Below are 56656 nucleotides of genomic sequence, written 5' to 3'. Positions count from 1 at the left end.
GGGCTGCAAGTACCTGCGCATCTGCCACCTGAACAACTGCGCCACGGGTGTTGCCACCCAGAACGACAAACTGCGCAAGGACCACTACATCGGCACCGTCGACATGGTGATCAACTTCTTCACCTTCGTCGCCGAGGAAACCCGTGAGTGGCTGGCCAAGCTGGGCGTGCGCAGCCTGGGCGAGCTGATCGGCCGCACCGACCTGCTCGAAGTGCTGCCCGGCGACACCGAGCGCCAGCAGTACCTCGACCTGTCGCCGCTGCTGGGCAGCGCGCACGTGCCGGCCGACAAGCCGCAGTTCTGCCAGGTCGACAAGAACCCGCCGTTCGACAAGGGCGAGCTGGCCGAGAAGATGGTCGAAATGGCCGGCCCGGCCATCCGCGACCAGGCCGGTGGCGAGTTCAGCCTCGACATCTGCAACTGCGACCGTTCCATCGGCGCGCGTATCTCTGGCGAGATCGCCCGCCTGCACGGCAACCAGGGCATGGCGAGCAAGCCGATCACCTTCCGCTTCAAGGGCACCGCGGGCCAGAGCTTCGGCGTGTGGAACGCTGGCGGCCTGAACCTGCACCTGGAAGGCGACGCCAACGACTACGTCGGCAAGGGCATGACCGGCGGCAAGGTGACCATCGTGCCACCGGCCGGCAGCCCGTTCGAAACCCAGCACAGCGCCATCGTCGGCAACACCTGCCTGTACGGCGCCACGGGCGGCAAGCTGTTCGCCGCCGGCACTGCGGGCGAGCGCTTCGCTGTGCGTAACTCCGGCGCCCACGCTGTGGTCGAGGGCACCGGCGATCACTGCTGTGAATACATGACCGGTGGCTTTGTCTGCGTCCTGGGCAAGACCGGTTACAACTTCGGTTCTGGCATGACCGGCGGCTTCGCCTACGTGCTCGACATGGACAACACCTTCGTCGACAAACTCAACCACGAGCTGGTGGAAATCCAGCGCATCAGTGGTGAGGCGATGGAGGCCTACCGCAGCCACCTGGCGCGGGTCCTTGCCGAATATGTGGAGGAGACCGGCAGCGAGTGGGGGCGTGAGCTCTCGGAGAACCTGGACGACTATGTGCGGCGCTTCTGGCTGGTCAAGCCGAAGGCGGCCAACCTCAAGCAACTGCTGTCCAGCACCCGTGCCAACCCGCAGTAACAACAGCTGCAAGTGGCAGGCCCCGTGCGCGGGGCTTGCCCGGCTCAAGTGATCGTCTTGCAGCTTGCGGCCGAGGCCGGCAACTGCGGTAAAGAGGTTTTGAAAAATGGCTGAACGTCTGAACAACGACTTCCAGTTCATCGAAGTGGGGCGTAAAGACCCCAAGAAAAAGCTGCTGCGCCAGCGCAAGAAAGAGTTCGTCGAGATCTACGAACCGTTCAAGCCGCAGCAATCCGTCGAGCAGGCGCACCGCTGCCTGGGCTGCGGCAACCCGTACTGCGAGTGGAAGTGCCCGGTGCACAACTTCATCCCCAACTGGTTGAAGCTGGTCTCCGAAGGCAACATCCTGGCGGCGGCGGAGCTGTCGCACCAGACCAACACCCTGCCTGAGGTGTGTGGCCGCGTGTGCCCGCAAGACCGCCTGTGCGAGGGTGCCTGCACCCTGAACGACGGCTTCGGCGCGGTGACCATCGGTTCGGTGGAGAAGTACATCACCGACACCGCCTTCGCCATGGGCTGGCGCCCGGACATGTCCAAGGTCAAGCCGACCGGCAAGCGCGTCGCCATCATCGGCGCCGGCCCCGCCGGCCTGGGCTGCGCCGACGTGCTGGTGCGTGCCGGGGTGACCCCGGTGGTGTTCGACAAGAACCCGGAGATCGGTGGCCTGCTGACCTTCGGCATCCCCGAGTTCAAGCTGGAAAAGACCGTGCTCAGCAACCGCCGCGAAGTCTTCACCGGCATGGGCATCGAGTTCCGCCTGAACACCGAGGTGGGCAAGGACATCACCCTGGAACAGCTGCTCGCCGAGTACGACGCGGTGTTCATGGGCATGGGCACCTACACCTACATGAAGGGTGGTTTCCCCGGCGAAGACCTGCCGGGCGTGCATGACGCGCTGGACTTCCTGATCGCCAACGTCAATCGCAACCTGGGCTTCGAGAAGTCGCCGGAAGACTTCGTCGACATGCAGGGCAAGAAGGTCGTGGTGCTCGGCGGTGGCGACACCGCGATGGACTGCAACCGCACCTCGATTCGCCAGGGCGCCAAGTCGGTGACCTGTGCCTACCGCCGCGACGAGGCCAACATGCCGGGTTCGCGCAAAGAGGTGAAGAACGCCAAGGAAGAGGGTGTGAAGTTCCTCTACAACCGCCAGCCCATCGCCATCGTCGGCGAGGACAAGGTCGAAGGCGTGAAGGTGGTCGAGACCCGTCTCGGCGAGCCGGATGCCCGTGGCCGTCGCAGCCCCGAGCCGATCCCCGGGTCCGAGGAGATCCTGCCGGCCGACGCCGTGGTGATCGCCTTCGGCTTCCGCCCGAGCCCGGCACCGTGGTTCGAGCAGTTCGGCATCCAGACCGACAGCCAGGGCCGCGTGGTGGCGCCGGAGAAAGGCAAGTTCAAGCACCAGACCAGCAACCCGAAGGTGTTTGCCGGTGGCGACATGGTGCGCGGCTCGGACCTGGTGGTGACGGCGATCTTCGAAGGGCGCAATGCCGCCGAAGGGATCCTGGACTACCTCGAAGTCTGACTGGTCGCGATCGCGGGGCAAGCCCGCCGTCACAGGCATCACGCGACTCCTGTGGCGGCGGGCTTGCCCCGCGATGCTTTTTGTATACAAAAACCCTTGATCTATGGCACCCGATAGACAAAAGCCATGGCCGCGACCGTGCCTTTTGCGCTGCCGTCTGAGAAAATGCCCGGCACATTTTTCCCGGATGCCGACATGACTGCCCTGAAGAACGATCGTTTCCTGCGTGCACTGCTCAAGCAGCCCGTAGACGTCACCCCCGTCTGGATGATGCGCCAGGCCGGCCGCTACCTCCCGGAATACCGCGCCAGCCGCGCCAAGGCCGGGGACTTCATGAGCCTGTGCAAGAACGCCCAGTTCGCCTGCGAAGTGACCATGCAGCCGCTGGACCGCTTCCCGCTGGACGCCGCGATCCTGTTCTCCGACATCCTCACCATCCCCGATGCCATGGGCCAGGGCCTGTACTTCGAGACCGGCGAAGGCCCGCGCTTTCGCAAGGTCATCGACACCCCGGCGGACATCGAGGCGCTGCCGATTCCCGATGCGGAAAAAGACCTGGGCTACGTGATGAACGCGGTCAGCACCATCCGCCGCGAACTCAATGGCCGCGTGCCGCTGATCGGCTTCTCCGGCAGCCCGTGGACGCTGGCCACCTACATGGTCGAGGGCGGCTCGTCGAAGGACTTCCGCAAGACCAAGGCAATGCTCTACGACAACCCCCAGGCCCTGCACCTGCTGCTGGACAAGCTGGCGCAGTCGGTCACCGCCTACCTCAACGGCCAGATCCGCGCCGGCGCCCAGGCCGTGCAGATCTTCGACACCTGGGGCGGCGCGCTGTCGGCGGCGGCCTACCAGGAGTTCTCGCTGGCCTATATGCGCAAGATCGTCAGCGGGCTGATCCGTGAGCACGAAGGGCGCAAGGTGCCGGTGATCCTGTTCACCAAGAACGGCGGCCTGTGGCTGGAAAGCATCGCCGAGGCTGGCGCCGACGCGCTGGGCCTGGACTGGACCTGCGAGATCGGAGATGCCCGCCGCCGTGTCGGCGACAAGGTGGCGCTGCAGGGCAACATGGACCCGACCGTGCTGTACGCCAAGCCGGCTGCCATTCGCGCGGAAGTGGCGCGCATCCTGGAAAGCTACGGCCAGGGCAGCGGCCATGTGTTCAACCTGGGGCATGGCATCACCCCGGAAGTCGACCCGGAGCATGCTGGCGTGTTCATCAACGCCGTGCACGAACTGTCGGCCAAGTACCACCCGTAACACTCATCTCCTGTAGGAGCGGGGCAAGCCCGCGCCTACAGGCAGGTTCAGCTGTGGATTAAGTTTCAATTCAGCGATCGTCGTTAATCTGGTCCCATCGAAACCCAAACAGGACCCGATCATCATGAAAACCCGCTATCTCGCCCTCATCCTCGCCCCACTGTTCAGCACCGCCGCCCTGGCCTCCAGCTACACCGGCCCTGGCGCCCAATCGGTGACCACCGTCGCCGCCGCCAAGGAAGCCGCCGACGACACCCCTGTGGTGCTGCAAGGCTACGTGACCAAGAAGATCAACAACGACGACAAGTACGAGTTCAAGGACAACACCGGCACCATCACCGTTGAAATCGACAACGAAGACCTGCCACCGACACCGTTCAACGACAAGACCAAGGTCAAGCTGACCGGCGAGGTGGAGAAGCACCTGATGAGCCGTGAGGTGGATGTGGATATCGTCGAGATCATCAACTGACGCAGGCGTATCCCTTGTAGGCGCGGGGCAAGCCCGCGCCTACAGGTTCTGCTGCGTTCAGGCGGTCTTGGCGGGCAACTTGCTCAGGCGCAACGCCACCAGCAATGCCACCGCCAGCAAACTGCCGATGAACAGGCCGATACCGTTCCACCCGGCGTAATGCCAGAACACCCCACCCGCCGTCCCCGCCACGCTCGACCCCGCGTAATAGCAGAACAGGTACAGCGACGACGCCTGCCCCTTGGCCTTCAACGCGCGCCGACCGATCCAACTGCTGGCCACCGAATGCGCGCCGAAGAAGCCGAAGGTGAACACCAGCATGCCGACGATCACCAGTGCCAACGGGCTGGCCAGGGTCATCAGCATGCCGCCGGCCATCACCACGATGCTCGCCCAGAACACCTTGCGCCGTCCCAGTCGGTCGGCCAGGGCGCCGACCTGCGCCGAGCTGTAGATGCCCGCCAGGTACACCACCGACAACAAGCCGACCAGCGCCTGGTTCATATGGTATGGCTCGGCCAGCAGGCGATAGCCGATGTAGTTGAACAGGGTGACGAACGCGCCCATCAGCAGGAAGGCTTCGAGGAACAGCCATGGCAGCCCAGCGTCCTTGAAGTGCATGACGAAGCCATCCAGCAAGGTGCGTGGGTTCAGCGCCTGGCTGCGGAAGTTGCGCGATTCTGGCAGCACCTTCCAGAACACCAGCGCCGCCACCAAGGCCAGCCCGCCAATGGCCAGCATCGCCGTGTGCCAGCTGACGAAGTCGATCAGCACTCCGGTGATCAGCCGCCCGCTCATGCCGCCGATGGCGTTGCCGCCGATATACAGGCCCATGGCCAGACCGATGTGTTGCGGGTGGATCTCTTCGCTCAGGTACGTCATCGCCACCGCCGCCAGGCCGCTCAGCGACAGGCCGACCAATGCGCGGGTCGCGAGCATTAACTGCCAACTCGGCATCACGGCGCTGGCCAGGGTCGCCAGGGCGGCGCAGACAAGGGCGAAGACCATGACCGGCTTGCGCCCGATGCGGTCGGAAATCGGCCCGGTAATCAGCAAGCCGATCGCCAGCATGGCGGTGGACACCGACAGCACCAAGCTGCTCTGCGCAGCGTTGATCGAGAACTCCTGCGACAGCAAGGGCATCATCGGTTGCACGCAGTACAGCAGGGCGAAGGTGGCGAAGCCGCCACTGAACAGGGCCAGCACGGTCTTCATGAAGGCCGGGGTGCCTTTTTCGATCCAGGCTTCGTTCAGCGGGGCAGGCTCGGGTTCTACAGGCAGGGGGGCTACAGCGGATTTCACGACAAGTACCTCAGGGCGCGGGGGCCGGTGGTGCGATGAAAAAAGCATATAGCTGGCTAATGATTACATCCAATATATTGTTCGACCTATTTAAGACGTTCAGCGACTTGTTTGGAGCCGATCATGGAGCTGCGCCACTTGCGTTATTTCATCGCCGTCGCCGAAGAGCTGCATTTCGGCCGCGCGGCTCAGCAGTTGGGCATCTCCCAGCCACCCCTGAGCCAGCAGATCCAGGCGCTGGAGCAGGAACTGGGGGCGCGGCTGTTCGAGCGCACCAACCGCCGGGTCGAACTCAGCGAGGCGGGCCGGCTGTTTCTCGACGAGGCCCGCCAGGTGCTGGCGCAGGTCGACAAGGCCGCCGACGTCGCGCGCCGTGCGCAACTGGGTGAACTGGGCGAGATGAAGATCGGCTTCACCTCCTCGGCGCCGTTCACCTCGCGCATTCCCCTGGCGATCCACGCCTTCCGCCAGCGTTTCCCGTCGGTGCACCTGCACCTCAAGGAGATGAGCAGCCGCGAGGTGGTCGATGGGGTGTTCGACGAGTCCATCGCCGTTGGCCTGATGCGGCCGTTGCCGGTGCCGGACGGCCTGCTGGTCACCGAGCTGTTCCGCGAGCCTCTGGTGGCCGTGCTCAACGCCTCGCACCCGCTGGCGGCGGGTAGCGAGCAGGGCGTGCACATGGCGGCGCTGGCGCAGGAGCCGTTCGTGTTCTTCCCGCGCAGCTACGGCAGTGGCCTGCATGCGCAGTTGATGAGCCTGGCGGGCAAGGCGGGGTTCAGCCCGCATTTCGCCCAGGAGGCGGGCGAGGCGATGACCATCATCGGCCTGGTGTCGGCGGGGTTGGGGGTGTCGGTGCTGCCGGCGTCGTTCCAGCGCATGCGCATTGACGGGGTGGTGTATCGCACGTTGCTGGACGAGGGGGCGATGACGGCGGTGTGGCTGGTGCAGCGGGCGCGTGGCGGGTCGGTGATGGCCCGGGCGTTTGCCGAGTTGTTGACCGAGAAGGTGGGGGGCGCGTAGGTCGGGCGGCCCGGGCGCGGGGCAAGCCTGCTCCTACAGGTACGGCGCGACCCCTGTAGGAGCGGGCTGGCAGATCAATCGACCCGCGACAGGTCACCCTTGAGCGCCACCCCGGCGACCATCGCGCCGGCATGGCATTCGTAGGTCGTGGCGTCCTTGCGCTCGTTCTTCTTGTAGTAGCTGACGATGTTGGTCACCGCGTTGGCGTTGGCCTTGCGCGCAGCGTCCTGCAGCGTCAGCAGCGCCGATTGCAGGGCCCATTCGCAGGCGGCCTCGTCGCTCTTGTTGAAGGCGTTGGTCTTCTTGTTGGTCACCGCGTTCGGGCTGAGCACGCTGAGCTTGCCCCGCGGTTGCACGCCGGCCAGGTAGAACTTCACCGAGCCGTCGAGCTTCTTCTCGGCGAGCATCTGTTGCACGACCTTCTCGAACGGCAGGTACAAGGCCGTGTCGCGGGCCTGGCTGAGGCCCGGCAGGGCACAGAGCAGCAGGGTGGTGACGGCGGTCCAGGTCTTCAGGCGCATGGGGCGTTCCTCGATCAGTTGTAGGTGTTGGCGCTGCTTTGCTGCTGCGGCACGTTCTGCGTGCCGAGGGTGTTCAGCTGGCGCAGGATGGCGCGGTCGAGGTTGTACACCCAGCGGTTGTAGTTACGGTGGATCTTGCCGTCCTCGTAGCCCAGCTCGCGGCTGTCGCGGTACGCGATGCGGAATTGGCTGGTGCTGTAGTGGATGTCCACGGCGGCGAAGAAGGTGTTGCGCACGGTGATGTCGGCTTGGATCAGGCTTGGGCCGACGTTGCGCGCGGTCCAGCCGCGTTCGGCGATGGCCTTGAGGATCGCTTGCTGCACCTGCGGGTGGGTGTAGCCATGGCTGGCGGTCAGTTGCTCGGCCGGGTTCATCACCGGCTTCGAGGTGCAGCCGGCCAGGGCGGTGAGGGCCAGGCCGAGGGCGACGGCGCGGATCAACGGGGACATTCCTTGCTCTCCAGTAGGGTGGATCTCAGGGCCAGCGGCGGAAGATCAACGAGGTGTTGACCCCACCGAAGGCGAAGTTGTTGTTCATCACGTATTCATGCTGCATCGCCCGGAATTCGCCACGCAGGTAGTCCAGTTCGCCGCAGCGCGGGTCGACGTCGTCGAGGTTCAGGGTGTGCGCGTACTGGTCGCTGTTGAGCATCTCGATGCTGAACCACGATTCCAGCGCGCCGCAGGCGCCGAGGGTGTGGCCGAGGAAGCTCTTCTGCGAGCTGATCGGCATGCGCGCGCCGAACAGGCTGCTGGTGGCCAGGGTCTCGGCGATGTCGCCCTGCTCGGTGGCGGTGCCGTGGCCGTTGACGTAGCCGATCGCCTCGGGCGCCAGGGCGGCGTCTTCCAGCGCCAGTTCCATGGCCCGGCGCATGGTCGCCTGCTCCGGGCGGGTGGTGTGCTGGCCGTCGGCATTGCTGCCAAAGCCAACGATCTCGGCGTGGATCCGCGCGCCACGGGCCAGGGCGTGCTCCAGCTCCTCGAGCACCAGCATGCCGCCACCCTCGCCGATCACCAGGCCGTCGCGGCCGCTGTCGTAGGGGCGCGGGCTCAGGTGCGGGGTGTCGTTCTTCAGGCTGGTAGCGTAGAGCGCGTCGAACACCATCGCCTCGGTCGGGCACAGTTCCTCGGCGCCGCCGGCGAGCATCATCGGCAGGCGTCCGTACTTGATCGCCTCGTAGGCGTAGCCGATGCCCTGGCTGCCGCTGGTGCAGGCGCTGGAGGTGGGGATCAGGCGCCCGGTCAGGCCGAAGAAGATGCTGATGTTGGCCGCCGTGGTGTGCGGCATCATGCGCACGTAGGAGTTGGCGTTCAGGCCGTCGGCCACCGAGTTCAGCAGCATGTTGCCGAACGCCTTGATCTCGTCGGTGCTGCCGGTGGACGAGCCGCAGGCCACGCCCATGCGCCCGTCGCGGATGCTCGCATCGCCCAGCAGCCCGGCATCGGCCAGGGCGCGTTCGGCGGCGGCCACCGCCAGGCGCGACACCCGGCCCATGCTGCGCAGTTGCTTGCGGGTCCAGTGGCCGGGCACCTGGAAGTCGTCGATGGGGCCGGCCAGGCGGGTGTTCAGCTCCTCGAAGCGGTCCCATTCGTGCATGCGGCGGATCCCGCTGCGCTGGGCGGCGAAATGCCCGGCGATGGTCGCCCAGTCGTTGCCCAGGGCGGTGAGGCCGGCCATGCCGGTGACCACGACGCGGCGCATCAGCACAGCCCTCCGTTGACCGCCAGCACCTGGCGGGTGATGTAGGCCGCCTCCGGCGACATCAGGAAATTCACCGCGCCGGCGACTTCTTCCGGGGTGCCCATGCGCCCGGCCGGGATCATCTTCAGCAGTTCCTCGACCGGCACGTGCTCATCGAGCATGGCCGTGTCGATCAGCCCCGGGGCCACGCAGTTGACGGTGATGCGGCGCTTGCCCAGCTCGATCGCCAGGGCCTTGGCGGCGCCGATCAGGCCGGCCTTGGAGGCGCTGTAGTTGACCTGCCCGCGGTTGCCGATCAGCCCCGACACCGAGGTGATGCAGACGATGCGCCCCGGTGCGCGACGGCGGATCATCGGCATCATCACCGGGTGCAGGACGTTGTAGAAACCGTCGAGGTTGGTGCGCATGACCTGGTCCCAGTCCTCCTCGCTCAGCGCCGGGAAGGCGCCGTCGCGGGTCAGGCCGGCATTGCACACCACCCCGTAGTAGGCGCCATGGGCCTCGACGTCGGCTTCGAGGATGGCCTTGCAGGTGGCGCGGTCGGCCACGTCGAACTGCAACACTCGCGCCTGGCGGCCCAGGGCCTTCACCTCGGCGGCGACGGCGTCGGCCTCGGCACGGCCGCTGCGGCAGTGCAGCACCAGGTCGAAGCCGGCCTGTGCCAGGCGCAGGGCGATGGCCCGGCCAATGCCCCGGCTGGAGCCGGTGACCAGGATGGTGTCAGTCATGGGGGTACTCCTCTGGGCCCGCCTCGGCCAGGTAGCTGGCCGCCTGTGGCGGGCGATACACGTTCAGGCGCGCGCTGGCATGGATGCCAGGGCCGCGCAGGTGACATTCGAACACACCCATGCCGTTGTCGTCCTCCAGTGAGCGCTGCGCGTGGATGTGCAGCTCGGCGCCAGCCGGGAAGTGCTCGACGTTGCATTCGAACTTGCGGGTGCCGAGCAAGAAGCCCAGCTCCACCGGCTGGCCCAGGCGCCGCGCGCGGCAGCCGGCGTAGGCAGCCACGCTCTGGGCCATCAGCTCCAGGCCCAGCCAGGCCGGCAGGCTGCCGTCCTCGCGGTTGAACAGCCCGCCGGGGCGGACGGCTGTGCGGGTGTGGATCTGCTCCTCGTCGCAGCTGTCGACCTGGTCGATGAGGATCATGTCGCCCGCGTGGGGCAGCAGTTCAGCCAGGGGCCAGGCAGTCATGGGGCGTCTCCGAGAATCAGGCTGACGTTGTTGCCACCGAAGGCGAACGAGTTGCTCATCAGGCGGCGTGGCCGGTCGAGGGGCAGGCGCTGCGAGCCGCTGGCCAGGTTCAGGCGCGGCAGCTGCGGGTCTTGCTGGCCGTCCCACACGTGTGGCGGCAGCCGGCCGTCGGGGTTGTGCGCGCTCAGGCTCAGCCAGCAGAACGCCGCCTCCAGCGCGCCGGCGGCGCCCAGGGTGTGGCCGGTCATCGGCTTGCTCGACGAGCACGGCAGATGGGCGCCGAACAGCCCGTGCACGGCCAGGCTTTCCATGGCGTCGTTGTGCGCGGTGGCGGTGCCGTGCAGGTTCAGGTAGTCGACCTGCCCCGGCGCCAGGCCGGCATTGTCCAGTGCCTGGGCCATGGCCTGCAAGGCGCCGTTGCCGGTGGGGTCCGGCGCCGAGATGTGGTGGGCGTCGGAGCTGGCGCCGGCGCCGAGCAGGGCAATGGACGGGCCGTGCGGGTTGGCCTCGCGGGTCATCACGAACAGCGCCGCGCCTTCGCCGATGTTGATGCCGTCGCGGTTGGCCGAGAACGGGTTGCAACGCTGCTCGCTGACTGCCTCCAGGGCGCTGAAGCCGTTGAGGGTCAGGCCGCACAGGCTGTCGACGCCGCCGCACAGCACTGCGTCGCACAGTCCCAGGTCGAGCAGGCGGCGGGCGCTCAGCAGGGCCCGGCCGCTGGAGGTGCAGGCGGTGGAGATCACGTAGGCCGGGCCGCTCAGTTGCAGCCAGTCGGCGAGAAAGTCCGCCGGGGCGCTGAGCGCCTGCTGGTCGTAGCGGTAGCTGGCCGGCAGTTGCCCGCCGCGCAGGTATTCGGCGATGCCCTCGCTGGCCTCGGCGATGCCCGAGGTGCTGGTGCCGAGCACCACGCCGACCCGCTGCGCGCCATGGCGGGCGATGACGGCGCGAATCGCCGGTTCGATCTCCAGTGCCGCGCAGTACAGCAGTTGGTTGTTGCGGCTATGGCACGCGGGCAGGGGCACGCTTGGCAGCTCACCGGCCACCGCGCCGACCGGCGGCGTGCGCTCGGGCACCCAGCCGGCCTGGGCCTGCATGCCGCTGCAATCGCCAGCCAACAGGCGGCGGGCCACCTGGGCCTGGCCGCGCCCGAGGGCGCAGACCAGGCCCAGGGCGTTGAGGTAGGCGGTCATGGTGCGTTCTCGCTCGGCAGGGGGCTGACTTCATAACGCAGGCCCTGGCCAAGGTTCAAGGTGAAGCTGTCATCAGCCCGATAGCTGACCTGCCAGCGGTCGCCCAGGGCGCGCTGCGGGCCTTGTTCGGTGGCCTGGGGGTACAGCGGGCGCAGTTGCTCGCGCGGGGTGAGGGCGAACAGCACGGCGGCGAACAACTCGCGCGCGGCCGGGTTGGGCGGCAGCAGGCCGTCGGCTTGCCATTGGTCGCCGTCGAGCAACTGGCGGGCCTGGGGAATGCCCAGCAGGTCGAGCAGCGACCAGCGCAGGCGGGTGTCTTCGCGCTGGATCACCAGCAGCCAGTCCTGGCGCTGGCCGGCCTGTTCGCGTTCGACGTGCAACTGGCGTGGCAGGGTCAGCGTCGGCAAGCGCTCGGGCAGAGGTGGGCGGGAGGCGCAGGCGGTCAGCAGCAGGCACAGCAGAGCCGCCAGCCACAAAGGCCGCTCCCACGGGCACTTCGAGCGGGTCATGCCGGCTCCAGGGGCTTGCGCGCGACGACGTTGACCAGGGTTTCCTCGCGCTGGCCCACGGGTGGCGGCTTGCGCAGGCCGAAGCGCTCGAGCAGGCCGAAGTCCTTCGAGCGGCTCCACCACAGGTACGGGTAGGAGACGTTGCGCTCGCCGAACTCGAACCCCTGGTCGCGCAGCATCTGCAGGTAGCCGTCGGCACTCTTCTGCACGTGCATGGGGTGGCGGAACAGCCAGCGGATCACCCAGGTGTCGATGTACGCCTCGGTGGACTCGGCGAACAACAGGTAGCCCCCCGGCTTGAGCACGCGGTGGAACTCGGCCAGGGCCTTTTCCTGCTCGACCAGGTGGTGGAAGGTCTGGTGGCAGAAGACGATATCGACGCTGGCGTCAGGGAACTGCAGCGCCGCGCAGTCGCTGCCGCGCAGCTCCACCTCGAGGCCCAGGCGCTCGGCCTCGGCGGCGCTCAGCGCCAGGCTGTGCGGGTCGGCGTCGGTGCCCAGCAGGCGCGACGGGGCGAATGCCTGGCACAGGTGCTTGAACGACTTGCCCTGGCCGCAGCCGACGTCCAGCAGCACCGGCGCCTGGGGCGGCGCGCCGTCGAACAGCCCGCGCAGGTCGTTGATCGCCACCCGCAGCACATGGTGCTGCCAGGTGTGGCTGCGCAGGAACCAGAAGCCGATGCGCGTTTCTTCGACGTAGGTATCGCTCAGGTACGGTTGCTGGCTCATGCCGGGGCCCTCGCGCACAGTTCGGCCAGGGTGCGCAGGCGCCGCTTGGGTTCGGCGACGAACGGGTTGCGCAGGTCCCAGGCGTAGCCGGCAAGGATCGAGCTGATCATCGCGCGGATCTCCGGCGAGCTGCCGGGGTGGTAGATCACGTCCTGGAAGCTGCCGTCGTACCAGCCTTCGACGTAGGCGCGGAAGGTGTCGACGCCGCGCTTGAGCGGCACGGCGAACTCGTTTTGCCAGTCCACCGTCTCGCCCTGCAACTGACGGTGCAGCAGGTTGGCGGCCATGCTCGCCGAACGCATGGCGATGGTCACGCCGGAGGAGAACACCGGGTCGAGGAATTCGGCGGCGTTGCCCAGCAGGGCGAAGCCCGGGCCGTGCAGCGTGGTGACGTTGGCCGAGTAGCCGCCGATGGTCCGCGCCGGGGTGTCCCACACGGCGTTGGCCAGCACCTTGGCCAGGCTCGGGGTCTGCGCCACGAAGTGCTGGAGGCAGGCATCCAGGTCGGCGGGCGCCGTGGCGAAGCGCTCGGCGGCGGCGACCACGCCCAGCGAGGTGCGGCCATTGCTGAACGGGATGGTCCAGAACCAGATGTCGCGGTGCTCGGGGTGGGTGGTGATGAGGATCTTGTCGCGGTCGAAGCCGGGGTGGTCGATGCGGTCCTCGATATGGGTGAACACCGCCTGGCGCACCGGGAAGTTCGACGGCGCTTCCAGCTCCAGCAAGCGCGGCAGCACCCGGCCGTAGCCGCTGGCGTCGAGCACGAACGCGCTCTCGACCTCGTAGGCCTCGCCCGCCGGGGTACGTACCCGCACGCGTGGGCGGCCGTCTTGCAGGTCGACGCTGACGATCTCGTGCTCGTAGCGGATCTCCACGCCCTGGGCCGCGGCCTGGTCGGCCAGCAGTTGGTCGAACTGCGCGCGCTGCACCTGGAAGGTGCTCGGCTTGCCCTGGCTGAAGGTCTCGCCGAAGTCGAAGTGGCTGTATTCCTCGCCCCAGGCGAAGGCCGCGCCGTTCTTGTGCTGGAAGCCGGCGGCGTTGACCGCTTCGAGCATGCCGGCTTCCTCGACGAAGTCCAGGCAGTGCGACAGCAGGCTCTCGCCAATGGAGAAGCGCGGGAAGCGCTGGCGTTCGATCACCAGCACGTCATGGCCTTTGCGCTTGAGCAGCGCGGCGGCGATGGCGCCGGACGGGCCGGCGCCGATCACCAGCACCTGGCGTTGTTGCAGTTCACAGTTCGGCATGAGGCCTCCTTGGCGTCGAAGCAGAGGTGAGGGGCACCCGGTGCAGGCCGGCCAGGGCGGGCATCAGGGTGGCAACCAGGCTCATCAGCATCAGCGCGAAGTACAGCGCCGGGCCGATCAGCCCCTGTTGCAGCAACAGGTTGAGGAAGACGATTTCGCTCAACCCGCGAATGTTCAGCAGCAGGCTTTCGCGCCACTTGCTCGCGCCGGGGAACGACGGCGTGGCCCAGCACAGGCCCAACCAGTTGCCGAGCAGCTTGCTGAGGATCGGCAGCGCCAGCAGGGCGGCCAGCTGCCAGGCGTCGAAACCTTGCAGGGCGTGGTGCACGTCGACTTGCACCACGCCGTAGGTGAGGATCAGCGGCACCGCGAAATACTGTTGCAGGCGGTGGTTCCAGGCCGCTGGCAGGGGCGAGCGCACCGGCACCTTGAGCCAGGCCAGGCAGGCCAGGTAGCCGATGCCGAACACCAGCGCATTGAGCCGGTAGTGCTCGGCCATGAACAGCAGTGCCAGGAACAGTGCGCCATAGGCCTTTGGCGCGCGCAGGCCGAGGGCATGCAGCGCCAGCGGCGCGGCGGCGGCCAGCAGCGGCCAGCCCAGGCTGCCGGGGTGCAGGCTGCCTTGGCCGAGGCCCAGCAGCAGCCAGCAGGCCAGGTCGATGAGGATCGCCGCCTGCAACAGCCGGCGGCTGGCGGCGGGCGGGTAGTCGATGGCGCGCAGGTACAGGTACAGCACCGGGATCGCGGTGATGGCGAACACCAGCCCCAGGGCCAGCGCGGTGACGCCACCCTGGCCGAGCAGCAGCACGGCGCACGCGAGCCCGCAGGCGAACGGCACCAGGAAGCTCGGCACGGCGAGCTTGAGTGCCTGACGGTCGAGGCGCAGCGCCGCGACGTCGCTGAGGATGTGCCCCAGCAGCAGGGCGAAGCCGCAGCCGTAGAGGGTCTTCAGCCAGCCTGGGGCGACCAGCGCGGCGCCGCTCAACTGCCAGTGCGGCTCGACCCAGAACAGCATCAGCAAGGGCAGCGCCAGGGTCGCCAGCAGCAGTTGGCTGACGATGGGGATCAGCCCCAGGCGCGTGCCGAGGGCGCTGGCCAAGGCGAACAGCAGCAGGGCCAGGGCCCAGAACGACAGGACGGTCATGGTCGGCTGTGCGCTCCTTCACGCGGGGCGGCCCAGGGGGCCAAGAGGAAACTGAATGCCAGGCCCAGGCTCACCGCCAGGCCGAAATTGCTCACCGTCGGGGTGCTCGACAGCGCCAGCAGGCCGAACGACAGCCAGGTGGTCAGCGCCGCCAGCAAGGTGCCCAGCAGGCTGACCGCCGTGCCGCCGATGCGCTCGTGCATGAGAATCGCGTAGTCGACGCTGATCGCCGTCACCAGCAGCAGGCCGAACAGGCTGAACAGGGTCAGCGGCTGGCCCAGCCAGGCCAGGCTGGCCAGGCTGCACAGCGCTGCCAGCAGCGGCAGGGCGACGATGCGCAGCGCGCCACGCAGGCCGAACGGCAGCACCAGCAGCACCAGGATCAAGCCGCACGACAGCAGCTTGAGTTCGGCGGCGCTAAGCTGCGTGGCGGCGAACAGCTGGTTCAGCTCGCCCAGGCGGTCGACCAACTGCACGCCGGGCAACTCGTCGGTCTGCAAGCGCAGCAGCGCGGTGTCGCTCAGCCCCTGCAGGCTGACGATGGCGGCCACGCCCTGGTCCACCTGGCCGAGCCACAGCGGGCGCCAGGCCTCGCTCAACGGCCCAGCGAGCAGGTCGTCGATGGACTGGATCGGCAGTTGGTGCAATTGCTTGAGCTCCGCCTCCAGCGCGGTTTGCGGCACGCCCAGGGCCAGCAGCGCTTGCCAGTGCCCGGCCAGGGCATCCAGGGCCTCGAGGCTGCTGGCCTGTTCGGCGGGGCTGGCGGCCAATTGGTGCAATGACAGGTAGCCCTTGAGCTTGCCCAGGGCCACCAGCTCGTCAAGCTTGCCGCCCAGGGCCTGGAGGCGTTCGAGCAGTTGTTGCGGGTCGCCGCCGCGCACCAGGTAGAACTGGCTGGTGGGCTGGTAGCCGGTGATGCGCGCCACGGCCTGGGCCTCTTGCAACAGCTGCGGCGGGCTGCCGACCCACTGGCGGATGTCGTTGCGGCTGTCCAGGTGCCACAGGCCGGCGCCGCAGAACAGCAGCACCAGCACCAGCAGCACGCTGCTCGGTACCTTGCGCAGCAGGCCTTCGCGCAGGTCGATCAGGGCCTGGGCGATCCGCAGCGGCCACTGCGCCGGGCGCAGCTCGACGCCCCGCAGCAGCGCCGGCAGCAGGCACACGGCGCTGAGGTACGCGCCGGCCAGGCCGGCCGCGGAGAACGCGGCGATCTGCGTCAGCGCCGGGAATGGCGTGAAGGCCAGGGCCAGGTAGCCGATGCAACTGGTCGCCAGGCTCAGGCTCAGCCCCGGCAGGGTCAGGCGCAGCGCCGGCCAGCTATGCCAGGGGCGCAGGCTCCAGCTCTTGGACAGGTAGTGCAGCGGGTAGTCCACGGCCACGCCGATCAGGCTGGACCCGAGCACCAGGGTCATCACATGCATCTGCCCGAACAGCGCCACGCACACCACCGAGCCGAACAGCATGCCCACCAGCACCGGCACGAAGGCCAGCAGCACGCGCCAGCGGCGGAAGGCCAGCAGCAACAGCAACAGGATGCCCAAGGTGGCGCCGCCGCCGACCCAGGTGATCTCGCGGCTGGCCTGCTGCTGGCCGGCGGCGGCGTGCAGCAGGCCACTGGCGGCGAGCAGCGTGGCGCCTTGCTGGGCGGCCTGCTGGCGGGCGCTGGCGAGCAGTTCGGCCACTTGCAGCGGCAGGCGCATGTCGAAGGCGCTGCCCTGGCTGCGCGCGCGCAGCAGCACCCACTGCTGGCCATCGGCCTCGGCGTACAGGGCGCCGCTGGCGGTGTCCAGTTGCACGTTGACCGGCTTGGGCTGGCTTTGCTGGATGCGCCCGGTCAGGCCCAGCCAGTCGTCCTGGCTGGGCACCAGGCTGAAGCCGGCGAAGGGGTCGAACAGGCTTTGCACGCGCTGCTCGATGAAGGTTTCCGGGTGTTCGGCCAGCAGCGCGCGGTCCTGGGCCGAAAGCATGGCCAGGCGGCCTTTCAGCAGTTGCGTGCGCACCGCTTGCAGGTCGGTCTGCAGGCTCCATTGCACCTTCTCGAACAAGCCGCTGGCCTGCCAGCCTTCGGCCAACTGCTCGGCCAGGGCGATGGCCTGAGGGCGTTCGCGGTGGCCGACCAGCACCAGCAGTTCGCGGTTCAGCGGCTCCTGCATGCGCTGTTCGGCTTGCTTGACCAGCGGGTCCTGGGTGGCGCCGGGCACCAGGGTCATCAGGTCGGCCGACAGCGGCGCGCCGCGGTGCCACTGCCAGCCGGCAATGGCCAGCATCACCAGCAGCAGGCCCAGGAACAGGCGCGGCAACAGCCGTTCAGTCGGCAAAGTCGGCGCGCTCCGCATCGCTCAGCGCTGCCGCGCCGCTGCTCTCGGGCATGCGCAGCACGGTGCTGTCGCCCTGGGTTTCGCTCAGTTCGATGCGCTCGACGAAGCGCCCGCCGGCGATGTCGATGCGGGTGAACACCTGCTTGAGCAGCAGCGAGCGGGGCGTCAGGCGCAATTGCCAGTGACTGGCTTCGCCCGACAGGCTCAGCTCGAAGTCGCGTTGCAGGCCGCTGCTGTCGCCCTGGAGCACGGCGAAGAACAGGCGGTTCTGTTCGGCGCCGGCGCTGCGGCTGGGCAGCGCTTGCCAGCCGTTGGGGTCGCGGCGGGCGATGCCCTGGGCGGTGATGCGGTAGTCCTGGCGCAGCGGGGTTTGCAGCAGCCACAGCAGGCCGTGGTCGCGGGCCAGGACGAAGCGGCCTTTGCTCAGCAGCGGCTGGGGCAGGGCGCGCAGGTGCTTTTCCTGAATGAACGGGCCACTGACCACGGCGGGTTCGCTGAGCTGCTTTTGCAGGTCGTCGAGGGTGAAGGCCAGGGTCAGCGGGCTGGTGAGCAGCAGCAACAGGGTGATGAGTGCGCGCACGGACGAAATCATTGGGCATCCTGGGGGCGCGTTGCGCTCCAATCGCGGGGCAAGACCGCTCCTACAGGGCGCGGCGGCGCGGCGGTCATGGCAGCACCTTGGCGACGGCATCGAGCATCACCTGCGGCGACGCCAGCTGCATCTCGCCGCTTTCGAGGTGCACCGCCACCTGCACGCTGCTGGCGCGGGTCATGCGTTCGCCGGTGGCGGCGTCGCTGATCAGGTAGTGCAGCTTCAGGCGGTTCTCCCATTCCACCAGGCTGGCGCGCACGCTCAGGCGCTGGCCGAAGGTGGCGCCGCGGATGTAGCGCAGTTGCAGGTCGATCACCGGCCAGGCGTAGCCGCTGGCCTGCATCTGCAGGTAGTTGTGCTGCAGGCGGTCGAGCAGGGCGCAGCGGGCGACCTCCAGGTACTTCACGTAATGGCCGTGCCAGACGATGTGCATGCTGTCGACGTCGAAGAACGGCACCACCACCTCGCTGTCGACGTGGAACACCCCGGGGTTACGCATGCAGCCTCCAGTGGCGTGCGCCGATGCGCGCCAGGCACAGGCGCAGGTCGCGCTCCAGGGCGCGGTCTTCGATTACCGGGGCGAAGTCTTCCAGCAGGGCCTCGTGCATGTGCGCCAGGGCTGGTGGCAGCGGGCGGGCGTCGGCCTGGCGGGCGCGCAGCCAGACACCCTGGTTGGCCGCCAGCAAGGTCGCGGCGGCGACCTGCTCGGTCAACTCCAGCACGCGCAGGGCGTCGCGCGCGGCGATGGTGCCCATGCTCACCTTGTCCTGGTTGTGGCACTCGGTGGAGCGCGAGAACACGCTGGCTGGCATGGTCTGCTTGAGGGCTTCGGCGGTCCAGGCGCTGGCGCCGATCTGCACGGCCTTGAAGCCGTGGTTGATCATCGCCCGGTCGGCATCGGCGCCGGACAGGTTGCTCGGCAGGCCATGGTTGTAGCGCACGTCCACCAGCAGTGCGAGCTGGCGGTCGAGCAGGTCGGCGACGTTGGCCACCAGGGTCTTGAGGCTGTCCATGGCGAAGGCGATGTGCCCGCCGTAGAAGTGCCCGCCGTGCAGCACGCGCTCCTCTTCACCGTCGATGATCGGGTTGTCGTTGGCGCTGTTGAGCTCGGTTTCGATGAAGCCGCGCAGCCAGCCCAGGCTGTCGGCCAGCACCCCCAGCACGTGCGGGGCGCAGCGCAGCGAGTAGCGATCTTGCAGGCGGTGCAGCGACGGCAGCGGCGCGTCGATGGCCAGGTCCTGGCGCAGCCAGGCGGCGACCTGGGTCTGGCCGGGGTGTGGCTTGGCGGCGAACAGGCGCGCGTCGAAGTGCTCGGGGTTGCCTTGCAGGGCGATGACGTTGAGCGCGGTGATGCGCGTGGCCAGCTTGAGCAGGTAGTCGGCGCGGGCATAGGCCAGGCAGGCCAGGCCGGTCATCACCGCGGTGCCGTTCATCAGCGCCAGGGCTTCCTTGGGGCGCAGCACCAGCGGCTGCCAGCCCAGTTCGCGGTGCACTGCGGCGCTGTCGCGGCGCTCGCCCTGGTACAGGACCTCACGCTCGCCGGCCAGCGCGGCGGCCACGTAGGACAGTGGCGTCAGGTCGCCGCTGGCGCCCACCGAGCCCTCTTCGGGGATCAGCGGCAGGATGTCGTGTTCGATGAACGCTTGCAGGCGCTCCAGCAGCTCCAGGCGCACCCCCGACACGCCGTGGCTCAGCGAGCGCAGGCGCGCCGCCAGCACCGCGCGGGTGGCGGGTGCGTCGAGCAGACGGCCCAGGCCGCAGCCGTGAAAGGTGTACAGGTGGCGCGGCAGGGCCTCGACGTGCTCCAGCGGCACGGCGACCACGCAGGAGTCGCCGTAGCCGGTGGTCACGCCGTAGATCACCCCTTCCTTGTCCAGCAAGGTGTCGAGGAAGCGCGCGCCACGGGCGATGCGCTCGCGGTACGCGGCGTCGTCCTGCAAGCGCGACGGCGCGCGGCGCTCGGCCACGGCCAGGACGTCTTCGATTGCCAGCGGCGATTCGCCGAAGGTCACGGGCTCATGCGGATGCATCGTCATCGGTCTTCCAGAAGGGGTAGAAATTGAACCATTGCAGCGGCGCCTGGCGGCAGTAGTGGCCCAGGCGTTCGGCGTAGCGCGCCGTCCATTCGGCGATTACCGCCTCGCGCTGGCCGCGGCGCCAGTGCAGGCGCTCGACGAACGGCTCCAGGGTGACCCGGTAGCGGCCCTGGTGCTTGAGGCAGAACAACAGGTTTAGCGGGCAACCGAGCAGCCCGGCGAGCAGCCATGGCCCTTGGGGAAAGGCCGCGCGCTGGCCGAGGAAGTCCACCTCGACGGTGCGCCCGCCATGCAGCGGCACGCGGTCGCCGGCAATGGCCAGCCACTCGCCGCGCTCCAGGCGCTCGGACAGTTGCAGCATCACCGCCGGGTCCAGCTCGCTGACCTGGATCAGCCGCAGGTGCGTGGCGCCGGCCTCGCCCAGCAGGCGGTTGAACTGTTCGGCGTGGCGGGTGTGCACCAGCACGTTCATGGTCACCTGCTCGCCGAGCTCGGCCAGCGCGCGGCACACCTCCAGGTTGCCCAGGTGCGCGCCGACCAGCATCTGCCCGCGTTCGCCGCGCAGCTGCTGGCGCAGGTTGGCCGGGTCGTCGATGTCGATCTGGTCCAGGCGCAGGCGACCGTTCCACACGTCGAGCTTGTCCAGCAACGCTTCGGCGAAGGCCATGAACTGGCGGAACACCCGCCACTGGCTGGGCGCCTCGGTGTGCCCGGCGCTCCAGCGGTGCAGGCGCTGCTGGTACTGCCAGGCGCTGCGCCGGGCGCGGCCGCCGAAGACGAAGAAGTAGGCGACGATCAGGTGAATCAGCGGGCTGAGCACGCGCCGGCCCAACAGGCGCGCCAGGGCGGCGGTGAGTTTCATCAGCCAGAAGCTGCCGCGCTCCTGGTGTTCGGCCCAGTGCTGGGGCTGGCTGCTCATGCCTGCCACCTGCGCCAGAGGATCAGCGGCGCACGCGCGAGCATGCCGAAGAACAGCTTGGCGTGCATCTTCGAGATCAGCGCGTTGTCGTGGAACAGGCGGAAATGCGAGAGGCCGTCCTGCGGGTAGTGCACCTTGGTCGGCAGCCAGCGCATGGGCTGGTTGCGCCACGCCAGGCGCACGAGGATCTCCGGGTCGAAGTCCATGCGCCGGCCCAGGCTCACGCTGTCGATCAGCGCCAGGGTGGCGGGCAGCGGGTAGACGCGAAAGCCGCACATCGAGTCGGGAATCTGCAGCGACAGGCTGTTGATCCAGACCCACACGTGGGTCAGGTAGCGGGCGTACAGGCGGCCCTTGGGCACGCTGGCGTCGTACTGTGGATAACCGCACACCAGCGCCTGTGGATAAGCCTGCGACTGGTCGAGGAAATGGCGGACGTCGCCCAGGTCGTGCTGGCCGTCGGCATCCACTTGCAAGGCATGGCTGAAGCCCAGCCGCGCCGCTTCGCGCAGGCCGGCCATCACCGCGCCGCCCTTGCCCTGGTTGAGCGGCAGGGTCACCAGGTACACGTCGTCGCGTTCGGCCAGTTGGCCCAGCACCTGGGCGCAGGGGGCGTGGCTGGCGTCGTCGACCAGCACGCAGGGCAGGCCGGCGCGCAGCAGGTCGTCGACCACCTGGGGCACGGCCTGCTCGTGGTTGTACACCGGGATCACCGCGCAAGGCTTATGCACAGGCGGCCTCCAGCACGATACGGCCGCTGGAGCAGGCTTGCCCGGCGCAGGTGTAGGTGAAGTACAGCTTGCCGCGCTCGGCATCGAAACGCAGGGTCAGCAGCAGCTCATCACCCGGGCGCACCAACTGCTGGAACTTGAGCACTTCCATGCCGGCGAAGCGCTGAGTCAGGTTCAGGTGCGAGGCGGCCAGGGCGATGGCCCAGTCGACCTGCACCACGCCTGGCAGCACCGGGGTCTGCGGGAAGTGCCCAGGGAAGCAGGCCAGGTCCAGCGGCACGGCCAGGCGCAGGTGCAGCGCCTCGCCCTGTCGGGTGTCTTCCAACACCTCGGGTGCCATGCTGCGCGAGGCCAGCAGCAGCGCTTGCAGGTCGGCCTGGGGCAGCTTGCCCTGGGCATTGAGCGGCAACTGGCGCGCCAGGCGCCAGCGGCGCGGCAAGGCCAGTGCTTCGCAGTGCCCGGCCAGGTGCTTGCGCAGCCCCTCGACCACGCTGCGGCGGCCTTGGTTGCGCAAGGCGTGCAGGCCGGCCGGGGCCAGCGCCACCAGGGCGCCGAGGTAGGCGCGGCCTTCCTCGATCACCCCCAGGCGCGCCTCGGCGACCCAGGCGTGGGCGGCCAGGGCCTGCTCGAGCATGGGCAGGGAAATGCGTTTTTCCTCGAGCTTGACGATACGGTCGAGGCGGCCCAGCAGGCGGAAGCGCCCATCGTCGGTGAACTCGACGGCATCGGCGCCCTGCTCGACGTGCCCGGTGGGCAAATAGGGCGAGGCGATGCGCAGGGCGCCGTGCTCGTCCTGGCTCAGGCGCACGTCGGCGAACGGCTGCCAGGGGGTTTGGCCCTGGCGCCAGGCGATGCCGCCAGTCTCGGAACTGCCGAGGATCTCGGTCGGCCACTGGCCCAGGCGCTGGTGCAGGCTGCTTGCGGCTGCGGCGGGCAGTTCGCCGCCCGAGGAGAACACCCGGCGCACCGTGCTCAGTGCCGGCCAGTCGAGGTTGTCGCCCATGCGCTTGAGCAGCGCCGGGCTGGCCACCCAGGCGAACGCCGGGTGCTCGCGGCTGGCGCGTTGCAGGTCTTCGGGGAAGGGCAGTTGGCGGCGCTCGAAACCGCGCCCGGCGCACAGTGGCCAAAGCACGCGGAACAGCAAACCGTAGATGTGCTGGGTGGCGACGCTGCCGATGATCCAGGCCTCGCCCAGGCCCTCGCCCCACAGCTGTTCCAGGGCGTTGACCTCGTTGGCCAGCTGGCGCAAGCGCTTGTCGATGCGCTTGGGCTCGCCGCTGGAGCCGGAGGTGCACAGGCTGATGCGGCAGGCGTCGAGGTCCAGGTCGGCGGGTTCGAGGGCGTCGCCGACCAGGCTGAACAGGCTTTCGTCGGCGGGCTGGTCGCTGAGCCACAGGTCGACCTGGCCGTGCCAGCGTTCGCGGGTGGCCGGTTGCAGGTCGGCGGGCAGCAGCACCTCGACGCCTGCGCGCCAGGCGCCGAGCAGGGCGATGGCCAGGGCGGCGGCGTCTTCCAGGTGCAGCGCCAGGCGCTTCACGCCGCGCTGCTGCAAGCCACCCGCCAGGCGCAGGGCGTGCCGGCACAGCTGGGCATGGTCCAAGGCCGGGGCCTGGGTCACCTGGCGCGGCGCATCCAGCGGACGCAGCAGGTGTTCGGGGTTGATCCAGTTCATGAGCGTCCTCGCACACGTTGTCTTATCAGCCATTCGACGACGAACAGCAGGCCCATCGCGGCATAGGCGATCAGGCCGTTGTACAGGGTCCACCAGGCCAGCGGCGCCCACAGGGTCAGGGCGCTGGCGACCAGGCCGTTGACCAGGAAGAACAGGCACCACACCTGGGTCACCCGGCGCGTGTAGCGCACCGCGTGGGGCGGCAGTTGCGGGTCGCGCAGGCGCGCCAGGCGCTCGGCCACCGGCATGCCGCGCAGCAGGCTGGCGCCGAACAGGGTGAGCATGAAGACGCTGATCAGCACCGGGTACCAGCGCAGCAACTGCGGGCTGTCGGACAGCCCCAGCAGCGCGCAGAACGCCAGCGCCACCAGCGCCATCCACAGGCTGCCCGGACGGCGCGGCGTGCTCAGTGCACGGGCCAGCCACAGGCCGCCGAGCAGCAGGCCGAATTGCCAGGGGGCGAAATGGGCCATGCCGAAATGCACCGCGAATGGGTACAGCACGCCGGCCAGCAGCAGGCCGAGGCCGACCAGGCGTTTCATGCCGCGGGGTTGACCAGGCGGTGCACCGCCTCGACCACGTCATTGACGGTGCGCACCGACTTGAAGTCGTCGGCGGCGATCTTCTTGCCGGTCTGGCGCTTGATGTGGTCGATCAGGTCGACGGCGTCGATGCTGTCGATCTCCAGGTCCTGGTACAGGTGGGCGTCCAGGGTGACGCGCTCGGGCTCCAGTTCGAACAGCTCGACCAGGGCGTCGCGCAGGATGTTGAAGATGTCTTCACGGGTTTGCATGGGGCGGTCTCAGGCAGCCTGACGGGCGGTGACGAACGCCGCGAGGGTGGCGACGTTGGTGAAGTGGGTGCGGGTGTCCTTGGCGTCGGCGTCGATCTTGATGCCGTAGCGCTTCTGGATCGCCAGGCCCAGCTCCAGGGCGTCCACCGAATCCAGGCCCAGGCCTTCGCCGAAGAGGGTCTGCTGGTCGTCGATGTCCTGCACGCTGATGTCCTCCAGGCCCAGGGCGTCGATGATCAGTTGCTTGATGTCACGGTGCAGGTCTTGCTGTGGATCGCTCATCTGAGGCGAGCTCCTTTATGTAGTGCTGGTGCAGGAAGTCGTTGAGCCGACGCGAGGCGATCGGCGCCGGGCCGAGGGCGGCATAGGCCTGCGGGTCGATGTCGGCGCCGACGTGGAGGCTGAAGTGCACGCGGCGGCAGGGAATGCGGTACCAGGGCTCGTGCTTGGTCAGGGTGGTGGGGCTGACGCGAAGGGTTACTGGCGTGATGATCTTCGCACCGCGCAGGGCGATGGCCGCGGCGCCGCGATGAAAGGTGGGCGTCTGGCCGGGCGGGGTGCGCGTGCCTTCGGGGAAGATGATCAGCGGCTGGCCCTGCTGCAGGGTGGCGACGGCGCTGTCGAGCATGTCCATGCTGCCGTCGTTGCCGATGTACTGGGCTTCGCGCACCGGGCCACGGGTGAACGGGTTGCCGAACAGGCTGTGCTTGACCACGCAATTGGCCTGGCGCACCAGGCCGATGAGGAACACCACATCGATCAGCGACGGGTGGTTGGCGATGATCATCTGGCCGGGTCGGCCCAGGCGTTCGGCGCCCTGCACCTCGTAGGTGAGCACGCCGGCGGCGCGCATGAAGCGCACGAAGCGCCAGAACAGCCAGCCGATGGTGCGCCGGGCGCGTTCGCGGTGGCGCGCGCGGTCGCCGGGCAGGCACGCCAGCAAGGGGAACACCAGCAGGCGCAGGCACAGGCCGCCCACGCCGAACAGGGCGAAGCTCAGGGCGGTGGCCAGCAGGCGCCAGTAGAAGGCGTCGCGGGGCCGGTCTAGGGCTGTCGTTGCCAGTTCCATGCGCGACGCTTCCAGGTGTGGGTAAAGGCTTGGGTGGTGCCGAGCTCGGCTTGCAGCCAGCTCAGGGCATGGGGCAGTGCGGGGCTTTCAGCGCTTGGCGACGGCTGGCCGAGGCTCAGGTGCCATTGCTCGCCGGCCGTCAGGCGCAGGGCCACGGCATAGGCGAAGGGCACATCGTCGATCCACGGGCCGTAGACCTCGGGCGGCTGCTCCTCGGCGACGATCAGCAGCACCGCCGGCGCGCCTTCGCGCAGCAGCGCGGCGGCCTCCAGCAGGCCGTGCTCGAAACCGTCGCCGGCGGCGGCCAGCGCCGTCATCTCGCAAGTTTCGCCGCGCAGGATCGACCACAGGCCGATCACCGCGTTGTGCACCGAGAGGCTGAACTGGGTGGGCGACAGCGGCTGGTGCCCGGCCAGTTCGCTGAGGATCGAGAACGTGCGCGGGGTCTCGCCGTGGCGCGAGACGAACACCAGCGGCATCGGCGCCTGCCCTTCGGCCAGCGGCCAGCCCACGGCGAAGGCCATGCGTGCCAGGTGGCTGAGGCGACGGCGCTGCATGGCCGGCAGGAACGACACGTCCGGCGCCTGCCCGTCGACGGGCGCGAGCGGGGCCCCTGCGGCCCAGGACTGCCAGTCGGCAGGCGTCTGCAGGCCGGGGGCCCAGGCGCGCCATTGGCTGATATCGAAGCTGATCACGATGCTTGTTACTTCCCGCCCTGAGGGACTTCCTTGCCGTGGGAATGACTCGGAACACAGACCTTGCAGGGGAGGCATTTCGCCGAGTAGCAGGCATTATCCCGGTGACGGAGGTGTGTAGCAATTGGCTGTTACATATTTGAACTCAGACAGCATCTCGGCTGGAACGCGTCAAAGTTGACAGATCGCATAAGCAATTTCCGACGGTCGGTCAGGAAAGGTTGTCGGTCGGAGGCCTGGCAACTTGAGCGAAGAGGTGCTGGCCATTGCCGGTTCGGCGACACATACTCGGGCATTCGTTGATACACGGAGGTCTCTCATGCGGCGCGTGGTGTTCAATCAGAAGGGGGGCGTGGGCAAGTCGAGCATTGCCTGCAACCTGGCGGCGGTCAGTGCCAATGAAGGCTACCGGACCCTGCTGATCGACCTGGATGCCCAGGCCAACTCGACCCAGTACCTGACCGGGCTGACCGGTGATGACATTCCCATGGGCATCGCCGATTTCTTCAAGCAGAGCCTGTCCAGCGGGCCGTTTTCCAAGAAGAACACGGTCGATATCTACGAAACGCCCTTCGACAACCTGCACGTGGTCACCGCCACCGCGGAGCTGGCCGACCTGCAGCCCAAGCTCGAGGCCAAGCACAAGATCAACAAGCTGAGGAAGTTGCTAGACGAGCTGGACGAGGATTACGAGCGGATCTACATCGATACCCCGCCAGCCTTGAATTTTTATGCGGTTTCAGCGTTGATCGCCGCTGATCGCGTGCTTATCCCCTTTGACTGCGACAGTTTCTCGCGCCAGGCGCTGTATGGGCTGCTGGCGGAGATCGACGAGCTCAAGGATGACCACAACGAGGACCTGGTGGTCGAGGGCATCGTGGTCAACCAGTTCCAGTCACGCGCCAGCCTGCCGCAGCAGATGCTCGACGAGCTGCTGGCCGAGGGCTTGCCGGTGTTGCCGGTGTACCTGGGGAGTTCGGTGAAGATGCGTGAGTCGCACCATGCGAGCCTGCCGCTGATTCACTTGGAGCCGCGGCACAAGCTGACCCAGCAGTTCGTCGAGTTGCATGACCTGTTGGAGCGCAGTGCCTGAGGGTTCGCGGGGCAAGCCTACAGGGATCGCGTGGGGAGTCAGATGCCTTGCGAACGCAACCACTCGAGCAATGACGGCAGGGGGAACGCCCCCGCCTGCCGCGCCACTTCCCGGCCATTCCTGAACAGGATCAGGCTGGGAATCGAACGGATACCCAGTTGCCCCGCCAGGTTGCGGTTGGCCTCGCTGTCGAGCTTGGCCAGGCGGCAGCGGCCGCTGAGCTGGCGGGCGGCCTGTTCGAACACCGGGGCGAACGACTTGCACGGCCCGCACCAGTCGGCCCAGACGTCCAGCAGCAGCGGCAGGTCGCCCTTGATCTGCGCGGCGTAGCTGCCCTCGTTGAGGTCGAAGGGGGTGGCCAGCAGCACTTGCTGCTTGCAGCGGCCGCACTTGGGGCTGTCGCCCAGGCGTTCGGCGGGCAGGCGGTTGAGGCCATTGCAGTGGGGGCAGGGGATTACTAATGGGTCAGGCATGGCATTTCCTGTTCGATGTGCGCGGACCTTTGTAGGCGCGGGCGTTGTTCATGAGGAGCAACTGATTTCCAGGTGTTTGCCCCACTCCGGCGGGCGCTCGGCGTAGGCGTGCATCCCCGGCTGTTCCTCGAACGGCGTGGACAATACCTGATGCAAGCGCCGCACTTCACTGTAGTCCCCCGCCTCCGCCGCCTCGATGGCCTTCTGCGCCAGGTAGTTGCGCAGCACGTACAACGGGTTCACCGCATGCATTCGCTCACGTCGCCCCTCGGCGTTGCCCGGCTCGCGCTGGCAGCGCGCCAGGTAGTCCTGGCCCCAGGCATCGAAGCCGGCCAGGTCGACGAAGTCGTCGCGCACTACTTTCAACGCCTCGGCCACCGGCTGCTCGCCGAGCCGGCGGAAGAACAGGGTGTAGTCCACGCCACCGCTCTGCATGCGCTGCAGCAGGCGCTCGACCAGCGCCAGGTCGTCGTCCTCGGCAGTGGTCAGGCCCAGGCGGCGGCGCATCAGGTCCAGGTAGTGCGCCTGGTACAGCGGCAGGAACAGGCCCAGCGCCTCCTTCAACGCTTCCACCTCGATCACCGTGGTCAGCGCCTGGGCCAGCGCGCTGAGGTTCCAGTGGGCGATCGGCACCTGGTTGGCGTAGCTGTAGCGGCCACGGTCGTCGGAGTGGTTGCAGATGAAGTTGGCGTCGAAGTCGTCGAGGAAGGCGTAGGGGCCGAAGTCGAAGGTGATGCCCAGGATCGACATATTGTCGGTGTTCATCACCCCGTGGCAGAAGCCATAGGCCTGCCAGCGCGCGATCAGCTCGGCGTTGCGCTCGACGATGCTGCGGAACATCGCCAGGTATGGCTGCTCGGCGTCACGGCATTCGGGGTAGTGCTGTTCCAGCACGTGGTCGATCAGCACGCGTTGCTGTTCGGGCTGCTGGGTGTAGTAGAAGTATTCGAAGTGGCCGAAGCGCACATGACTGTGCGCCAGGCGCAGCAGCATCGCCGCGCTTTCGCGGGCTTCACGCCACACCGGGGTGCTCGAGCCGATCACGCACAGCGCGCGGCTGCTGGGGATGCCCAGCGCGCTGAGGGCTTCGCTGGCGAGGAACTCGCGGATCGACGAGCGCAGCACGGCGCGGCCGTCGCCCATGCGTGAATACGGGGTCTGGCCGGCGCCCTTGAGGTGCAGGTCCCAGTGCTCGCCGGCGTCGTTCAGCACCTCGCCCAGCAACAGGCCACGGCCATCGCCCAGGCGGGGGTTGTAGGAGCCGAACTGGTGGCCGGAATAGACCATCGCCCGTGGGTCGGCCTCTTCCCAGAGCTTGTGGCCGCTGAACAGTTCGGCGAACACCGGCAGTTCGGCCTGCGCGGGGTCGAGGTCGAGCAGGGCCATGGCCGCTTCGCTGGCCACCACGAGACGCGGGTCGGCGATGGGGTCGGGCAGCACCTGGGTGGAGAAGGTGTCGCCCAGGCGGGCGAAGCGGTTGTCGAAGGTCAGTTGGTCGAGCGATTTCACGGGCGGCTCCGGGATCGGTGGAAGGGCCGCGATGCGGCCCGATCGCGGGGCAGGCCCGCGACCGAGGGCGCAGCCCTCGCCCGCATTCTGGGCGGTCAGGCCCGGTGGCGTCCAGTCATGCCGGCTTGGCGCCGTCGCCCCCCTCCTGCAAGATCAACTGTTGCTTGCCGCCCTGGGTGTCCATCAGGAACACCTCCACCTGACGCACCGAAATCTTGATGTTGTGCGCCTTGAACTCGCGGTTGATGTAGCGGTTGATCTCATCCAGGGTGGGGTTGCGGTCGCCCAGGTCGCGCACGTGCATGCGCAGCTCGTGGTCCAGCGAGCTTTCGCCGAAGTTGAGGAAGTACACGATCGGCTCCGGGTCCTTGAGCACCCGTGGGTTCTCGTGGGCGCCCTTGAGCAGTAGCTCGCGCACCAGGTCCAGGTCCGAGCCATAGTCGATGCCCAGCTTCAGGGTCACCCGGGTGACCGTGTCGGTCAGCGACCAGTTGATCAGCTGGCCGGTGATGAAGGTCTTGTTGGGGACGATGATGTCCTTGCGGTCGAAGTCGGTGATGGTGGTGGCGCGGATGCGGATCTTGCTCACCGTGCCGGACAGGTTGCCGATGGTGATGGTGTCGCCGATGCGCACCGGGCGCTCGAACAGGATCATGATGCCGGAGATGAAGTTGGCGAAGATCTCCTGCATGCCGAAGCCCAGGCCCACCGACAGCGCCGCCACCAGCCATTGCAGCTTGTCCCAGCTGACCCCGAGGGTCGACAGGGTGCTGACGAAACCGATGCCGGCGATCGCGTACGACAGCAGCGTGGTGGTGGCGTAGGCGCTGCCCTGGGCCAGGTTCAGCCGCGACAGCACCAGCACTTCCAGCAAGCCCGGCAAGTTGCCGGCCAGGGCGAAGGTGATGCCGACGATCACCAGCGCGCCGAGCAGGTCGCCGAGGCTGATCGGCACCAGGCTGGCGGCGGCGCCGGTGCCGCTGGAGTATTCGTACAGGGTGATGTTGTTGAGGTAGGCGAACACCGAGATGAGGTCCGACCAGACCCAGTACAAACCGCCGATGAAACCGCCGAGCAGGGCCAGGCGAATCAACCGCAGCGACTGCTGGTTGACCTGCTCGATGTCCAGGGTCGGCTCCTCGACCACCACCTCGCCATCGAGCCCTTCCTTGGCCGCCTGGCGCTTGCTCAGCGCGCGCTGGTAGGCCAGGCGCCGCGCCGCCACCGACAGGCCACGCACGAACGCAGCCTCGATCACCAGCCAGAACAGCAGCAGGTACAGGGTGTAGATCAGCCGGTCGGTGAGCTTCAGCGCGGTGTAGTAGTAACCGAAGCACACCGCCACGAACAGGGCGATCGGCAGGGCGGTGAAGGCCACCCCGACGGCCTTGCGGAACAGCGAGGTGTCGCGGTGCGCCGGGCTGCTCAGCAGCAGGCGGCTGAGCAGCCAGGCCATCAGCGCGTAGCAGGTCAGCACCACACCGATGCCGAGCACGTCGTCGGCCAGCGCCGAGGGCTGGTGCTCGGCCACCGCCACCACGCCGACCAGCGCCAGCACCACGGTGCCCAGGCGGCGCACCCAGCCGCGCAGGAACTCGACCTGCGGCTTGTGCCAGCGGAAGTGCACTTCGGCCACGCCCCCTGGGGCCAGGATGCGGTAGGCGGTGTAGAACACCAGCCAGGCCTGGGCCAGTTGCCACAGCGCGGCGCCGAGGTTGGCGTTCTGCCCGCGGGCGTCGATCTGCAGGGCGTAGCTGCCCAGGGCCAGCGCCAGGCTCAACGGCAGTGCCAGGAGGATGTTGATCAGGATCGCCTGTGGCGTGTGCCACTGGCTGTCACGGCGGAAGTGGCCGATGTCCTGGTGCACCTTGTTCAGGCGGTGGTACAGGTAAGTGCGCCGCCACAGCAGCGCGCCGATCGCCAGCAGCAGCGGCAGGAACAGCAGCGGGCGCTGGATCAGGCCGTCGGCCAGCTCCTTGACCCCCGAACCCCAGGGCAGGCTGGCGACCTGGTCGGCCAGGCGCTCGGGCACGTAGCGCAGCCATTCCCAGTCCAGGGGTTTGTTGCTGGGGATCCAGAACATCTGCTCTTCGAGGGTAGTGCGCAGGTTCTGCGCGGTGCTCAGCAGTTGCTTCTGGTTCAGTTGCAGGGTGATCGATTCGTTGAGCAGCGCCGAGAGCTCGCGGTTCAGGCGCTCGAGCAGGTCGCTGCGGGTGATCGCCACCTCCAGCAAGGCCTTGCGCAGGGCGGGCGTTACATCTTCCTGGGGCTGGTTGGCCAGCAGCTTGTCGACGTAGCTGACCGGGCTGCTCATTTGCTCGCGCTGCTGGTTGACCTCGAACTGGTACAGGCGGATGTCGGCGATCTGGTCGGCCAGGTCGCGGTCGACCTTCAGGTGCGGCAGCGCCTGCTTTTGCTTGTAGAGGATCTTCGACAGCAGAAGGCTGCCCTTGAGCACGTTGATCTGCTCGTCCAGGGCCTGGTCGGCCTGGCTCAGGCTGTCGAGCTGCTGCTTGGTCTGCAGGTTCTGCTGGGTCAGTTCGTTGAGCCGGTCGGTGCTCTTGAGCAGGTAGTCGGAGAGCTTGAGGTTGGCCGCGCTCTCGTTGGCCAACAGGGTGCTGCCGCCGGCTTTCTGCGCCTCGATCGACTGCTGGGTGACGGTTTGCTGCGACTGCGCCAGGCGCTTTTCGTTGATCAGCGTCTGCAGGTCCTGGATCTCCTGTTCAAGGCGCGTGGCGCGCTCGATCAGCAGGTCGTGGCGGGCATTGCCGAGGTCTTGCAGCAGGCCGTTGCCGGCCAGTTCCTGGCGGCGTAGCACGGTCAGGGCGTTGAGCGAGGCCAGCTCGGCGTTGAGCTGGTTGCGCTGGTCGGCGGACAGTGCCTTGCCGTTGTCTTTGCCGGCCTTGAGGGTGTTGTTGATCTGTTGGGCGCGGGTCTGGTTGGCGCTGATCTCGGCCTGGGCGCGCTCGGGGCGGGTCTGCGAGTTGATGATCAGGCTGTTGGCTTCGGACAGCGCCTTCTGCAGCTCGCCTTGCTGGGTGCTGCGCTCGCTGAGCATCTGTTCGAGCTGCGGCACGTTGAGGCTGGCGTAGCGCTGGGCCACCGGGGTGGTCTTGCTGTCCTTGAGCTTGGCCAGCTCACGCTGGTTGTCGCGGGTTTCCTGGGGGGCGCTGGCCAGCTGTTGCTTGAGCGCGGCGAGCTTGTTCTCGCTGTCTTCCTGGCTGGCAAGCAGCGCCAGGGTCTGCTCCAGCACCTGCTGCAGGTTCTTCTGCTCGGCTTCGGGCAGCTTGCGCTCGGCGATCTTGTCGAGGCTGGTCTGGACGCTGGTGGCGGTCGGGACCTCGGCCGCCAGGGTGGCGAACGAGAGGGACAGGCACAGCCCGAGCAGGGCTGCGCGGCAATACACGCGCAGGGACATAGGCAGAAATCTTGTGGACCGGGCGAAAAACGCAGTTTAGAGGAACAACCCGGGGCCGGGTCGAGTGCCTTCGGGGAATCTGACGCCCACTTTCTGGATCTTGTTCCCGTCCATCGTCGCCACGGTCCAGATCGTGCTGTGCCATTCGACCTGGTCGCCTACTACTGGAGCGCCTCCGACCTTTTGTCGGATGAACTGTGCCAGCGGCATTTTCGCGTCCAGGCCGTCGAGTTTCAGGCCGTAAAGCGCTGCCACCGCGCCGAGCTCGGCATCGCCTTCGAGGACGAAGTCGCCGAAGAAGCGCAGGTCCAGGCCGCGCTGCGGGGCCTGGCTGAACAGCTTGCCGAGGGCGGGCAGGTTGTGTTCGTGGCCGATCACGCAGAGCATGTCACCGACTTCCAGCACCGTGCTGCCCGATGGGTGCAACAGTTGCTCGCCGCGGAACAGCGCGGCGATGCGCGTGCCCTCGGGCATCTTCAGTTCGCGCAGGGCGGCGCCGATGCACCATTTTTCCGCGCCCAGGCGGTAGACGAACAGCTCCCATTCGCTGGTGATGTGCACCTCCAGCGCGGAACGGGAGATGGGGGCCGGGTCCGGCGGCACGGTGACCTTCAGCAGCTTGGCCATCCACGGCAGGCTGGTGCCCTGCACCAGCAGCGACACCAGCACGATGAAGAACGCCAGGTTGAAGAACAGCTGGGCGTCGGGCAGGCCGGCCATCAGCGGGAACACCGCGAGAATGATCGGCACCGCGCCGCGCAGGCCGACCCAGGAGATGAAGCCCTTTTCCTTGCCGTGGAAGGCCTTGAACGGCAGCAGCGCGGCGACCACCGACAGCGGCCGGGCGACCAGGATCATCCACAGCGCCAGGCCCAGGGCGGGCAGGGCGATGGGCAGCAGGTCGTGGGGCGTGACCAGCAGGCCGAGCACCAGGAACATGCCGATCTGCGCCAGCCAGGCCATGCCGTCGAGCATGTGCAGGATGCCGTGGCGGCTGCGGATCGGCTTGTTGCCCAGCACCAGGCCGCACAGGTACACGGCGAGGAAGCCGCTGCCGTGCAGGGCGTTGGTCAGCGAGAACACCACCAGGCCGCCGGCCACCACCAGGATCGGGTACAGGCCGCCGGCCAGGTTGATGCGGTTGACCAGTTGCAGCATCAGCCAGCCGCCGCCCAGGCCCAGCAGTCCGCCGATGCCGAATTCGCGCAGCAGGTGGGTCAGCAGGCTCCAGTGCAGGCCGGTCTGGCCGCTGGCGATCATGTCGATCAGGGTGACGGTGAGGAACACCGCCATGGGGTCGTTGCTGCCCGACTCGATTTCCAGGGTGGCGGTGACCCGTTCGTTCAGGCCCTTGCCGCCGAGCAGCGAGAACACCGCCGCGGCGTCGGTGGAGCCGACGATGGCGCCGATCAGCAGGCCCTGGATCAGGCTCAGGTCGAACAGCCAGGCGGCGACCATGCCGGTCAGCCCGGTGGTGATGAGCACGCCCACGGTGGCCAGCGACAGCGCCGGCCACAGCGCCACGCGGAAGCTCGCCACCCGCGTGCGCAGCCCGCCATCGAGCAGGATCACCGCCAGGGCGAGGTTGCCCACCAGGTAGGCGGTCGGGTAGTTGTTGAAGATGATGCCGCCACCATCGACCCCGGCGACCATGCCGACCGCGAGGATGATGACCAGGATGGGGATGCCCAGGCGCGACGACAGCGAGCTGACCAGGATGCTTGCGCCCACCAGCAATGCGCCGATCAGGAACAGGCTGTTGATGGTGCTTGCATCCAAAGGCAGGTACTCCGGTACATCGCGGGGGAAGAAGACGTGCTGGCGAGTGAACTAGCATGTCGCGTGCCAATCGATTCTAACCTGATGAATTGGCAGCATGTAAAGCGTTTCTGCAGATGTAGAAAAGGCACCGTATAGGTGCCTTCCGTGGTGCTGAGGTGTGGGGGCGGGCTTGCCCTGCGATAGCGCCCGTCAGAGCAGCGGCGGTGCCATGCCCTACGCTATCGCGGATCTCGCCCGCACCCACAGGGCGGCACGCTTAGCCCTGCTTCACCTCACGCAGCGCCTTGCCCTTCACCGGCGCGCCATTGGCCACGTAGTACTTGGCGGTGCTGCGCGCTAGCGGCTGGCGGCCACGGATACGGTCGGCGATTTTCTCGGCGATCATGATCGTGGTGGCGTTGAGGTTGCCGGTGATGATGATCGGCATGATCGACGCATCGACCACCCGCAGGCCCTGCATGCCATGCACGCGGCCCTGGCCATCGACCACCGCCATGTCGTCCTCGCCCATCTTGCACGAGCAGGACGGGTGGAAGGCGGTCTCGGCGTGCTCGCGGATGAACGTGTCCAGTTGCTCGTCGGTCTGCACGTGCTCGCCCGGGCTGATCTCGCGGCCACGGTAGGCGTCCAGCGCCGGCTGGGCCATGATCTCGCGGGTCAGGCGGATACCGTCGCGGAACTCCTGCCAGTCCTGCTCGGTGGCCATGTAGTTGAACAGGATGCTCGGGTGCTGGCGCGGGTCCTTGGACTTGGCCTGGATGCGACCACGGCTGGGTGAGCGCATCGAGCCCATGTGCGCCTGGAAGCCATGTTCCTTCACGCCGTTGGAGCCGTTGTAGTTGATCGCCACCGGCAGGAAGTGGTACTGGATGTTCGGCCACTCGAACTCCGGGCGGGTGCGGATGAAACCACCGGCCTCGAACTGGTTGCTGGCGCCGATGCCGGTGCCGTTGAACAGCCACTCGGCACCGATGGCCGGCTGGTTCCACCACAGCAGCGAGGGGTACAGCGACACCGGCTGGGTGCAGGCGAACTGCATGTACAGCTCCAGGTGGTCCTGCAGGTTTTCGCCGACGCCCGGCAGGTCGTGGACCACCGGGATGTCCAGGCTTTCCAGCAGCGCGCGCGGGCCGACGCCGGAGCGTTGCAGCAGTTGCGGCGAGGCGATGGCGCCGGAGCTGACGATGACTTCCTTGCGGGCACGGGCCTCGACGCGCTCTTCGCTGTCGCCGACCAGGTAGGTCACGCCGATGGCGCGCTTGCCGTCGAACAGCACGCGGTCGCTCAGGGCGTGGGTGACGATGGTCAGGTTCGGGCGCTGCTTGGCCTGGTCCAGGTAGCCACGGGCGGTGCTGGCGCGACGGCCCTTCTTGGTGACGGTGCGGTCCATCGGACCGAAACCTTCCTGCTGGTAGCCGTTCAGGTCTTCGGTGCGCGGGTAGCCGGCTTGCACGCCAGCCTCGACCATGGCGTGGAACAGCGGGTTGTTGCCGGCCTTCGGCGTGGTGACGCTGACCGGGCCTTCGCCGCCGTGATAGTCGTTGGCGCCGATGTCACGGGTCTCGGCCTTGCGGAAGTACGGCAGGCAGTCCAGGTAGGCCCAGTCTTCCAGGCCTGGCAGCTTGGCCCAGCCGTCGAAGTCCAGGGCGTTGCCGCGGATGTAGCACATGCCGTTGATCAGCGAAGAGCCACCCAGGCCCTTGCCGCGACCGCACTCCATGCGGCGGCCGTCCATGTGCGGCTCCGGGTCGGTCTCGTAGGCCCAGTTGTAGCGGCGGCCCTGCAGCGGGAAGGCCAGGGCGGCGGGCATCTGGGTGCGGAAGTCGAAGCGGTAGTCCGGGCCGCCGGCTTCCAGCAGCAGGACGGTGACGCCGGCGTCTTCGGTCAGGCGGGTGGCCAGGGTGTTACCGGCCGAGCCGGCCCCGACGATGATGTAGTCGAATTCTTGGGACATGCGAAAGTACCCTCGTTGGCGGTGGTCAGGGAGCGGGAACGCCCGTGCGCAAGGGCACGGGCGTGGCTGAACAGGGCCTTAGAAGACCGAGTTGTAGCCGCCCAGCTCGACCTGGACCGACTTGATGCGAGTGTATTGAGCCAGCGAGCTGACGCCGTTCTCACGGCCGACGCCCGATTGCTTGTAGCCGCCAACCGGCATTTCCGCCGGCGACTCGCCCCAGGCGTTGATCCAGCAGATGCCCGCTTCGAGCTTGTGGATGATGCGGTGGGCGCGGCTGATGTCGTTGGTGCAGACACCGGCGGCCAGGCCGTACTCGGTGTCGTTGGCGCGGCGGATGACTTCTTCCTCGGTCTCGTAGCTGAGGATGCTCATCACCGGGCCGAAGATCTCTTCCTTGACGATGGTCATCGCGTCGGTGCAGTCGGTGAATACGGTCGGGGCCACGAACGCGCCCTTGGCGAAGTCGCCGTTGGTCAGGCGCTCACCGCCGCACAGCACGCGGGCACCTTCTTCCTTGCCCTTGGCGATGTAGCCGAGCACGCTTTCCATGTGCGGGAAGCTGACCAGCGGGCCGAAGTTGGTGTTTTCGTCTTCCGGGTTGCCGACGCGGATACGCGCCACGCGCTCGGCGATCTTGGCTTCGAAGGCGGCCTTCAGGGCTGCCGGGACGAACACGCGGGTGCCGTTGGTGCAGACCTGACCGGAGCTGTAGAAGTTGGCCATCATGGCGATGTCGGCGGCCTTGTCGAGGTCGGCGTCGTCGCAGATGATCAGCGGCGACTTGCCGCCCAGTTCCATGGTCACTTCCTTGAGCGAAGAGCTGGAGGCGCTGGCCATGACCTTCTTGCCGGTGGTGGTGCCGCCGGTGAACGAGACCTTCTCGATGCGCGGGTGCTCGGTCAGCCAGGTGCCGACTTCACGGCCGCTGCCGGTGACCACGTTGAACACGCCGTCCGGCAGGCCGGCCTCGGTGTAGATCTCGGCCAGTTTCAGGGTGGTCAGCGAGGTGACTTCCGACGGCTTGAAGATCATCGCGTTGCCGGCGGCCAGGGCCGGGGCGGACTTCCACAGGGCGATCTGGATCGGGTAGTTCCACGCGCCGATACCGACGGTCACGCCCAGCGGCTCGCGGCGGGTGTAGACGAACGACGACTCGCGCAGCGGGATCTGCTCGCCTTCGATGGCCGGCACCAGGCCTGCGTAGTACTCCAGCACGTCGGCGCCGGTGACGATGTCGACGTAGCGGGTTTCCGAGTACGACTTGCCGGTGTCCAGGGTTTCCAGCATGGCCAGCTCGTCGTTGCGCTCGCGCAGGATGTCGACGGCGCGGCGCAGGATGCGCGAACGCTGCATGGCGGTCATCGCGGCCCAGACTTTCTGACCGCGCTCGGCGCTCTCGACGGCTTTCTCGACGTCAGCCTGGGTGGCACGCTGCACGTGGGCGAGGACTTCGCCGTTGGCCGGGTTGATGGCTTCGAAAGTGGCATCGCTGCCAGCGTCGACATAACCACCATCGATGTAGAGTTTTTGCGTTCCAAAACGGGCCATAGTGTCCTCGCAAGTGCAGTGTGTGTGCGGCTAGCCGCGTCGCGCTCCTGCCGGTTTGGCAGTCGCGGCGTGCGATCGTTCAGTCGCCTGGGGGTCGGTGTCCAGGTCGTGCTGCTTAGCCAGTTGTAGATCCATGTATTCGTAGGCGATCCGTATTGCCTGCTCGGTGTCGAACGCGTCGCCCGAGAGTGCTCCGCGCAGCCACAGGCCGTCGATCAGGGCCGCCAGCCCGCGGGCTGCCTTGCGCGCATGGTAGAGCGGCAGGACGCGGCGGAACTGGCAGCACAGGTTGGAGTACAGGCGGTGATCGTTGATCCGCTGCAACCTGTGCAAGGACGGCTGGTGCATGCTGGCGGCCCAGAAGGCCAGCCAGGTTTTCATTGCCGGGCCGCTGACCTGGGTGGCGTCGAAGTTGCCTTCGACGATCACTCTCAGGTGCGCCCGCGGGCTGTCGTCGGTGAGGGCCTGTCGACGGGCGACGGTGCCTTCGCTCAACGCATTCATGAGGTGGCGCATGGTCGCTGCGATCAGGCCGTTCTTGTCCTGAAAGTAGTGACTGATGATGCCGTTCGACACACCGGCCAAACGGGCAATCAGCGCAATGCTGGCATCTCCCAGCCCGACCTGGTCGACCGCCTGCAACGTGGCGTCGATCAACTGCTGGCGGCGGATGGGTTGCATACCGACCTTGGGCATCTTGCGATTCTCCTCAGGCCTGCGGGCAGACGACACGCGGCTGCCTCGGCGAAGGCCAGTCTATTTTGTTTTGATTGAACGTTCAATCAATAAAGAATAAGCTCTGCGACAATTTGTGCCATTGACAGCTTTTCGGGCGGTCGAGCAGGCACGAAGTGGCACCCCAGGAAATCGCGTAACCCCCGGAATACAAGGCGTTGACGGGCATGAGCGAGGCAAGTTCAGATTCTGCCGAACGGTCACAGGCCGTGCGGAGGGGCCTTTGGAGCGGGCTCGGATCTGTTTTTTTGCAACGATTCGATTCGGGATCACGGTTTCCAGGTTGCTTTTATAACACCTGTAGCAGTGGGGCTATTGCACCAATTGCGCGGGAACACACTGATTAGCCTCCACTGCCGCACTGCCCGGAGCATTCGTGCAATGAGTTCTGCCTCCCTAACCAAGCCCCCCGCCGAGAGGGTACGGGTCAACCGCGTGGTGTTCTTCACCTCCGCGCTGATGATCCTTGTTCTGACTGCCTTGTTGATCGCTGTTCCCGAAACCGCCGGCCAGCTCCTGGGTGTGGCCCAGAAGTGGCTGACGCGCACCTTCGGCTGGTACTACATGCTGGTGATCTGCGGCTACCTGCTGTTCGTCGTGGCCATCGCCTTCTCCGACTACGGCAAGCTCAAGCTGGGCGGCAAGGATGACACCCCAGACTTCAGCTACGGCGCCTGGGCCGGCATGCTGTTCTCCTCCGGTATCGGTATCTCGCTGCTGTATTTCGGTGCCTCCGAGCCGCTGGACCACTATTTCAATCCGCCGGAAGGCACGCCTGCCAGCCTGGAGGTCGCGCGCCAGGGCCTGCAACTGACCTTCCTGCACTGGGGCCTGCACGGCTGGGCGATCTACGCCCTGGTCGGCCTGGCCGTCGGCTACTTCGCCTACCGCCACAACCAGCCGCTGGCACTGCGCTCGGCGTTGTACCCGCTGGTCGGCGAGCGCTGGGTCAAGGGGGCCGCGGGCAACGCCGTGGACATCTTCGGCATGTTCGTGACCCTGCTGGGCCTGGTGACCAACCTTGGCATCGGCTCGATGCAGGTGGCCTCGGGCCTGGAATACCTGTTCGGCATGGACCACAGCAAGACCAACCTGCTGGTGGTGATCCTGGTCATGGCCGGCGTGGCCACCGTGGCCGCGGTGTCGGGCGTGGAGAACGGCATCCGCCGCCTGTCCAACCTGAACATCGTGCTGTTCAGCGGCCTGTTGATCTTCGTGCTGCTGGGCGGCGAGACCCTGCACCTGCTCAACGGCTTCGTGCAGAACGTCGGCGACTACCTCAACGGCATCGTGCTGAAGACCTTCGACCTCTATGTGTATGAGGGCGAGGCCGGTAAGTCCGAGCGCTGGCTGGGCCTGTGGACCGTGTTCTACTGGGCCTGGTGGATCTCCTGGGGCCCGTTCGTCGGCATGTTCATCGCGCGTATCTCCAAGGGCCGCACCGTGCGCCAGCTGGTCAGCGGCGTGCTGTTGATCCCGCTGGGCTTCACCCTGGCGTGGTTGTCGATCTTCGGCAACACCGCGCTGGACCTGGTGATCAACCAGGGCGCCGTGGAGCTGGGCAAGACCGCCCTTGAGCAGCCGTCGATGTCGATCTACCAGCTGCTGGAATACTTCCCGGCGGCGAAGATCGTGATCGGCGTGGCGGTGTTCGTCGGCTTCGTGCTGTTCCTCACCCCGGCCGACTCCGGCGCGGTGATGATGGCCAACCTTTCCTGCAAAGGCGGCAAGGTCGACGAAGACGCCCCGCACTGGATGGTGGTGTTCTGGTCGGTGGTGATCACCCTGGTGACCATCGGCCTGCTGTTCGCCGGCAACTTCGAGGCGATGCAGACCATGGTGGTGTTGGCCGGCTTGCCGTTCTCGGTGGTGCTGGTGCTGTTCATGTTCGGCCTGTACAAGGCCATGAAACAGGACGTGGCCGTCGAAGGCGAGCGTGCCGAGCTGGCCGCCCGTGGCCGTCGCGGCTTCAGCGAGCGCCTCAGCCAGCTGGACCTGCAGCCGACCCAGGCGGTGGTGCAGCGCTTCATGGACAAGCAGGTCAGCCCGGCGCTCAAGGAAGCCGCCGAGCAGCTGCGCACCCTGGGCTTCAGCGTGGAGACCCGGGTTGGCCAGTCGCGCAACCAGATGGGCCTGCGGGTGATGATGGAAGAGGGCAACCCGTTCGTCTACGAAGTGAGCCTGGACGGCTACCTGGCCGCGCCGAGCGAAGCGCCGGTCGAAGGCGCGCCGGAAGTGCGCCAGCGCTTCTACCGCGCCGAGGTGTACCTGCACGACGGCAGCCAGGAGTACGACCTGATGGGCTTCGCGCCGGAGCAGATCGTGCGTGACGTGCTGGATCAATTCGAAAGCCACCGGCAGTTGTTGGGCCGGGTGTACAGCTGATCGGTCATCCTGCGAACAGGGCCTGAGCGCTTGCGCCAGGCCCTTCTTTCGTTGAGCAACATGTAGTGCTTGGGCCGCTGCCTGGTTGACGACACTCCTGGGTTCATTCCCAAGGAGGCCAGGCAGATGACCGGTCCTGATGTTTCACCCTTCGATTTCAACCGAGCTGCCGCCAGGCTGTTCGCTGATCGTCCGACGTTGCGCCAGGTGCTGAGCACGGAGCTTCTCGGCCTGCTGCAGCAGCAGCTTCCGTGGTTGAATGCGGTCGAGCCGGCCTTGCCTTCGGCCGACCCGCTGATGCTCGACAGCCCGGACCCCGACACGTCGTACTGGACCACTCAGCCTCTGGTGGACCGCGTGCTCCAGGCGCTGCTGCAGCCGCAGGCGCTGGACCTGGAGCCGCTCGGGGCGCGTGACTACAAGCTTGGCCTGACCGGGGCATACCGGTTCGCCGGGTCCACCAGTGAATTCGATACCCGGCCCCTGCGCGGCCTGAGTGCTGGGGTGAACGAGCTGATCACGCGGTTGCCCTACCTGTTCCAGCAGGCGCAGGTTGGATACTGGCGCGGTACCGACTCGAGCGCGGTCAGCCGTGATGACACGCTGCAATTGCTGCTGAAGACCGCGTTGCTGCGCAACATGCCCCTGCAAGGCCTGGATGAGCAGGAGCGTGCGTGCATACGAGGGCTGCTCAAGGGCGGCACCGAGCAACCCGTGACCTGCCTGGTGCGGGCGCGGTTGACCGCTGACGGGCAGTCGTTCGAGGAAATGCAACCCAGCCTGATGGTGTCCGGGGAGTGGGACGATCGTCAGGTGCTGCTGTGCTGCGAACCGCGTGGCAGGGTAAGCACCTTTGCATCGCCCGCGGCCTACGCGTTGTCGTTGCGTGACGAATTGGCGCAACGCTACCGTTTCGACCAGATGACCTGGGAGCGCTACCCCGTGGAGGGCGATGCGTTCGCCCACCAGAGCGCGCTGATCCTCGACCTCATGCTGGGTCGCATCGAGCAGGTGCGATACGCGGGGTTGGCCGATATCGCGGCGCTCGAACGCCTGTTTGCCCAGTTGAGCGACCCGGCCCAGTGGTTCGACGGTGCGATCGACGACCGGCCGCCGGTCACGTTGCCGCCCGGGCTGGTCGCCACCAGCGCCAGCAACAGCTCCGCCTACCAGGCCGCATTGCTGGGCTTGGCGGTCGACCAGCTCGACTCGCAGGGAAAAGCCGCCCTTGAAGATATCCAGGACTTGCAGGGGTACGCGAGCGCACGCCTGGCCGAGCAGATGCGTGAAGTCCATGGCGAAGCGTGTCCGGCAAACGCACTGATGCTGCAGTTGTACGTCGCCCGCGGTGTGCCGGGGGGCGCCGCGACAGGTCCCGGTGGTGGGGAGCCGTTGGTTTTCGAGGGCGAAAAGAGCCTGGCCGAGTTTGCCATTGGCAACTTGAGCTCGCTGCGGGGTGCTGTCATCAAGGGTTTCAGGCGCACCGACGGTGTGCCCGTGCCGAAATGGCTGGATGCCGATGCCGCCAAGCAACTGGTCGCCCAGGTCGATATCGGCGGCACTTACCCGGCCTATGTCGCGCGAATGCTGGATGACCCGCGGACGCGTGCCGATCGCTTGGCGCGGTTCGCCAGGGAGTGGCGCGCTGGCCTATCGTTCAGTGCCCTTCAGGCGCGGGTCGAGGGCAAGGTCGGCGAAGCTGGCCTGCAATGCGTGGTGGACTTCTGCGCCGGCCGCATCGACCCGGAAGCGCCCAGGGCGGTGCTGATGCCGCTGACGTTCAGGCGCCAGCCGCAATCGCGCAAGCATGACCGGGTCCGCGGCATGTATGTGCTGTACTGCGCCGAACCTCGCCTGGTCTTGCTGTACCGTCCGCTTTATCCCCAGGACACGCTGCGCGAATACCCCAGCCTCGATGCATTGATGGCACATATCCGTACTTCGACGATTCTGAGCCAGAGCATCCTGGCGTGGTTGAACCCACAGGTGCGTCCGGTCTATGACAACCATGGCTTCGAAGAGCCGCATGTCACGTCGATCGGTATCGACCCCTATGCGCTGCCCGTGGGGGCCCCGCCTGCGGTGTTCGACCCGCAATTCTGGTTGGCCAACCTCGATGAGCGAATGTACTCGGCCAATCGCGACCTGCTCGTCGAGCTCGCGGGGATGCAGTCGACCTCCAATGCCGAAAGTCGCTGGGCGCTATTGGCCGAAGGGGCATGGTTATTGTTCGACGTCGCCACGTTGCTACTGCGCGGGCCGGTCGCCACGGTGGCCTGGCTGGTGCAGTTGCTGGACTCGCTGCAGGCCGATGTGCAGGCCATCGAGCAGGGCGACGGCTTCGGGCGCGGCGCTGCGCTGGTGGATATGCTGTTGAACCTGGGCATGTCGCTGCTGCACGCACGACTGCCGCCGCGCGACGCCGCCGAGCACGTTGGTGCTGCGCCGGTGGCGAGTTTCGAGGGCCGGCCTGCGCAGCGCGGCGCGTTTTCCGAAATGGCGGTGCGGCCGGTCACGGGCGAGGTGCATGACGTGACGGCGCTGGCCGGTGTGGCCTGGCAGCAGCTCGATCTGTCGTGGCGTGGCACCCAGGGCATGAACTGGTTGCCACCCTCGCGCCGGGCCGCCCTTCGGGCCATGCGTTCCAGTATCGCGCTCAATGGGCGGCATCCCGTGGCGTCGGGGGATGCGCAAGGCTTGTACCTGATCGATGGCGAGTACTACGCGGCCCTGGCGGGCGAAGCCTACCGTGTCGAGGTATCGGCGCAGGGGGTCAGGGTGATCGATGGGCTTGGCGAGTTCGGCCCGTGGCTGGCGTTCTGCCAAGAGGGCTGGCGGGTCGACGCCGGGTTGCGCCTGCGCGCGGGAACCCCGCCCGCCTCGATCAACCGGCGACTCTTGCAGAAGTTCGAGGAGATGCGCAACACCGTGAGCGAGCTGGAGGCTGACGCTACCCGGCTGACGTTGCAGTTCAGTGAGCTCGGCCTGGGGTTCATTGACCGCAAGGCCAAGGTCGAGCGGTTGCAGGGCCTGATAACCGACGAACAGAGCAAGCTCAGTCAGCTCCCCGACACGGCGGAGCATGCGCAAGCGCGCAGCCGCTCCATCGAGATACTCGAGCGTTACCAGGCGCGCGTCGAGCAATGGCGGGCCGAGCAATTGACGATGCGCGACCAGTCGATCCAACGCCTCGAGCAAGCCGTCGGCTCTGAAAAGCAGGTCGCCGCCTTGCTCGACACCATGCTGGAGCCCAAGTATGGCCGGGCGGGTGGGGGCGAGAGGCTAAGGGCGTTGCAAGCGAAGAAGACCGATGTGCAGCTCAACCTGATCCGTAACTACGACTTCATCGCCAAGGATCTGCAGAACATGGCGGACTACCCCCGCCTGGACGCGTTGCATACGACGTTGGAGCGTTTGCCGTTCGCGCAGGGCAGGGACGCATACCTGGCCTACCGCCAGGCGCTGGATAGGGTGGTGAGCATTCAGGAGCGGATGCTCAGCGCTCACGAAAACCTGGACGTGCTGTTGGCGCAAGCCCCCCGGGATCTGCCGATTCCCATACGTCACGCGGCAGAGCCGAGGACGGTGGCAACGCTGATCGCCCAGCGAACCTTCAGCGTGGTGCAACTGCGCTTCCATCAGGCGATGAACCTCGCGGAGCTGGGTTTGCGCCTCGACTCCAAAGACGGGCAGCGCGCGCTGGCCGGTTATCGGGCGGACTTGACGGGCACGGGGCTGCGCAACGCTGCCAATGCCCATGGCCAGATCGTATTCGCCAACCTGTCGTCCTCCGATCTTGTCGCCATCCTCCAGGAAGCCTGGGACGAATACGCGGCGGCGCTGGTCAACTGCGCGCGCATCCTGCGCCAAGGCGGCGCATTGATCGAGGCGCCGATGTTGCGCCAGTACCAGGTTCACCTGCAGCAGCTCAAGGAAGACGCGGGGCGGCACCTGGTCGAGGCCATCAAGTGGCAGGATGAGGGGGTGGCGCCCACCCCGCACCCTGCCTACCCCGTCACCGCCGGCGCTCAGCGGGCCGTGCGCAACGCCGACGGGCAGATCATGGTGGCCAACGAGGTGACGGTGGACGGCGTCGCGATGCTGCAGGTGCGCGAGCCGATCACTGGCGAGTTGCTGCTTGCCTTCGAAAACAAAGAGGGCGAGTGGCGCGAAGTGGAAAGTCCGCCTCCTTCGCCCCCAGCCGTCGAAGAAACCCTGGAGGAGGACACCGCCATGAGGGTCCAGGCATTGCTGGACGAAAGCGAGCAAGTGCTGACGCAGGCCCAGGACTACGTTTCCCATGACATCAAAGGCGATTATCTGAAGCGTCTGTTCGATGCGCAGATCGCCAAGCTTGCCGAGGCGGCGTCGCCGAACAGCGAGGCAACCTTGAGCGAAGCGCTGACCAGGCAACTCGAAGCGCGTCTTGACCGGTTGAGGCTGGAAAAGACCCTCATGCTGACCAGGCTGTATACCGACACTCGCTATCCGTCGGCAGAGTCGCTACGGTTCCTGCATGAGCAGCGACTGATCAAGGTCGAGTACGTCGGGCCACGGCGCACCATGGCCAACGGCTCGGCGTTCGACGAATACAAGATCATGCGCCTGGCAGACCCGGGTGACAGCAAGGGCCGCAACCTGTGGGCCGCACACATGCATCTGCCTTCGGGGCACTCCATGCCCAGGGACTTCACCATCGCCCATCTCAAGACTTGGCGTCAGCGCCAGCTGAGCGATCGCCAGGGGGCCGCCATCGGGCAGCGGGTTCATCGCGGCAGGCTCACCCTCGAACAGGCGCAGGGCATCATACCGTTCGATTGACGCTCAACGGGGGCTGTAGCGGCCATGCCTGCCGTGGGCGGGCATGGCCTGGTTGCCGCGCTCGGCGATCATCTGGTGAATCTCGATCAAGGTTATTCCCTGGGCCTTGAGCCGAGGTATCTCGCGTTCCAGCACCTCCAGCGTCTGCGCATAAGGGTGCCCGATCAGCACCGCCGAGCCCTGCCTGCGCGCCAGCTCGACAGCGAGGCGCAGTTGCCCCGCGATGGCCTCGGGGGTGCGCACGTCATCGAGGAACACATCCCGCGAGACATGCGCCAGGCCCTGTTCCTGGGCCTTGGCCGCCGCCACGGTGGCCGCGCTGGTGCGGCTGTCGACGAAGAACAGGTGGCGGCGTTGCAGTTCGCCCATCAGCCAGGCCATCGGCTCGGGCTGGGCGGTCATGCGGCTGCCCATATGGTTGTTGATGCCAGCGGCGAACGGCACCTTGGCCAGCGCGGCGTCCAGGCGCCGGGCCAGTTCCTCGATCGGCGTGCCGGGGTGCCAGGCATACGGCCCGGTGGCCGGGTCCATAGGCATGTGCAGGATCACCGTGCGCCCGGCCTTGTGGGCCTGGCGGGCGAAGTCGGTGGCATGGGGCGTGTCGGGCATGATTGCCATCGTCACCGGGCCTGGCAGGGCGAGGGTGCGGCTGTCGCGCTCGGCGCTCTGCCCCAGGTCGTCGATGATGATGCTCATGTAGGCCGTGGCTGGCGCCGCGTGGGCGGGGCCAGCCAGGAGCAGGAACAGGCTGAACAGCAGGTAACGCATGGCGGATGGTCAGTCGCCCTTGGTGATGTTCAGGCCCTTGAGCAGGCTCAGCGCCTGGCTCAGCTGGAAGTCGTTGTCCTGTGGGCGCTCCTTGCGCTTGCCGCTGCCGGTCGGTCGATCGGCGCCGCCGTTGCCGTTGCCCAGGTGGCCTTGCAGGTCGGCTTCCTTGAAGTTGTCGTTGTCGGCCTCGGCGGTGAGCTTGGCCGGGCGCACCTCGATGTCCGGGACGATGCCCTGGGCCTGGATGGAGCGGCCGTTGGGGGTGAAGTACAGCGCGGTGGTGAGCTTCAGCGCGCGGTCGTTGGCCAGCGGCAGCACGGTCTGCACCGAGCCCTTGCCGAACGAGTCGGTGCCCATCAGCACGCCACGCTTCTGGTCTTGCAGCGCGCCGGCGACGATCTCCGAAGCCGAGGCGCTGCCGCCGTTGATCAGCACCACCAGCGGCACGCCTTCGCTGGCGTCGGCCGGGTCGGCGGAGAAGCGCAGCTCGGAGTTGGCGATGCGGCCCTTGGTGTAGACGATCAGGCCCTTGGTCAGGAAGTGGTCGGCCACTTCCACCGCCGATTGCAGCACGCCACCAGGGTTGTTGCGCAGGTCCAGCACCAGCCCGCGCAGCTTCTTGCCGTTGTCCTTGCGCAGCTTGGCCAGCGCCTTGCCCACCTCGTCGCCGGTCTTGACCTGGAACTGGGTGATGCGCACGTAGCCGTAGTCGTTCTCCAACAACTGGCTCTTCACGCTCTTGACCTGGATCACCGCGCGGGCGAGGGTCACGTCGAACGGCGTGCCGCCGTCGCGCACCAGGGTCAGGGTGATCTTCTCGCCGATCTTGCCACGCATCTTGTCGACCGCTTCGGTCATGGTCTGGCCACGGGTCGGGGCGCCGTTGATCTTGACGATCAGGTCGCCGGCCTCGATGCCGGCACGCGAGGCCGGGGTGTCGTCGATCGGCGACACCACCTTGACGAAGCCGTCTTCCATGCCGACCTCGATGCCCAGGCCGCCGAATTCACCGCTGGTGCTTTCCTGCAGCTCCTGGAAGTCCTCGGGGCCCAGGTAGGCCGAGTGCGGGTCAAGGTTGCTGAGCATGCCCTTGATGGCGTTCTCCAGCAGGGTCTTGTCGTCCACCGGCTCGACGTAGGCGGCCTTGATGCGGTCCATGACCTCGGCGAAGGTACGCAGCTCTTCCAGCGGCAGCGGCGCCTTGGCCGTCACCTCGGTGGCCGGCACCGCGGCCGGCTTGGCGGGCTTGACCGGGTCGGCGGCGACGGCCAGGGGCGCGCCGATCGCCAGGGCGATGGTCAGGGCCAGCTGGGTGAGGCGAGACGAGTGCAGCATGTCGAACGAACTCCTGATCCTGTTGGCGCCCCCACTCGGGAGCATCGGCGCAACGCCGGAATACGGTTAAGGCATCAGCCCCGGCACCACTGCGCCGGGTCCGACGGGCGGCCCTGCTGGCGAATGGCGAAGTACAAGCCTGCGCTCTCCTGGCCGCCACTGTCACCGACCGTGGAGATGGCCTCGCCAGCCTTGACGATGTCGCCGGCGTTCTTGAGCAGGCTCTGGTTGTGGCCGTACAGGCTCAGGTAACCATTGCCATGGTCGAGAATGACCAGAAGTCCGGCACCGCGCAACCAGTCGGCGAACACCACGCGCCCGCCGTGCACGGCGCGCACCTGGGTGCCTGGGTTGGCGCTGATCATCACCCCGTCCCACTTGGCCCGGGCGTCGCCACCGCGCGTATCGCCGAAGCGTGCCAGTAATCGACCATTGACGGGCCATGGAAGTTTTCCCCGGGCGGCGGAAAATGCACCGCCATAGTTGGCGCCATCGCTCGACACCAGCGGGCCGAGGGTGGTGCGCGCCTTCTTCGGCGGCTCGTCCGGCTCGGCGGCCTGCTCGCGGGCGGCGGCGGCCAGGGCTTCCTGCTTGCGGCGCTTTTCCGCCTCCTGCTGGGCCAGCAGGGCCTTCTGCCGTGCTTCCTCGGCCTCGCGGGCCTGGCGGGCGAGGGTTTCCTCGATGGTCTTGAGCACCTGGGTCAGCTCGGTCTGGTCCTGCTCGCGGGCCTGGAGTTTCTGGTCGCGTTCCTTGAGGTCGCCGTTGAGCTTGGCCAGCACTTGCTGGCGCTTGCCGCGTTCGGCTTCGAGCTCTTGCCGGCGGGTATCGAGGTTGCCGCGCTGGGCCAGCAATTGCGCCTGTTGGCGGGCAATATCCTGTTCGACGCTGGCCAGCTGGCGCAGGGTTTCGTTGAAGGCGCGCAGTTGTTCCAGGCGCGCCTTGCTCAGGTAGTCGTAGTAGGTGAGGGTGCGGGCGAATTTCTCGGGGTTCTGCTGGTTGAGCAGCAGCTTGAGGTATTCCTCGCGGCCATTCTGGTAGGCCGAACGGGCCTGGATGGCGATCAGGCGTTGTTGTTCAACGCGGGCGGACTGGAGTTTTTTTTTCTCGTGGTCAAGGCGCTCCAGCTCGCCCTCGGTCTTTTTTAGTTCTTGCTGCAGTGTCTCCACCTGCTTTTCGAGGTTGCCGATGTCGGTCTCGGTGCTCTTGAGGTCTTTCTGCACGCCGGATTTCTCTTCCTGGAGCTTGCCCAGCATCTTTTTCAGCTCGGCGATGTCCTGGCGAGTGGCGTCCAGTTGTTGCTGGGTCTGCGCGCGCTCGTCGGCGAAGGCCGGGCTGAGCAGGCATGACAGGGCTAGGAGGATCAGGGCGCGAAGCATGGAATTGGGCGTACCAGGGATGGAGACTGGCCTAGTATGCCCGCGTGGGGCGGCAAAAAAAACGCCCCGCGGCGGTTGCGGCGGGGCGTTTGTCTGGAAAAGGCCGATGTGAGGGACATGGCCCCTTGTAGGAACGGGGCAAGCCCGCTCCTGCAAGGGGTGGGGGTGTTTCAGTCGACGAGGATCGAGGTGCCGGTCATTTCCGCAGGTTTCTCCAGCCCCAGCAGCTTGAGCATGGTCGGCGCCACGTCGGCCAGCACGCCGCCTGAGCGGACCTTCAGGTCACGCTTGCCGACATAGATGAACGGCACGGGCTCGGTGGTGTGGGCGGTGTGCGCCTGGCCGGTGCACTCGTCCTCCATTTGCTCGACGTTGCCGTGGTCGGCGGTGATCAGCGCTTCGCCGCCGACCTTGTCCAGCGCCGCGACGATGCGCCCGACGCAGCCGTCCAGGGCCTCGACAGCCTTGACCGCGGCGTCGAACACGCCGGTGTGGCCGACCATGTCGCCGTTGGCGTAGTTGACCACGATCACGTCGAAGCGCTGCTGCTCGATGGCTTCGACGATACGGTCGGTGACTTCCGGCGCGCTCATTTCCGGCTGCAGGTCGTAGGTGGCGACCTTCGGCGACGGGATCAGGATGCGTTCTTCGCCCTCGAAGGGTTCTTCGCGGCCACCGGAGAAGAAGAACGTCACGTGGGCGTACTTCTCGGTCTCGGCGATGCGCAACTGGGTCTTGCCGTGCTTGGCCAGGTATTCGCCGAGCACGTTGTCCAGGCTGGCCGGGGCGAAGGCCGCTGGGGCCGGGATTTTCGCCGAGTACTGGGTCAGGCCGATGTAGGCGGCCAGCTTGGGCAGGCGCGCGCGCGGGAATTCGTTGAAGTCTGGCTCGACGAACACCCGCGACAGTTCGCGGGCACGGTCGGCGCGGAAGTTCATGAAGATCACCGCGTCGCCGTCTTCGACCGTCACCGCCTCGCCGATGCGCGTGGCCTTGACGAATTCATCGCTCTCCTCGCGGGCGTAGGCCGCTTGCAGGCCGGTCACGGCGTTGGCCGCGGTGTATTCGGCGGTGCTGTCGACGATCAGGTTGTAGGCGGCGCTGACGCGGTCCCAGCGGTTGTCGCGGTCCATCGCGTAGTAGCGGCCGATGAGGCTGGCGATGCGGCCCTTGCCGAGCTTGGCGAAGGTCGCGTCGAGCAGCTCGATCGACGACTGCGCGCTGCGCGGCGGGGTGTCGCGGCCGTCGAGGAAGGCATGCAGGTAGATCTGTTCGGCGCCACGCTTGGCGGCCAGTTCGGCCATGGCGATCAGGTGGTCCTGGTGGCTGTGCACGCCGCCGTCGGAGAGCAGGCCGAGGATGTGCACGGCCTTGCCAGCACCGACCGCCTTGTCCACCGCGCCAGTGAGCACCGGGTTGTCGAAGAACTCGCCGTCACGGATGGCCTTGGTCACCCGGGTGAAGTCCTGGTACACCACGCGCCCGGCACCAAGGTTCATGTGGCCGACCTCGGAGTTGCCCATCTGCCCGTCGGGCAGGCCGACATCCATGCCGGAACCGGAGATCAGGCCATGCGGCTGGGTGGCCCGCAGGCGGTCGTAGACCGGTGTGTTGGCGGCGAAGATGGCGTTGTATTCGGGGCTTTCGCTGTGACCGAAACCATCCAGGATGATCAGGACCAGGGGCTTGGGCGTGCTCGTCATCAATCAAACTCACGGTTGTTCAAAGATGATAAAGACACGCATTTTAGGGCAATTCGGCCAGCGACGGCGAATATTCATCGGTTTGCCCGACCAGCGCCGCCGCGCCACCCACATGAAGGCTGGCAGGGCGCCCGTCCACCGGGCTTTGGCCGGCATGGGCGGCTGTGTATACTGGCCGGCATTTTCAATCGCCTGGAACACCCCTGATGGTTGCCAACCTGATTACATTTGCGACAAACCACCTCATCCTGGTTGCGATTTTCTTCGTTCTGCTGATCCTGCTGCTGGTCAACGAAATCCGCCGTGGCGGCCAGAGCCTGAGCAGCGGCCAGTTGACCGCGCTGGTCAACGCCGAAAAGGGCCTGGTCATCGACATCCGCCCGAGCAAGGAATACGCCGCCGGGCACATCGTCGGCGCCCTGAACATCCCGCAGGACAAGGTCGCTGGCCGCATGACCGAGCTGGAGAAGCACAAGGCCAAGACCCTGATCGTGGTCGACAGCATGGGCCAGCAGTCGGGCACCATCTGCCGTGAGCTGCTCAAGGCCGGCTTCACCGCCGCCAAGCTCAGTGGTGGCGTTTCCAGCTGGAAAGCCGATAACCTGCCGCTGGTGAAGTGACATGAAGCCCGTCATCGTCTACTCCAGCGACTACTGCCCCTACTGCATGCGCGCCAAGTACCTGCTCGAGAGCAAGGGCGTGGCCTTCGAGGAAATCAAGGTCGACGGCAAGCCGCAGCTGCGTGCCGAAATGAGCCAGAAGGCCGGCCGTACCTCGGTGCCGCAGATCTGGATCGGCACGACCCACGTCGGTGGTTGCGATGACCTGTATGCCCTTGAGCGGGCGGGCAAGCTCGACGCCCTGCTCCAGGCCTGAACCACGCCTCTTTCAACACTTTAGGAAAAGGATCCGCAATGACTGACCAACAGAACAACGGCGCCGCCGAAGACAACTCCCCGCAATTCTCGATGCAGCGCATCTACGTGCGTGACCTGTCGTTCGAAGCGCCGAAGAGCCCGCAGATCTTCCGCCAGCAGTGGGAACCGAGCGTCGGCCTGGACCTGAACACCAAGCAGAAGGCCCTTGAAGGCGACTTCCACGAGGTGGTGCTGACCCTGTCGGTGACCGTGAAGAACGGTGACGAAGTGGCGTTCATCGCCGAAGTGCAGCAGGCCGGTATCTTCCTGATCAAGAACCTCGACGCCGCCTCGATGAGCCATACCCTGGGCGCGTTCTGCCCGAACATCCTGTTCCCCTATGCCCGCGAGACCCTGGACAGCCTGGTGACCCGTGGCTCGTTCCCGGCGCTGATGCTGTCGCCAGTGAACTTCGACGCCCTGTACGCGCAAGAAATGCAGCGCATGCAGGAAGCGGGTGAAGCGCCTTCGCTGCAGTAAGCGATGTCGTGTTGAATGAAAAAGCGCCTCTCGGGGCGCTTTTTTGTTGGGTCTGTGGCGGCCCCATCGTGGGGCCGGTGCCGGCCAACGCTCAGGCAAACCCTTGCTGGCGCCACGCCTCGTACACCGTCACCGCCACGGTATTGGACAGGTTCAAACTACGGCACCCCGGCCGCATCGGCAGGCGCAGGCGCTGTTCGGGCGGCAGGCTGTCCAGCACCTCGGCCGGCAGCCCGCGGCTCTCGGGCCCGAACAGGAACGCATCGCCCGGCAGGTAGGCGACTTCATGGAACGGGTGCGAGGCCTTGGTGGTGAAGGCGAACAGCCGTGGCTGGCCCAGGCTTTCCAGGCATCCGGCCAGGCTGTCGTGGCGCTTGAGCGTGGCATACTCGTGGTAATCCAGGCCCGCCCGGCGTAGGCGCTTGTCGTCCAGTTCGAAGCCGATCGGTTCGATCAGGTGCAGGGCGCAGCCGCTGTTGGCGCAGAGCCGGATGATATTGCCGGTGTTCGGCGGAATTTCAGGTTGAAAGAGGATGACGTGAAACATGCACGGCTCCAGGCACGAAGATGACGCGCATTCTAACCCCGAACCGGACCCGCGTTCGAAGGCTTGGCCGCGGGTACTGTTCTCACTGGCGATCGTCGGCATGCTGGTGGGGCTGATGATCGGCCGCCTGACCAACCCCGAGCCGCGCGTACTGGAGCAGGTGGAGGTGGTGCAGGATGGTCTGGACCTGTGGTTCAACGAAGAACCCAAGCTGCATGGCGAGAACGTCGAAGGCACGGTGGCCGTGGTGTTCCAGGCCGTGGGCAAGGTCCAGCGCGGCCAGTTGACCTTGCAGGGCAAGCCCGTGGGCTGGCGGGTGCAGAACAGCGATGAAGGGTTGGTGCTGACGCTGGTGGCCGCGCGCCCTCTGCGCGGTGAGTGGACCGCTGCAGAGGACGCCGGGCGCTGGCGGGTGCAGGTGAGGCTGCACGAATAAAAGAGGGGATATCCTGGCCTGCCTGTACCAAGGTCCCCAAAACGGGCGGTGTCGCGAATAAAAGAGGGGCTATCCCGGCCTGCCTGTACCGAGGACCCCGAAACTGGAGTTACTCAGGTTATTGCAGGGGCCGTGCCAACTTTGCCAAGGCCGGAAATCCGGGGTTTTGCGACGGTTTTGCCAGGTTTCGAGGGAATTTGTGCATTGCTGGAGTGCAGCAGGCACAGGATCGGTGCATCGGGCGTGAAAAGCATCGCGGGGCAAGCCCGCTCCTACAGGGACCGCATATCCCTTGTAGAAGCGGGCTTGCCCCGCGATGGCGTCGCTAAGGCCGATCGGCAATCAGTGATCGTCGCCCTCGTCATCATCCCCGCCGTCGACCTTCATGCCCAACTCCTTGATCTTGCGGGTCAGGGTATTGCGCCCCCAGCCCAGCAGCAGCGCGGCATCGCGGCGGCGCCCGGCGGTGTGCTTGAGGGCGGTCTCGATCATGATCCGCTCGAAGCTCGGCACGGCACTGTCGAGCAGGCTCGACTGGCCACGCGCCAGGGCCTGGTCGGCCCACTGGCGCAGGGCCTGTTCCCAATTGGTCACCGGCGCGGCGTCGTGCGGCAGGTTCAGCAGTTCCGGCGGCAGGTCGCCGATCAGCACCTCGCGGCTGGAGGCCATCACGGTGATCCAGCGGCAGGTGTTTTCCAGCTGGCGCACGTTGCCGGGCCACGGCAGGTTGCGCATGAACTCCTCGGTTTCCGGCTTGAGCAGCTTCGGCTCCACCGCCAGTTCGCGCGCGGCGCGGCCCAGGAAGTGGCGGGCCAGGGCCGGGATGTCCTCGCGCCGGTCGGCCAGGCGCGGGATGTGGATGCGGATCACGTTCAAGCGGTGGAACAGGTCTTCACGGAACTTGCCGGCCTGCACCAGCGACTCCAGGTTCTGGTGAGTCGCGGCGATGATGCGCACGTCCACCTTCACCGGCACGTGGCCGCCGACCCGGTAGAACTCGCCATCGGCCAGCACCCGCAGCAGACGGGTCTGGGTGTCGGCCGGCATGTCGCCGATCTCGTCGAGGAACAGCGTGCCGCCGTCGGCCTGCTCGAAGCGGCCCCGGCGCTGGTTGGCCGCGCCGGTGAAGGCGCCTTTCTCATGGCCGAACAGCTCGGACTCCATCAGGTCCTTGGGGATCGCCGCCATGTTCAGCGCGATGAACGGCGCCGCCGCGCGAGGGCTGTGGCGGTGCAGGGCATGGGCGACCAGCTCCTTGCCGGTGCCGGACTCGCCGTTGATCAGCACGGTGATGTTGGAGTGGCTGAGTCGGCCGATGGCGCGGAACACCTCCTGCATCGCCGGCGCCTCGCCGATGATCTCCGGGGTGCGTGCCAGGGTCGGTGGCACGTCCAGCGCCTGCTGCTCCTGGGCATGCTGGTTGGCGCGCTTGACCAGCGACACCGCCTCGTCGACGTCGAACGGCTTGGGCAGGTACTCGAAGGCGCCGCCCTGGTAGGAGGCCACCGCGCTGTCGAGGTCGGAATGCGCGGTCATGATGATCACCGGCAGGCGCGGGTGCTGCTCGCGGATCTGCGCCAGCAGGTCCAGGCCACTGGTGCCGGGCATGCGGATGTCGGAGATGATCACGTCCGGCTGCTGCCGGGCCAGGCGCCCCATCACGCCGTCGGCGCTGTCGAAGCTCTGGGTGGTCATGCCTTCCTGTTGCAGGGCTTTTTCCAGGACCCAGCGGATGGAGCGATCATCGTCGACGATCCATACGGTTTCACTTCGGCTCATGGGGCGGTGGCTCCTTGTTCCAGGGGCAGGAAGATCGAGAAGGTGGTGTGGCCGGCATGGCTCTCGCACTCGATCAGGCCCTGGTGCTGACTGATGATGTTCTGGGTGATGGCCAGGCCGAGCCCGGTGCCGTCCGGGCGCCCGCTGACCATGGGGTAGAAGAGGGTGTCTTGCAGTTCCGCGGGGATGCCCGGGCCGTTGTCGATGATCTCGAGCCGCGCCACCAGGCGATGGCGGATGTGGCCGATGGTGAATTGGCGCACCGCGCGGGTGCGCAGGGTGATGCGGCCCAGGCGCAACTCGTTTTGCGCGCCGATCGCCTGCATGGCGTTGCGCACGATGTTGAGCACGGCCTGGATCATCTGTTCGCGGTCGATCAGGACGTCGGGCAGGCTCGGGTCATAGTCACGCACCAGGGTGATGCCGCCCTGGCTTTCCGCTTCCACCAGGCTGCCGACGCGCTCCAGCACTTCGTGAACGTTGGTCATGGCCAGCGACGGCAGTTTGTTCGAGCCGAGCATGCGGTCGACCAGGTTACGCAGGCGGTCGGCTTCCTCGATGATCACGTTGGTGTAGTCGCGCAGGCCATCCTCGGGCAGTTCCCGGGCCAGTAGCTGGGCGGCGCCACGGATGCCGCCGAGGGGGTTCTTGATCTCGTGGGCCAGGCCGCGCACCAGCATCTTGGTGGTTTCCTGCTTGGACAGCTGGGCCTCTTCCTTGGTGATGCGCAGCAGCCGGTCGCGTGGGTGCACCTCCAGCAGCAGCAAGGTCTGGCCCTGGTGCAGGATCGGCGTGACGGCGTAGTCGACGGTGATGCTTTGCCCGGTCAGGGAGGTCAGCTGGGCTTCGCGCTTGGTGAACGGGTGCGCCTGCTCCACGGCCTGGCGCAGGGAATTGAGCGCTTCGGTCGACTCGGTGAACAGTTCGCTGATGAATTGGCCATGGCTGCGCTGGCCGCTGACGGCCAAGAGCATTTCCGCCGCCGGGTTCATGTACTCCAGGCGCAGTTCGCCGTTGAGCAGCAGGGTGGCGGTGGTCAGGTTATCCAGGAGCAGACGGTGCTGTGCATCGCTGATGGTCATGGGGCGTCGGTGACCTCTTTTGGCGCTTTTCCGGCACATGGCGCCCCTGGCCGGGCCAGGGGCGGGCACGCAGGTGATCCGCTGATGCGAGGAAAATGCAAGAACCAAACCAAGGCTCCGAAAAGAAGCGGAATTTCCCGATAAAGACCTGAATCTGCGCAAATTCGGCACAGAAAGCCTGGGTTTACCGTTTCTTGTGACCTAATTTGGGTTGCATTGCGGGGCGCTCAGCGCTTTAGTGCACCAATATAGAGCATAGAGCTTTACGGCTGTTGGCACAGTTGCGCGGTGGCGCGGATCATCGCCAGGCGGCGCGGTGTGTCAGGGGCATGATGGATCAGGCTATCGGCCAGGTGCTCTTGGCACTGCGGCAGGGCCTGGCGATCGAGGTCGGCCAGTTGCCGCAGCAACTGCGCCTGTAGCTGATCGAGTTGCGGGCGAACCTCGCTGGCCAGGTCGCGGCGTGGCCGATCCGGTGCCTGGCGTGCACGGTGCCACTGACTGAGCAAATGGTACTGGGCGAGCTTGTTGGCTTCGATCTGGTCGCTGAAGAACGCCTCGGCACGTTGCGCCGACAGGCCGTATTCGGCGGCTGCCTGGCGCACGCTGGCCAGGACCTGTTGCTCGCGTTGCGGCGCCTGCACCGGCTGGCGGTTGTCCCATTTGTGCAGGGCCACTGCTTCGGCGAGGTCGAGGCGCTGCTCGATGCTGGCCAGCAAGGGGGCCAAGG

Annotated in this window: 50 protein-coding genes (2 of these 50 running past the window's edge); 12 read left to right on the top strand and 38 right to left on the bottom strand. The window is 66.9% G+C overall.

All coding sequences use genetic code 11. The features are described from left to right. From gltB to P0Y43_RS25515, 4 genes are all read left to right on the top strand, one after another. Positions 1-1150 carry the 3' end of a glutamate synthase large subunit gene (gene gltB / locus P0Y43_RS25530; RefSeq protein WP_275640024.1) on the top strand. The gene continues 3296 nt to the left of window position 1, outside the view, so 1150 of the gene's 4446 nt are visible here — the last part of the coding sequence; the start codon falls outside the window, past its left edge; the stop codon is at positions 1148-1150. A gap of 106 nt (positions 1151-1256) precedes the next feature. Further along, positions 1257-2675: an FAD-dependent oxidoreductase gene (locus P0Y43_RS25525; RefSeq protein WP_275640023.1), complete on the top strand. Its 1419-nt coding sequence runs from the start codon at positions 1257-1259 to the stop codon at positions 2673-2675. A 195-nt stretch (positions 2676-2870) separates the two neighbouring features. Then, positions 2871-3935 carry a uroporphyrinogen decarboxylase gene (gene hemE / locus P0Y43_RS25520; protein ID WP_275640022.1) on the top strand — a complete coding sequence of 355 codons (1065 nt, stop codon included), beginning with the start codon at positions 2871-2873 and terminating at the stop codon, positions 3933-3935. A 124-nt stretch (positions 3936-4059) separates the two neighbouring features. Further along, positions 4060-4407, top strand: coding sequence for a YgiW/YdeI family stress tolerance OB fold protein (locus tag P0Y43_RS25515; RefSeq protein ID WP_275640021.1), 348 nt, complete (start codon positions 4060-4062; stop codon positions 4405-4407). Positions 4408-4464: 57 nt separating this feature from the next. Here the strand turns inward: P0Y43_RS25515 and P0Y43_RS25510 are convergent, their stop codons facing one another. Continuing rightward, positions 4465-5709 carry an MFS transporter gene (locus tag P0Y43_RS25510; RefSeq protein WP_430540280.1) on the bottom strand — a complete coding sequence of 415 codons (1245 nt, stop codon included), beginning with the start codon at positions 5707-5709 and terminating at the stop codon, positions 4465-4467. A 123-nt stretch (positions 5710-5832) separates the two neighbouring features. Between P0Y43_RS25510 and P0Y43_RS25505 the strand changes: the two genes are divergently transcribed. After that, positions 5833-6729 (top strand): LysR family transcriptional regulator, encoded by an 897-nt coding sequence (locus tag P0Y43_RS25505; protein WP_275640020.1) that lies wholly within the window; start codon positions 5833-5835, stop codon positions 6727-6729. Positions 6730-6803: 74 nt separating this feature from the next. Here P0Y43_RS25505 and P0Y43_RS25500 read toward each other — a convergent pair whose 3' ends face one another. The 22 genes from P0Y43_RS25500 to P0Y43_RS25395 form a co-directional block, all read right to left on the bottom strand. Beyond that, the gene (locus tag P0Y43_RS25500) at positions 6804-7250 is read right to left on the bottom strand and encodes an excinuclease (RefSeq protein WP_275640019.1); all 447 of its coding nucleotides are present in this window, start codon (positions 7248-7250) and stop codon (positions 6804-6806) included. A 14-nt stretch (positions 7251-7264) separates the two neighbouring features. After that, complete coding sequence (locus P0Y43_RS25495) at positions 7265-7699, bottom strand: hypothetical protein (protein WP_275640018.1); 435 nt, start codon at positions 7697-7699, stop codon at positions 7265-7267. Positions 7700-7724: 25 nt separating this feature from the next. After that, positions 7725-8951 (bottom strand): beta-ketoacyl-ACP synthase, encoded by a 1227-nt coding sequence (locus tag P0Y43_RS25490; protein ID WP_275640017.1) that lies wholly within the window; start codon positions 8949-8951, stop codon positions 7725-7727. Further along, entirely contained in the window at positions 8951-9679 is a 729-nt protein-coding gene (gene fabG / locus P0Y43_RS25485; RefSeq protein WP_275640016.1) for a 3-oxoacyl-ACP reductase FabG, read from the bottom strand. Before fabG ends, P0Y43_RS25490 begins: the two co-directional genes overlap by 1 nt. Then, positions 9672-10142, bottom strand: a complete 471-nt coding sequence (locus tag P0Y43_RS25480) for a hotdog family protein (protein WP_275640015.1) — start codon at positions 10140-10142, stop codon at positions 9672-9674. Before P0Y43_RS25480 ends, fabG begins: the two co-directional genes overlap by 8 nt. Next, complete coding sequence (locus P0Y43_RS25475; RefSeq protein ID WP_275640014.1) at positions 10139-11332, bottom strand: beta-ketoacyl-[acyl-carrier-protein] synthase family protein; 1194 nt, start codon at positions 11330-11332, stop codon at positions 10139-10141. Before P0Y43_RS25475 ends, P0Y43_RS25480 begins: the two co-directional genes overlap by 4 nt. Next, the gene (locus P0Y43_RS25470) at positions 11329-11841 is read right to left on the bottom strand and encodes a hypothetical protein (RefSeq protein WP_275640013.1); all 513 of its coding nucleotides are present in this window, start codon (positions 11839-11841) and stop codon (positions 11329-11331) included. The genes P0Y43_RS25475 and P0Y43_RS25470 overlap by 4 nt, the downstream gene beginning before the upstream one ends. Then, complete coding sequence (locus tag P0Y43_RS25465; RefSeq protein WP_275640012.1) at positions 11838-12569, bottom strand: class I SAM-dependent methyltransferase; 732 nt, start codon at positions 12567-12569, stop codon at positions 11838-11840. The genes P0Y43_RS25470 and P0Y43_RS25465 overlap by 4 nt, the downstream gene beginning before the upstream one ends. After that, positions 12566-13813: an NAD(P)/FAD-dependent oxidoreductase gene (locus P0Y43_RS25460; protein WP_275640011.1), complete on the bottom strand. Its 1248-nt coding sequence runs from the start codon at positions 13811-13813 to the stop codon at positions 12566-12568. The genes P0Y43_RS25465 and P0Y43_RS25460 overlap by 4 nt, the downstream gene beginning before the upstream one ends. Then, positions 13800-14957: a sodium:proton antiporter gene (locus P0Y43_RS25455; RefSeq protein WP_275640010.1), complete on the bottom strand. Its 1158-nt coding sequence runs from the start codon at positions 14955-14957 to the stop codon at positions 13800-13802. Before P0Y43_RS25455 ends, P0Y43_RS25460 begins: the two co-directional genes overlap by 14 nt. Then, positions 14954-17275 carry an MMPL family transporter gene (locus P0Y43_RS25450; RefSeq protein WP_275640009.1) on the bottom strand — a complete coding sequence of 774 codons (2322 nt, stop codon included), beginning with the start codon at positions 17273-17275 and terminating at the stop codon, positions 14954-14956. The genes P0Y43_RS25455 and P0Y43_RS25450 overlap by 4 nt, the downstream gene beginning before the upstream one ends. Beyond that, a complete protein-coding gene (locus P0Y43_RS25445; RefSeq protein WP_275640008.1) occupies positions 17265-17867 on the bottom strand; it encodes an outer membrane lipoprotein carrier protein LolA in 603 nt (200 codons plus the stop codon). The genes P0Y43_RS25450 and P0Y43_RS25445 overlap by 11 nt, the downstream gene beginning before the upstream one ends. Before the next feature lie 73 nt (positions 17868-17940). Further along, positions 17941-18366, bottom strand: a complete 426-nt coding sequence (locus P0Y43_RS25440) for an acyl-CoA thioesterase (protein WP_275640007.1) — start codon at positions 18364-18366, stop codon at positions 17941-17943. Next, positions 18359-19903 carry an HAL/PAL/TAL family ammonia-lyase gene (locus P0Y43_RS25435; RefSeq protein ID WP_275640006.1) on the bottom strand — a complete coding sequence of 515 codons (1545 nt, stop codon included), beginning with the start codon at positions 19901-19903 and terminating at the stop codon, positions 18359-18361. The genes P0Y43_RS25440 and P0Y43_RS25435 overlap by 8 nt, the downstream gene beginning before the upstream one ends. Further along, positions 19884-20822: a glycosyl transferase gene (locus tag P0Y43_RS25430; RefSeq protein ID WP_275640005.1), complete on the bottom strand. Its 939-nt coding sequence runs from the start codon at positions 20820-20822 to the stop codon at positions 19884-19886. The genes P0Y43_RS25435 and P0Y43_RS25430 overlap by 20 nt, the downstream gene beginning before the upstream one ends. Next, positions 20819-21553 (bottom strand): glycosyltransferase family 2 protein, encoded by a 735-nt coding sequence (locus tag P0Y43_RS25425; protein ID WP_275640004.1) that lies wholly within the window; start codon positions 21551-21553, stop codon positions 20819-20821. Before P0Y43_RS25425 ends, P0Y43_RS25430 begins: the two co-directional genes overlap by 4 nt. After that, positions 21546-23225, bottom strand: a complete 1680-nt coding sequence (locus P0Y43_RS25420; protein ID WP_275640003.1) for an AMP-binding protein — start codon at positions 23223-23225, stop codon at positions 21546-21548. Before P0Y43_RS25420 ends, P0Y43_RS25425 begins: the two co-directional genes overlap by 8 nt. After that, entirely contained in the window at positions 23222-23767 is a 546-nt protein-coding gene (locus tag P0Y43_RS25415) for a hypothetical protein (protein ID WP_275640002.1), read from the bottom strand. The genes P0Y43_RS25420 and P0Y43_RS25415 overlap by 4 nt, the downstream gene beginning before the upstream one ends. Continuing rightward, a complete protein-coding gene (locus P0Y43_RS25410; protein WP_275640001.1) occupies positions 23764-24018 on the bottom strand; it encodes an acyl carrier protein in 255 nt (84 codons plus the stop codon). The genes P0Y43_RS25415 and P0Y43_RS25410 overlap by 4 nt, the downstream gene beginning before the upstream one ends. A gap of 9 nt (positions 24019-24027) precedes the next feature. Beyond that, positions 24028-24300 (bottom strand): phosphopantetheine-binding protein, encoded by a 273-nt coding sequence (locus tag P0Y43_RS25405; RefSeq protein ID WP_275640000.1) that lies wholly within the window; start codon positions 24298-24300, stop codon positions 24028-24030. Continuing rightward, a complete protein-coding gene (locus P0Y43_RS25400; RefSeq protein WP_275639999.1) occupies positions 24269-25087 on the bottom strand; it encodes a lysophospholipid acyltransferase family protein in 819 nt (272 codons plus the stop codon). Before P0Y43_RS25400 ends, P0Y43_RS25405 begins: the two co-directional genes overlap by 32 nt. Then, a complete protein-coding gene (locus P0Y43_RS25395) occupies positions 25063-25782 on the bottom strand; it encodes a beta-ketoacyl synthase chain length factor (protein WP_275639998.1) in 720 nt (239 codons plus the stop codon). Before P0Y43_RS25395 ends, P0Y43_RS25400 begins: the two co-directional genes overlap by 25 nt. A 319-nt stretch (positions 25783-26101) precedes the next feature. On the opposite strand from P0Y43_RS25395, the gene P0Y43_RS25390 reads away from it, so the two are divergent. Next, positions 26102-26875 (top strand): ParA family protein, encoded by a 774-nt coding sequence (locus P0Y43_RS25390; protein WP_275639997.1) that lies wholly within the window; start codon positions 26102-26104, stop codon positions 26873-26875. A gap of 38 nt (positions 26876-26913) precedes the next feature. On the opposite strand, the gene trxC is transcribed toward P0Y43_RS25390, so the two are convergent. The 7 genes from trxC to betI form a co-directional block, all read right to left on the bottom strand. Then, positions 26914-27348 (bottom strand): thioredoxin TrxC, encoded by a 435-nt coding sequence (gene trxC, locus P0Y43_RS25385; protein WP_275639996.1) that lies wholly within the window; start codon positions 27346-27348, stop codon positions 26914-26916. Positions 27349-27396: 48 nt separating this feature from the next. Then, positions 27397-28857, bottom strand: coding sequence for a protein adenylyltransferase SelO (gene selO / locus P0Y43_RS25380; RefSeq protein WP_275639995.1), 1461 nt, complete (start codon positions 28855-28857; stop codon positions 27397-27399). A 115-nt stretch (positions 28858-28972) separates the two neighbouring features. Next, entirely contained in the window at positions 28973-32275 is a 3303-nt protein-coding gene (mscK, locus tag P0Y43_RS25375; RefSeq protein ID WP_275639994.1) for a mechanosensitive channel MscK, read from the bottom strand. A 36-nt stretch (positions 32276-32311) separates the two neighbouring features. After that, the gene (locus P0Y43_RS25370) at positions 32312-34054 is read right to left on the bottom strand and encodes a potassium/proton antiporter (protein WP_275639993.1); all 1743 of its coding nucleotides are present in this window, start codon (positions 34052-34054) and stop codon (positions 32312-32314) included. A 259-nt stretch (positions 34055-34313) separates the two neighbouring features. Further along, complete coding sequence (gene betA / locus P0Y43_RS25365) at positions 34314-36011, bottom strand: choline dehydrogenase (protein ID WP_275639992.1); 1698 nt, start codon at positions 36009-36011, stop codon at positions 34314-34316. A 78-nt stretch (positions 36012-36089) separates the two neighbouring features. Continuing rightward, positions 36090-37562 (bottom strand): betaine-aldehyde dehydrogenase, encoded by a 1473-nt coding sequence (betB, locus tag P0Y43_RS25360; RefSeq protein ID WP_275639991.1) that lies wholly within the window; start codon positions 37560-37562, stop codon positions 36090-36092. A gap of 30 nt (positions 37563-37592) precedes the next feature. After that, complete coding sequence (gene betI / locus P0Y43_RS25355) at positions 37593-38258, bottom strand: transcriptional regulator BetI (RefSeq protein ID WP_275639990.1); 666 nt, start codon at positions 38256-38258, stop codon at positions 37593-37595. 477 nt (positions 38259-38735) lie between these two features. Here betI and P0Y43_RS25350 point away from each other — a divergent pair, with 477 nt between their 5' ends. Then, positions 38736-40682 carry a BCCT family transporter gene (locus P0Y43_RS25350; protein WP_275640228.1) on the top strand — a complete coding sequence of 649 codons (1947 nt, stop codon included), beginning with the start codon at positions 38736-38738 and terminating at the stop codon, positions 40680-40682. Positions 40683-40808: 126 nt separating this feature from the next. Beyond that, complete coding sequence (locus P0Y43_RS25345) at positions 40809-45503, top strand: DUF6543 domain-containing protein (protein ID WP_275639989.1); 4695 nt, start codon at positions 40809-40811, stop codon at positions 45501-45503. A gap of 3 nt (positions 45504-45506) precedes the next feature. Here P0Y43_RS25345 and P0Y43_RS25340 read toward each other — a convergent pair whose 3' ends face one another. The 4 genes from P0Y43_RS25340 to gpmI all read right to left on the bottom strand — a co-directional run bounded on the left by P0Y43_RS25340 (position 45507) and on the right by gpmI (position 50685). Next, positions 45507-46271: a divergent polysaccharide deacetylase family protein gene (locus tag P0Y43_RS25340; protein WP_275639988.1), complete on the bottom strand. Its 765-nt coding sequence runs from the start codon at positions 46269-46271 to the stop codon at positions 45507-45509. A 9-nt stretch (positions 46272-46280) separates the two neighbouring features. Next, a complete protein-coding gene (locus P0Y43_RS25335; protein WP_275639987.1) occupies positions 46281-47606 on the bottom strand; it encodes a S41 family peptidase in 1326 nt (441 codons plus the stop codon). A gap of 74 nt (positions 47607-47680) precedes the next feature. Then, the gene (locus P0Y43_RS25330; protein WP_275639986.1) at positions 47681-48982 is read right to left on the bottom strand and encodes a murein hydrolase activator EnvC family protein; all 1302 of its coding nucleotides are present in this window, start codon (positions 48980-48982) and stop codon (positions 47681-47683) included. Positions 48983-49152: 170 nt separating this feature from the next. After that, on the bottom strand, positions 49153-50685 hold the full coding sequence (gene gpmI, locus P0Y43_RS25325) for a 2,3-bisphosphoglycerate-independent phosphoglycerate mutase (RefSeq protein WP_275639985.1): 1533 nt from the start codon (positions 50683-50685) through the stop codon (positions 49153-49155). Between the two features lie 206 nt (positions 50686-50891). On the opposite strand from gpmI, the gene P0Y43_RS25320 reads away from it, so the two are divergent. From P0Y43_RS25320 to secB, 3 genes are read left to right on the top strand one after another with little or no spacing between them, the layout of a single operon-like run. After that, entirely contained in the window at positions 50892-51305 is a 414-nt protein-coding gene (locus tag P0Y43_RS25320) for a rhodanese-like domain-containing protein (RefSeq protein WP_275639984.1), read from the top strand. A gap of 1 nt (position 51306) precedes the next feature. Next, positions 51307-51561 (top strand): glutaredoxin 3, encoded by a 255-nt coding sequence (gene grxC / locus P0Y43_RS25315; RefSeq protein ID WP_275639983.1) that lies wholly within the window; start codon positions 51307-51309, stop codon positions 51559-51561. Between the two features lie 38 nt (positions 51562-51599). Further along, entirely contained in the window at positions 51600-52082 is a 483-nt protein-coding gene (gene secB / locus P0Y43_RS25310) for a protein-export chaperone SecB (RefSeq protein ID WP_275639982.1), read from the top strand. 91 nt (positions 52083-52173) lie between these two features. On the opposite strand, the gene P0Y43_RS25305 is transcribed toward secB, so the two are convergent. Then, on the bottom strand, positions 52174-52629 hold the full coding sequence (locus P0Y43_RS25305) for a tRNA (cytidine(34)-2'-O)-methyltransferase (protein ID WP_275639981.1): 456 nt from the start codon (positions 52627-52629) through the stop codon (positions 52174-52176). Here P0Y43_RS25305 and P0Y43_RS25300 point away from each other — a divergent pair. Next, positions 52628-53065, top strand: a complete 438-nt coding sequence (locus P0Y43_RS25300; RefSeq protein ID WP_275639980.1) for a hypothetical protein — start codon at positions 52628-52630, stop codon at positions 53063-53065. The two genes, P0Y43_RS25305 and P0Y43_RS25300, sit on opposite strands and share 2 nt — an antisense overlap. Before the next feature lie 342 nt (positions 53066-53407). Here P0Y43_RS25300 and ntrC read toward each other — a convergent pair whose 3' ends face one another. The 3 genes from ntrC to P0Y43_RS25285 form a co-directional block, all read right to left on the bottom strand. Then, the gene (gene ntrC / locus P0Y43_RS25295) at positions 53408-54844 is read right to left on the bottom strand and encodes a nitrogen regulation protein NR(I) (RefSeq protein ID WP_275639979.1); all 1437 of its coding nucleotides are present in this window, start codon (positions 54842-54844) and stop codon (positions 53408-53410) included. Beyond that, entirely contained in the window at positions 54841-55926 is a 1086-nt protein-coding gene (gene glnL / locus P0Y43_RS25290) for a nitrogen regulation protein NR(II) (RefSeq protein WP_275639978.1), read from the bottom strand. The genes ntrC and glnL overlap by 4 nt, the downstream gene beginning before the upstream one ends. A gap of 263 nt (positions 55927-56189) precedes the next feature. After that, on the bottom strand, positions 56190-56656 hold the 3' portion of the coding sequence (locus P0Y43_RS25285) for a chorismate mutase (RefSeq protein ID WP_275639977.1). It continues 76 nt past the right edge of the window; the window shows 467 of its 543 coding nt (coding positions 77-543); the start codon falls outside the window, past its right edge; it ends in the stop codon at positions 56190-56192.

Origin of the sequence: Pseudomonas entomophila (assembly GCF_029193575.1) — a bacterium.
In the GTDB taxonomy this organism is placed as follows: Bacteria; Pseudomonadota; Gammaproteobacteria; order Pseudomonadales; family Pseudomonadaceae; genus Aquipseudomonas; species Aquipseudomonas entomophila_G.
This window is presented reverse-complemented; position numbering and strand designations above follow the sequence as displayed.

Bases quoted from the DNA above. Each gene is read 5' to 3' on its own strand.
- P0Y43_RS25525 (WP_275640023.1), top strand. From the start codon at position 1,257: ATGGCTGAACGTCTGAACAACGACTTCCAGTTCATCGAAGTGGGGCGT.
- hemE (WP_275640022.1), top strand. From the start codon at position 2,871: ATGACTGCCCTGAAGAACGATCGTTTCCTGCGTGCACTGCTCAAGCAG.
- P0Y43_RS25515 (WP_275640021.1), top strand. From the start codon at position 4,060: ATGAAAACCCGCTATCTCGCCCTCATCCTCGCCCCACTGTTCAGCACC.
- P0Y43_RS25505 (WP_275640020.1), top strand. From the start codon at position 5,833: ATGGAGCTGCGCCACTTGCGTTATTTCATCGCCGTCGCCGAAGAGCTG.
- P0Y43_RS25500 (WP_275640019.1), bottom strand. From the start codon at position 7,250: ATGCGCCTGAAGACCTGGACCGCCGTCACCACCCTGCTGCTCTGTGCC.
- P0Y43_RS25495 (WP_275640018.1), bottom strand. From the start codon at position 7,699: ATGTCCCCGTTGATCCGCGCCGTCGCCCTCGGCCTGGCCCTCACCGCC.
- P0Y43_RS25490 (WP_275640017.1), bottom strand. From the start codon at position 8,951: ATGCGCCGCGTCGTGGTCACCGGCATGGCCGGCCTCACCGCCCTGGGC.
- fabG (WP_275640016.1), bottom strand. From the start codon at position 9,679: ATGACTGACACCATCCTGGTCACCGGCTCCAGCCGGGGCATTGGCCGG.
- P0Y43_RS25480 (WP_275640015.1), bottom strand. From the start codon at position 10,142: ATGACTGCCTGGCCCCTGGCTGAACTGCTGCCCCACGCGGGCGACATG.
- P0Y43_RS25475 (WP_275640014.1), bottom strand. From the start codon at position 11,332: ATGACCGCCTACCTCAACGCCCTGGGCCTGGTCTGCGCCCTCGGGCGC.
- P0Y43_RS25470 (WP_275640013.1), bottom strand. From the start codon at position 11,841: ATGACCCGCTCGAAGTGCCCGTGGGAGCGGCCTTTGTGGCTGGCGGCT.
- P0Y43_RS25465 (WP_275640012.1), bottom strand. From the start codon at position 12,569: ATGAGCCAGCAACCGTACCTGAGCGATACCTACGTCGAAGAAACGCGC.
- P0Y43_RS25460 (WP_275640011.1), bottom strand. From the start codon at position 13,813: ATGCCGAACTGTGAACTGCAACAACGCCAGGTGCTGGTGATCGGCGCC.
- P0Y43_RS25455 (WP_275640010.1), bottom strand. From the start codon at position 14,957: ATGACCGTCCTGTCGTTCTGGGCCCTGGCCCTGCTGCTGTTCGCCTTG.
- P0Y43_RS25445 (WP_275640008.1), bottom strand. From the start codon at position 17,867: ATGATTTCGTCCGTGCGCGCACTCATCACCCTGTTGCTGCTGCTCACC.
- P0Y43_RS25440 (WP_275640007.1), bottom strand. From the start codon at position 18,366: ATGCGTAACCCCGGGGTGTTCCACGTCGACAGCGAGGTGGTGGTGCCG.
- P0Y43_RS25435 (WP_275640006.1), bottom strand. From the start codon at position 19,903: ATGACGATGCATCCGCATGAGCCCGTGACCTTCGGCGAATCGCCGCTG.
- P0Y43_RS25430 (WP_275640005.1), bottom strand. From the start codon at position 20,822: ATGAGCAGCCAGCCCCAGCACTGGGCCGAACACCAGGAGCGCGGCAGC.
- P0Y43_RS25420 (WP_275640003.1), bottom strand. From the start codon at position 23,225: ATGAACTGGATCAACCCCGAACACCTGCTGCGTCCGCTGGATGCGCCG.
- P0Y43_RS25415 (WP_275640002.1), bottom strand. From the start codon at position 23,767: ATGAAACGCCTGGTCGGCCTCGGCCTGCTGCTGGCCGGCGTGCTGTAC.
- P0Y43_RS25410 (WP_275640001.1), bottom strand. From the start codon at position 24,018: ATGCAAACCCGTGAAGACATCTTCAACATCCTGCGCGACGCCCTGGTC.
- P0Y43_RS25405 (WP_275640000.1), bottom strand. From the start codon at position 24,300: ATGAGCGATCCACAGCAAGACCTGCACCGTGACATCAAGCAACTGATC.
- P0Y43_RS25400 (WP_275639999.1), bottom strand. From the start codon at position 25,087: ATGGAACTGGCAACGACAGCCCTAGACCGGCCCCGCGACGCCTTCTAC.
- P0Y43_RS25390 (WP_275639997.1), top strand. From the start codon at position 26,102: ATGCGGCGCGTGGTGTTCAATCAGAAGGGGGGCGTGGGCAAGTCGAGC.
- trxC (WP_275639996.1), bottom strand. From the start codon at position 27,348: ATGCCTGACCCATTAGTAATCCCCTGCCCCCACTGCAATGGCCTCAAC.
- mscK (WP_275639994.1), bottom strand. From the start codon at position 32,275: ATGTCCCTGCGCGTGTATTGCCGCGCAGCCCTGCTCGGGCTGTGCCTG.
- betA (WP_275639992.1), bottom strand. From the start codon at position 36,011: ATGTCCCAAGAATTCGACTACATCATCGTCGGGGCCGGCTCGGCCGGT.
- betB (WP_275639991.1), bottom strand. From the start codon at position 37,562: ATGGCCCGTTTTGGAACGCAAAAACTCTACATCGATGGTGGTTATGTC.
- betI (WP_275639990.1), bottom strand. From the start codon at position 38,258: ATGCCCAAGGTCGGTATGCAACCCATCCGCCGCCAGCAGTTGATCGAC.
- P0Y43_RS25345 (WP_275639989.1), top strand. From the start codon at position 40,809: ATGACCGGTCCTGATGTTTCACCCTTCGATTTCAACCGAGCTGCCGCC.
- P0Y43_RS25340 (WP_275639988.1), bottom strand. From the start codon at position 46,271: ATGCGTTACCTGCTGTTCAGCCTGTTCCTGCTCCTGGCTGGCCCCGCC.
- P0Y43_RS25335 (WP_275639987.1), bottom strand. From the start codon at position 47,606: ATGCTGCACTCGTCTCGCCTCACCCAGCTGGCCCTGACCATCGCCCTG.
- P0Y43_RS25330 (WP_275639986.1), bottom strand. From the start codon at position 48,982: ATGCTTCGCGCCCTGATCCTCCTAGCCCTGTCATGCCTGCTCAGCCCG.
- gpmI (WP_275639985.1), bottom strand. From the start codon at position 50,685: ATGACGAGCACGCCCAAGCCCCTGGTCCTGATCATCCTGGATGGTTTC.
- P0Y43_RS25320 (WP_275639984.1), top strand. From the start codon at position 50,892: ATGGTTGCCAACCTGATTACATTTGCGACAAACCACCTCATCCTGGTT.
- grxC (WP_275639983.1), top strand. From the start codon at position 51,307: ATGAAGCCCGTCATCGTCTACTCCAGCGACTACTGCCCCTACTGCATG.
- secB (WP_275639982.1), top strand. From the start codon at position 51,600: ATGACTGACCAACAGAACAACGGCGCCGCCGAAGACAACTCCCCGCAA.
- P0Y43_RS25300 (WP_275639980.1), top strand. From the start codon at position 52,628: ATGCACGGCTCCAGGCACGAAGATGACGCGCATTCTAACCCCGAACCG.
- P0Y43_RS25305 (WP_275639981.1), bottom strand. From the start codon at position 52,629: ATGTTTCACGTCATCCTCTTTCAACCTGAAATTCCGCCGAACACCGGC.
- ntrC (WP_275639979.1), bottom strand. From the start codon at position 54,844: ATGAGCCGAAGTGAAACCGTATGGATCGTCGACGATGATCGCTCCATC.
- glnL (WP_275639978.1), bottom strand. From the start codon at position 55,926: ATGACCATCAGCGATGCACAGCACCGTCTGCTCCTGGATAACCTGACC.